Origin of the sequence: Legionella qingyii, assembly GCF_003990155.1 — a bacterium.
GTDB classification, from domain to species: domain Bacteria; phylum Pseudomonadota; class Gammaproteobacteria; order Legionellales; family Legionellaceae; genus Legionella; species Legionella qingyii.
The window spans coordinates 1-57,671 of record NZ_RZGX01000004.1 but is presented as its reverse complement, the minus strand read 5'-3'; the positions used below and the strand labels follow the sequence as shown (position 1 = coordinate 57,671).

The window sequence follows — 57,671 nt, the reverse complement described above, 5'->3', positions numbered from 1 at the left end:
ATATTACGCCAAGCTATAGGCTTGGCGCAGACTCCTACGAACCAAATCTTAATTGGTATTGCGTTATTCATGACTTATTTTGTGATGAATCCTGTTTTTAATAAGATCAATGATACAGCAGTGCAGCCTTATCTTGCAGAGACTATGAAATTCCCACAAGCTTTGGCAAATGCACAGGTTCCTTTGCGTGAGTTTATGTTAAATCAAACTCGAAAAAATGATTTGTCGTTGTTTGAAAAATTTGCTCAAAAAAATCCGGCGAACCTTAACGAAGTGCCAATGAGTGTAGTGATTCCCGCATTCATTACCAGTGAATTAAAAACAGCGTTCCAGATTGGCTTTATTTTGTTTTTACCTTTTTTAATTATTGATATGGTGGTATCCAGTGTTCTGATGGCTATGGGTATGATGATGCTTTCACCTTTGATTATTTCATTACCCTTTAAGATCATGCTTTTTGTTATGGTTGATGGGTGGACACTTATTTTGGGATCGCTGGCGTCGAGTTTTGCTATGAGTTAAATGCCTCATTTTGCGTCCAGATTAGGAATTATAGGGAAATAAAAATTATAGGGAAATAATATGACCCCAGAGTCTATAACTTCTATATTTAGCGAAGGTGTGTATTTGATGTTGTTATTGATCATGGTACTCATTCTTCCTGGCTTGATTGTTGGTGTGATTGTTTCGATGTTTCAGGCAGCGACACAGATTAATGAAACGAGTTTAAGCTTTATACCTAAATTATTTATTACTTTTTTAATGCTCGTATTTGCCGGTCCTTGGTTATTGAAGACTATGGTGAATTACACTGATTCTTTAATTACCAATATTCCTTATTTAATCGGTTAACTGAATATGAAACTGGATTATCCAACCATAATACATATGATAAGCCAGGTTATTTGGCCAATGGGGCGCATTGGTGGGTTACTGCTTACCGTACCTGTTTTTTCTTCTGTCTTATTACCTGCCCGTATTAAAATTATTTTACTGTTTGTTTTAAGTTGTGTCTGTGCCTTTATGGTTCCGAAAGAGCTTTCTTTTCTGAATTTTAATGGACTGTTCTTAGCTTATATCATTCAGGAAGTACTCTTTGGACTATTAATGGGATTTGTTTTGCAGCTTGTGTTTCAGGTTTTTGTTTTGGGCGGACAAATTATTGCAATGCAGGCAGGTCTTGGTTTTGCGGTGATGGTGGATCCTGCAAGCCGGGCAAGTGTTCCCTTGGTTAGTCAGTTTTATTCAATGATGATGACCTTAATATTTTTGGCGCTTAATGGACATTTAACTGTTTTTGAAACTTTATTAGATAGTTTTACAGTTATGCCTGTAGGACAGTTATCTGTAACTCAATCGATGGTCTGGAATGTTGTTTTATTTTCGGGATGGATGTTTAAACAGGCACTATTGATTTCAATCCCTGCTTTATTGTCTTTGCTTATTGTGAGCCTTGCATTCGGAATTATGTCTCGAGCAGCCCCACAATTAAACATTTTTTCTCTAGGATTTCCCATTACCTTAATTATGGGGATAGTAGTGATTAAGGTAGGTTTGTCGAGTATTGCGGTACAAATGACAGATCTTATCAAAGAAGGAGTGCGCTTTATGATAGGGATGTTACCCCGATGAGTGATCAAGAACAGGCTCAAGAAAAAACGGAACAGCCCTCGGCCAAGCGCCTTAGAGACGCGCGTAAAAAAGGTCAGGTTGCACGATCAAGGGATTTCAATAGCACAGTAACGTTACTTTTTACGGCGGTAGGATTCCTTATTTTTGGAAAGCAATTGGCGCTGCAATTAGCAGTCATGATGCGCCATGCTTTTGAATTCGACACGCGAGTTATACTTACTTCTGCTGTGGGCGTGGAGCGTTTATATTTTCTAGTTAAGATGGGATTTTGGTCCTTAATGCCTTTGTTGGTGATTATATTTCTCGTTACCCTGGCAGCACCCCTGCTTATGGGAGGCTGGGTGTTTAGTGGCCAAGTGTTACAGCCTAAATTTTCGCGACTCAATTTCTTTCAAGGAATCAAACGTATGGTTTCGTTGAAAGGTTTTGTCGAGATGTTCAAATCATTGTTTAAGTTTCTCTTGGTCGCAGTGGTGGCCATAGTAGTACTTAAAGCACAAATTCCTGCATTACTCAATTTGGCACATGTTCCTATAGAAACAGCGATTAGTACCGGCAGTCTGGTCGTAGTGAAATCTTTTGTATTGATTGCTGCTAGTTTGATTTTGATCGCTGCTTTTGATGTACCTTTTCAATTGTATGAGCATCATAAAAACATGAAAATGACGATGCAAGAATTGCGAGATGAATACAAAGAAATGGAAGGTAAACCCGAAGTAAAAAGCGCTATTCGTCGTGCTCAGCAAGAGATATCGAGACGACGCATGATGAATGAAATACCTAAGGCAAATGTGGTTCTAACAAACCCTACCCATTATGCTGTAGCGATCAGTTATAAAGAAAAGAGCCATAAAGCACCGATAGTTGTGGCAAAGGGTAAAGATTTGATTGCTTTTCAAATAAATAAAATTGCGACATCACATAAAATTCCCATTATTTCAGTACCGCCTTTGGCACGAGCGCTTTATTTTTCTACAAAGTTAAATGCAGAAATACCGAGAGGGCTTTATGTCGCTGTAGCTCAGGTTTTAGCTTATGTATTTCAACTGCGTGACAAGGAACGTTATGACTATAAACCTTCTGTATTACAGAATGTTCCTATTCCAGCAGAGTTAGTGCGTGATGCAGAGGAGGCTGCTAATGAATAAAGCATTACAGTATATGCAATATTGGATGCATCAAGGTTTGGGTACCCCCTTGGTACTAATCATCATGCTCGGCATGATGATGTTACCTATGCCACCATTTTTATTGGATATGTTCTTTACTTTTAATATCGCTTTGTCACTTGTAGTCTTGTTAGCGGTGATTTATAGCGAACGACCTTTGGATTTTGCTGTATTTCCAACCGTTATATTACTCGCAACGTTACTACGTTTGTCGTTAAACGTAGCCTCAACGCGAGTCGTTTTATTAAATGGTCATAAAGGTACTGATGCAGCTGGGCATGTGATTCAATCCTTTGGTGAGGTCGTTATTGGCGGAAACTATGCTGTAGGTCTCGTCGTATTTATGATTTTAGTAGTCATCAATTTTGTTGTAGTAACCAAGGGTGCTGGGCGTGTATCAGAAGTAAGTGCTCGCTTCACTTTAGATTCTTTGCCTGGAAAGCAAATGGCGATCGATGCGGATTTGAATGCCGGTTTAATTAACCAGGAGCAGGCGGTAAAACGTCGATTGGAAGTGGCACAAGAAGCAGATTTCTATGGTTCGATGGATGGTGCTAGCAAATTCGTTCGTGGTGATGCAATTGCCGGGATTTTAATTCTGGTTGTTAACATTATCGGTGGATTGATTATTGGGGTTTTTCAGCATGGGATGAGTATTTCTGATGCATTGCATAACTATATTTTATTAACTATAGGTGATGGTTTGGTAGCGCAAGTACCCTCGTTAGTTTTATCAACCGCAGCGGCCATCATTGTTACTCGAGTTTCAAGTGCACAAAATATGGGACATGCGGTGATTTCTCAGTTACTTGCTAATCCACGTTCATTAATTATTGCATCAGGTATTATTGGATTGATTGGTATTATTCCTGGAATGCCTCATGTAGCATTTATTCTCCTTTCTGCTGGTTTAGCAGGAATTGCTTATTTGTTTCTTCAGCAAGATAAAGCAAAACAGAAAGAACAGATTAACCAGGAAAATGAATCTCTGGCAGTTCAAAATCCAAATATCTCCACGGAATTGTCATGGGATGATGTGAATCCTGTTGATGTAATAAGTCTTGAAGTAGGATATCGCTTAATTCCTTTAGTGGATCAAGCACAAGGAGGACTTTTACTTGCTCGAATTAAAGGGGTGCGAAAGAAAATATCACAAGAATTGGGTTTTCTAATTCCTTCAGTACATGTCCGTGATAATTTGGATTTAAAACCTAACCATTATCGAATTAGTTTGGCAGGGGTAGTAATGGGGGAAGCGGCGATTCATCTTGATCGTTGCTTGGCTATAAATCCTGGGCAAATTTTTGGCGAAATTGAGGGGATAAGAACTCGTGATCCAGCTTTTGGTATGGAAGCCGTTTGGATTAATGAAAGTCAAAGAGAGCAAGCACATACCTTAGGTTATACGGTGGTCGACTCTTCGACGGTTGTTGCCACACATTTAAGCCAAATATTAGAGCAAAACAGCCAGCAATTGTTAGGTTATGAAGAAACTCAACAGCTTTTAGACAAGCTTGCAGTTAGCTCACCTAAACTAGTGAAAGAATTAGTACCCGATGGTCTTTCTTTAGGAATGGTTAGTAAAGTGTTACAAGGTTTATTAACGGAGCATATCCCTCTAACAGATATTCGCACTATAGTCGAAACTTTGGCGGAATTAGCGCCAAAATCTAAGGATACGGAGTATTTAATCAGTCAAGTCCGTATTGCTTTATCTCGATTAATTACCCAAAAAATCAGTGGTGTTCATGAGGAGCTACCAATTATTACGTTAAAACCTGAGTTGGAACAATTATTGCAAAACATTATTCAAAGTAGTGGATCTGGAGGCGTAAATTTCGAGCCTGGAATGGCAGATAAAATACAACATTCTTTGACACAATTAGCAATGCAACAACAGGCGAAACAAGAAAGTTCAGTATTAGTAGTACAGCCAGGAATTCGAGCAGTATTGGCACGATTTGTGCGTAATATATCTCATGACTTTCATGTTTTGTCTTATCAGGAGATCCCTGATAATAAACAAATAAGAATAGTAGGCACAGTAGGATAAAAATGATAACTGAAGACAAACTTCTCAGTTTTCTTACAAGCGAGCTACAATTTCTAAAGAGGCATTGCGTGAATAGTGACAAATTTCTTCATAAGCAGGAGGCTTTATGAAATTAAAACGTTTTGTTGCGGCCGATACACGCAGCGCTATGAAACAAATTAAAGAGACACTTGGTGCCGATGCCGTCATTTTGTCCAGCCATCATATTGATGGTGGTGTAGAAGTCGTGGCTGCAATTGATTTTGATGAAACAATTCTTTCAACTTCAGCAGCAGTGGCATGTGCTGAGCCAACCAGTCAGACTAATAAATTTCAAATGCAAACACCGCTTGATGATATGCGTCAGGAAATTCAAACACTAAGAGGTATGCTTGAAGCACAATTAAGAGGAAATGTTGGAGTCTATGAACCTTTACATACTATTTTGCTCCAAAAACTTTTGTATCTAGGGGTAAGCCACACCACCGCTGCGACTTGGGCGTGTTCTGTGCGCTCTGATTTAAATCAACAAAGAGGCTGGGAATCTGTATTGAATCTTATTTCGGATCAATTAGCCATTTGTGATACACGTCGAATAGAAGAGGGTGGGGTTTATGCTTTTGTTGGACCAACTGGTGTTGGAAAAACGACAACGTTGGCTAAAATTGCAGCGAGATTTGCTTTGAGGTTTGGAGCAGATAAGTTAGGTCTAGTCACAATGGATACTTATCGAATAGCGGCACAAGAACAACTCATGATGTATGGAAAAATCTTGGGGGTTAAGGTGTGTGTTGCTCAAGATGAGGTTTCTTTGGCACGCGTGTTACGGCAATTAAATGATAAAAAATTAATTTTGATTGATACAGCGGGAATGAATCCAGCAGATGAGCGAGTTGTAAAACAAATGCATGTATTAGGCACTTATTTGCAATCGATTTCCAAGGTTTTGGTTTTACCTGCAACAAGTCATTACCAAGTGTTAATTGATGCTATAAGACGTTATGAAGCAAATCAAATTGATCAGTGTATTTTGACAAAACTGGACGAGTCGCTCGCTGTGGGTGGTGCACTAAGTGCACTTATTGAGTCGGGTTTAGGTGTGAGCTATTTGACGCACGGGCAACGTGTACCTGAAGACATTAAAATGGCAACACGCCATCAGCTTGTTGAATTATTTGCTGAACAGGAAGCACAACTGTTTCGGACAGATAATGTTAGGAAAGCACATCAAAGTGCTGGGAGAGAATATCATGTCTAAAGTGAGACGAAATATAAGTGATCAAGCTTCAGGTCTGAGAAGTCTATCGCGTGCGAAGCCGATCAAGGTAATTGCAGTCTCTGCCGGAAAGGGCGGGGTTGGCAAGAGCAATGTTTCTGTTAATTTGGCAGTTGGTTTGGCTCAACTCAATAAAAAAGTAATGCTACTTGATGCTGATTTGGGATTGGCAAATATCGATATCATGCTAGGATTACATACTAAATATAATCTGTCGCATGTAACTCAGGGAATTTGTCATTTAAGTGACATTATTTTGCCAGGACCTAATGGTATCAGTGTCATTCCTGCAGCTTCCGGAACCGAGTTTATGACTCAACTCTCTCCAACAGAGTTGGCTGGGATTATTGATGCATTTAATGAGCTTACTGATGATTTGGACTACATGATTATTGATACCGCTGCTGGCATATCTGACACGGTTTTGAGTTTTACTCGTTCATCTCAAGAATTAATTGTAGTTGTATGCGATGAACCTACCTCATTAACCGATGCATATGCTTTAATTAAAGTAATGAGTAAGCGTTATGAATGGACACGTTTTCATATTTTAGCCAATATGGTAAGAAATGAGCGAGATGGACGAGAATTATTTAACAAATTATTTAAAGTTTCCGAGCAATTTCTTGAGGTTCAGCTAGACTATTTAGGAGCAGTTCCTTTTGATGAACACATACACAGGGCAGTGAAAATGCAAAAACCCGTATTAATTGCTTATCCTGATTCTGCCGCTGCACTGGCGATGAGGCAGTTAGCAGACGAAGTATCTGAATGGCCACCTAGTTCTCTACTGGGGGGTAATACCAGTTTCTTTTTAGAGCGTTTAGTCGCGGGTGAATTTTAAGGAGATTAATGTGGATGCTTTGGCTGCCTATAGCAAAGTGAACCAGCAAATTCAAGAAACGCTGGTAAAAACTCACGCCTTGTTGGTTAAGCGCATAGCACATCATTTATTGGGGCGTTTGCCACAAAGCGTACAACTAGATGACTTAATACAAGCGGGAATGCTTGGTTTGCTGGAAGCAACAAGACATTACGACTCTTCCAAGGGGGCTTCATTTGAAACCTATGCGGGGATCCGAATCAGAGGATATATGCTTGATGAAGTAAGGCGTAATGATTGGGTACCTCGTTCGGTGTATCGTAATGCAAGAATGATTTCTGAAGCAGTAAAAATTGTTGAGCATCGATTAGGAAGAGAGGCCAAAGATTCAGAAATAGCAGCTGAACTTGGAATATCACTTAATGAATACCATGAAATGTTACAAGACTCAGTGAGCAGTCATTTATATGGTTTTGAAGATTTGGGTGTTACTGATGATGCTTTACAGGTCGAAGATGGATACGCCTCTACCGAGCCTCATGTTAACGTATTTCATAATGATTTGATGCGACGTTTATCTGAGGTAATTCGTGGATTGCCCCATAAAGAGCGAATGGTGCTCTCTTTATATTACGAACAAGATTTAAACCTAAAAGAAATTGGAGAGGTTATTGGCGTTAGTGAGTCACGTGTTTCACAGATCCTCAGTCAGGCAACACATCGTATTAAATCACGATTACCGGAATAACAAGAATGGATGCTTTAACTTTAATAGGGATGTTAACCAGTTTTTTAGCTATTACTTTAGGTCAAATGTTAGAGGGTGGAAGCATGCAGACCCTACTGAACTTTTCTGCATTGCTCATTGTGCTGGGAGGAACTATCGGTGCTGTTATGGTGCAAACACCACTAAGTACCTTTAAACGTGCATTTAAAATCTTGCCCTGGGTTGTTGTCCCTCCCAAACTCGATTTTGAACCCTGCCGCAACAAGATGTTCGAGCTGGCGCGAAAAGCCCGTCAGCTGGGTTTACTTTCCTTGGAAGAGCATTTAGAAGTTGAAAAAAATCCACTTATTAATAAGGGATTAGAGTTGTTAGTTATTGGTGTAGATAAACTGACGATAAGACAAGTTCTTGAGGATGAGATTGATCGTGTCGAAGCACTTGACTCTCATGCCGCACAGGTTTTTGAAAGTATGGGGGGATACAGTCCAACCATAGGAATTTTGGGTGCGGTATTGGGATTGATTCAAGTGATGCGCCATTTATCAGAGCCAAGCGAATTAGGTTTAGGTATTGCAGTAGCGTTCGTAGCTACTATTTATGGAGTTGGAATGGCTAATCTTATTTTTTTACCGGTGGCGAATAAATTAAAAAGTTGTATCGCTCGCCAAGTGCATTATGACGAAATGATTGTAGAAGGGGTAGTTGCCATCGCATCCGGAGAAAGTCCAGGAATTTTGCTGTTAAAACTTAATAATTTTGGCCAACAGAAGAAAGATGAAACAAAGAAAAAAAAGAAATGAACAGCAGAACGATCATCATCGTTGGGTTGTCTCTTATGCAGATTTTATTACCTTGCTATTTGCATTCTTTGTAGTGATGTATGCTATCTCCTCCGTAAATATTTCAAAGTACAAATCCCTTTCAGAGGGAATGAAATCAGCGTTCAATAAAAAAGATGAGGCTCGGGCACTCACATCAACGAAAAGTATAAAAGACGGACCGCAAACCAAACAATTTAAAGGACCTTTTAATGATGGACTTGATGAATTAAATCAATCATTGGCTGATTTGGAAGATGGAAATTACAAGATCAATCGACAAGAAGGTTGGGTTGAATTGGATATTAACTCAGGTGCTTTATTTGACTCAGGTGAATCAGATTTAAAACCAGAAGCTTTTGTTAAATTAATGCGATTAGCCACAAAAATTAAAAAATCATCTTCTATTGTTGCCGTAGAGGGCTATACAGACAATATTCCTATAGAGACGCCACAATTTCCCTCAAATTGGGAGCTTTCAGCTATGCGTGCAGCAGTTGTTGGGCGTATTCTAAATTCCTTTGGAATTGAAACACAGCGCATTTTAGTGACGGGTTATGGAGAACAATATCCGGTTGCTGATAATGTTACAGAACAAGGGCGAGCTGCAAATCGTAGGGTGACAATCATAATTGCGTTAAATCGTAATATTCCTCGTCTTTTAAATCCATCGCTAAGTCAACCAGCAGCCCATCGTGTAGTCATCGGGGATAAGGATATAAAATGATAACTTTTCTTTTAAGTTTAAATGTGCTTATTTTTGTATTCGTACTGAATTACTTATTTAATCAGCGGAAGAAATTAATTGATTTTCAAGAAAAATTGGATATCCAGCAAAAATTAATAGAGCAAATCACAAAAGATCATCCTGTGTTGATTCATGCTGATTTATTATTTTCTAAACAATTAAAAGAGATAAATACTCAATTGATTAGTATGGATAATCAAATCCAGGATTTGGAAAATAAACGAGCTAATGATGGCGGATATCGCCATGCTTTGCGTATTTTAGAAATGGGGGGTAATCGAGATGAAATTGTTGAAAGTTGTCATTTATCTCCTGCAGAAGCTGATTTATTAATGAACTTGCAAGCCTATCGGACCGCAATGAAGACTTCATAGTCTGTTTTTTTGCCTACTTTCACGGTAAAATCGCAAACTTATTTTTTTACATAGTCGCGCTTTAGTTGAATTTAGCTCGAGTGCAGCGTAGTCACTCTGCTTTTAAGTTAAGCGAAATTCCCTTCTCCCCAAAAGGGAGAAAGTGCTCGTTAGGACGGATGAGGATATTTATTAGCTCATTCTCCCCCTAACCCCCCTCCCAGTAATGGGAGAGGGGAGTTTATTACTAACTTAAAAGCAGAGTGACTACGCTGCATCCAGACTACATTGAGATTAGGGCTGGGATCTAATTACTAATTTTAAAGAGACACTTATGTTAGAAGTAAACCAAATTAATCTTAATCTGGTGGATCTTATTAAGCGAGTAGACGCGCTTAGGGGGTATCTTTGACTTTGACGCTAAGAATGAGCGTTTAGAAGAAGTCGTTCGAGAATTGGAGTCATCTACAGTTTGGGATAATCCGGAGGTTGCTCAAGCCCTGGGTCGTGAACGAACACAGTTGGAAGCAGTTGTTTCAACTTTAACTCAATTAGGTCAATCCATTACTGATTTAAATGAATTATTTGAAATCGCGCGTGAAGAAGGCGACGAACAAACCATTAATGAAATTGGTGAAGAGTTAATTTCTATTGAGAAAAAAGTCGCTGATTTAGAGTTTCGTCGGATGTTTTCTGGGAAAATGGATGACTCAAATGCTTACTTAGATATTCAATCAGGTTCTGGTGGTACTGAAGCTCAGGATTGGGCCGAGATGTTATTGCGTATGTACTTACGTTGGGGTGAGCAACATGGATTTACTACGGAGCTGATTGAGTGTTCTCCGGGTGAAGTTGCTGGTATTAAAAGTGCTACTATTTATTTTAAGGGAGAGTATGCTTTTGGATGGTTGCGTACAGAAAGCGGAGTGCACCGTTTAGTGCGAAAATCTCCTTTTGATTCAGGAAATCGACGACATACTTCTTTTGCAGCAGTATTTGTTTCACCTGAAATCGATGATGATATTGATATAGAAATTAATCCTGCTGATTTACGTATTGATACGTACAGGGCTTCCGGGGCCGGAGGGCAGCATGTTAACCGAACTGACTCAGCAGTGCGTATTACTCATGCACCAAGTGGAATTGTAGTACAATGTCAGAATGATAGAAGTCAGCATCGTAATAAAGATCAGGCAATGAAACAGCTGCGTGCTAAGTTGTATGAGCTGGAAATGCAAAAGAAAAATGCAGAGCAGCAAGCGTTAGAAGCCAGTAAATCAGATATAGGTTGGGGATCCCAAATTCGTTCATACGTTTTGGATCAATCTCGTATTAAAGATCTGCGAACCAGTGTTGAAACAAGCAATACACAAGCAGTTTTGGATGGGGCGTTGGATCAATTTATTGAAGCCAGTTTAAAGGCAGGAGTAGGGCAGCATGAGTGAAGAACATATTGAACATATAGATGAAAGCGAAGTTTATTATATTCGTAAACAAAAATTGGCTGAATTACGTACAAAAGGTTTTAATTTTCCAAACCAATTTCGTCGTGAAAATTTAGCTCAAGAAGTCATAAAACATTATGACTCATTAGATAAAGAAACTTTAGCACAACAACATATTAAGGTTACTGTTGCCGGCCGCATCGTATTGAGGCGTATTATGGGCAAGGCCAGTTTTTTCCATATTCAAGATTTTTCTGGACGGATTCAAGTATATATCCGAGCTAATGATCTTCCCGAGCAATATGAGGAATTCAAGCATTGGGATTTAGGTGATATTGTTGGGGTTCAAGGTGAGTTATTCAAGACAAATACGGGTGAGCTTACCGTAAATGCGGAGCATATTGAGTTATTGACGAAATCATTGCGCCCCTTACCTGATAAATTTCATGGGTTAGCCGACCAAGAAGTTAAGTACCGTAAACGCTATGTGGATTTAATTGCTAATGATGAAAGTCGCCTTACATTTTTAACACGTTCGCGATTAATTCAAGCCTTTAGACAATTTATGGATCAACACTATTTTCTGGAAGTAGAAACACCCATGATGCATCCCATCCCGGGTGGGGCTATGGCACGTCCTTTTGTTACGCACCATCATACTTTGGATATGACCATGTATTTGCGCATCGCGCCTGAGCTTTATTTAAAACGTCTCGTTGTAGGCGGATTTGAGCGCGTTTATGAAATTAATCGTAATTTCCGTAATGAAGGAATTTCAACGCGTCATAATCCAGAATTTACTATGGTTGAATTTTACCAAGCCTATGCAGACTATCAAGACTTGATGAATTTTACCGAGGAATTATTGCGTTACCTCTGTGATACGGTTATGGAAAAACGGCAGGTGGAGTATCAAGGTCAAATGATTGATTTTAATAAGCCATTTGCACGCATGACGGTTAAAGAAGCAATTTTATATTATCATCCAGAAATCAATGCTCAACAGTTAGAAAGTGTAGCAAGTTGTCGTGAGATATTGCAGAAAAAAGGGTTTCCTTTTAAAGAAACGGATGGCTTAGGCAAACTGCAAATCATATTGTTTGAAGAAACTGTTGAACATCAATTATTTCAGCCTACTTTTATTACGAGTTATCCTACTGAAATTTCTCCTTTGGCACGCCGTAGTGATCATGATTCAGATGTTACGGATCGGTTTGAGTTCTTTATTGCTGGTCGAGAAATTGCTAATGGATTTTCTGAGTTAAATGATGCAGAAGATCAGGCAGAACGTTTTCGTAAGCAAGTTGAAGAAAAGGATGCAGGTGATCTAGAGGCTATGCACTTTGATAGTGACTACATCGAAGCACTGGAATATGGATTGCCTCCTACAGCAGGAGAGGGTATAGGTATTGATCGCTTGGTCATGTTGTTTACCAACTCTCAGTCAATTCGAGACGTTATTTTGTTCCCACATTTGCGCCAATAATAAGAGCAATATACCAGAGATATAGCCTGACTATCGTGGAACCATAACCCAGTTTTTTGTGACGATCACAAACACCGGTATGGTTTCGCGATAGCCGGGCTATGTTTTAAGAATTCATATTGGGTATTGAGCCCAATCTAAGGAATAATAATAATTTATCAGGTGGCTTATGTTTGTTACTCACTTCCAGAAGGCGATTACATACATTAGAGAAACTCAGGAAATAGCTTTATTTGCTACAATGGCTGATGCAAGACTATCAGCGGCATTTAGTGCATCCCCTTTGTTTTATATCATTTTGCCTTTTATTGGTTTCTTATTGACGGTAAATGCCTTAATTAATGGATTCCAACTTGCAAAAGCCAGCAATCGCAATGTTGATCGATGGTTACTTTTTGCTACTTCTGCGATTTGTGCTGCTTTAGCAAGTGTATCACTTTATGGAGCTGCACTATCAAAGATTCTTGGTTTTAGCTTTGCTGCAGGCCCTTGGTTTTTTTTTAGTAGTTTACTTGTGGCATTGACTCATCAGTTCATGATGTTTGGAATCAATTTATATAGAGCCTTTGAATCCCCCAAAGACAGTATTCAACGTATGCATTATATGCAGGCAGCTTTAAGTAACGCCTTTGCCATGGCCTTTTTAGCCTCAGCTTTAGGTGCCGTTGTTTTTGTTTTACTTTTTCCTATGGCTCCAGTTCTAGGTGCTGGATTTTCAATTACTGCAGTATTATTTACTGGTGTTGATTTATTATGGCGTATGGCTCCTTATTCTGTAAAACAACTCATCAAAGGTTGGCTCCACTTGAGCAAGCCAGATGTAACGCAGGATGCAGTGGTGAATCAGGCGGCCATTTTTAACTCTAAAACTAATGAAGAAGAGCCTAAACATCACAGGATGTTTACGTGTTGTGATTACAGTGCAGTGATTCGGAAAATGGATAGTGCAGCAGTTAAAGCTTATCTTTTAGAGCTGATTCAGAACAAATTGAAGCTGTTAGAGTCAAAATTTGATCCTAAAAATGAAAAAATAAATGATAAGATTTCATTATTAAAAACACTATTAAAAGCAATTGAAAATCCTCAAAAAATTTCCAAAAAGAATGTTAGAGCTACATATCCTTTAGCTTTTCAAAGTTTTTGGGCAGACAAAGGCGATGTGGAGCAGATATTGGATGCTGTTATTGCGTTTCAGGATAAGGACCGACTTGAAAAGCATACTCGATTGAGTCTAGACATGGGATAAAAATCTATCAACTGAGTGAAGTTGATTGCAATATAAAAGTTTCACTCTTAATCGAGTAAGAAGTGGGGAGGGCAGAAAGTAGATTGTTCCATGGTTATCCTATAATTTTATCTCACCTTGCTATGGTCTATATTAATCGATATATATTTACAAAATGATCCATCAATGTGTTGTGAAGAGATTTTTCTAAATTATGATGAGAGTAATCTACTCTAAATAAATATAAATTATTAGGTTAAAAGATATGGTTTGGGAAAACACCCTAAAAAAAATCAGCAATAAAACAGCTTTGAAAGCCGCTTTGCAATGGGTAGATAATCCAGTTAATTTACAACTGGTTAACAACCAAATCAATTGTGTTTATCGTTTTGAGTCTGAGGGTAAAGGATTCTATTTACGCATAACGCATGAGAAAATTCGGCCACAAAAAGAATTAATTGCTGCCATCGATTTTCAGCAACATTTGTTTCAAATGGATGCGCCAGTTTGTGACGTGCTTATATCGAAAAATGGATGTTATATTGAAACTGTAGTGCAAGAAGAACTCCATTTTTTAACCCAGGTATGTTCTGAAGTACCGGGAACTATTATGCATTTTGGATATCAGGATAAAAATGTATACGTACACTGGGGGCAAGCATTGGCTCGTTTACATCGTGCTGCAGGAAGTTATCAAGCGGATGGCCATCATTTTAGAAGCTGGAACGATTTATGGAACGAAACGGCAGACTACCTTGCTCATGAGGATTCTGCTATTCAGGATTTATTCCACACCATTGATGAGCACTTCAAAGTTTTTACAATAAATAACATTAATTTTGGTTTGACACACGGGGATCATCGTCCAGGAAATGTGCTGTTTGACGGCAAACTAATTCACTTTATTGACTTTGATGAACCGGTTTATCATTGGTTTATGGCTGATATTGCCAAACCTTTTTTAGATTTATGCGGCAGTCCATATTCCGAATGGGCCACGAAATTTGCCTGGATGATAGAGGGATATCAGCGTATTTTAGCTATTGATGAACAGTTATTACATGCGATCAATGATTTTAGCCAAATGAAAAGCCTGGATATCTATCTTTGGTGTAAAAATAATTGGCATGAACCTACAGCACCAGGTGGAAAACCAAGGGAACAGTGGCTTAATGAGTTAAGGCATATGGCATTTACACCACTATTTCAATTTTAAACTACATGGCTTCCCAAGAAGAATTAATTAATAAGCCTGGGTACAGTGCAGCGAAGCCTAGGATCTAAGAGGATATTTTTAAGCTACCATTATCTATGGATGTGAACCATAATAGCCTTCGAGCCAAGCCAGTTGTCCGCAAGCACATATTCAAACATCACCTTATTGGTAATGGCCTGGGCAATATATTGATTTATGTGTTCGTATTGAAGTTCCTTTAGATGTTTCTTTGTGCTGAAGAGTGTTACGAGATTTTAAAGAGGAAAAAAGAGGGAAAAGGAGCTTATGAACGAGTTGGAGTTTTATTTAGAAAAAGTGAGGCCTTTATTTTCTTTAGTCAAAGGAAAAGCAGATAATGCAATCAAATCCTATTATTGAACTGAATCTTTGGTTGGCAAGAGAACGGGAGACTGGGGCACCTAACCCAAGTCACGCTGTTTTATCGTCTATTTCATTAGATGGTGTCCCGCATAGCCGAGTCGTTGCTGTTCGTGAAATTTCAGATGAAGGGATTTTATTTTTTACGCAAAAAAGGACTCGTAAGGTAAATGAATTAAAAAACAATCCTCGAGTAAGTCTTGTTTTTTGGCTGGAGCTTTTGCAGCGAGAAGTGATTATTGAAGGTAACGCTCTATTTCTAAATCATGCTGAGAATAAAAAATATTGGGATAATTATCCTCAATGGGCTCAAATTCGCTTTTTAAGCTATGCTCCGAATTCAATGCAATTAATTGAGAGTAAAGAATTTCTCGAAAAAAAACGTCAGAAGTTAGAGGAGTCATTTTTGAATAAACTAATCCCTCTAAGCCCTGAATATTGCGGTTTCCGTATCAAGCCGGAACGCATGGTATTCTATGCATACCGGCAAGATGAACTGTCCGATGTTTGGGAGTATGTTTTAAAAAATAATGAATGGAATTTACAACGTTTATCGCCCTAAAAATATCTGAGTAAAGTGGATGCATAAACGAATTCAATTATTCTTTACACTAAGTGTAAAAATTTACCGTTAGCAATAGAAGACAATAGTTGGTTTTTATTACTCCTACCTCCAATAAGTCACACATTTTGATATTTATTTGATCTCATGGGGCGTTCTCAACTACACTTTCCCAGTTTTTATAATTTAAGGAAGAGCATTATGAAAAAACATCCTGAAAGCAAATCCCTGCCGTCATCTCCGCGCAAGTATGAACCGCCCAAGCCTCCTAAAAGCAAATCTGGACCAGCATCTCCGCGAGAAATTAATGTGCCTGATTCTCAAGGGGAAATAAGGGTAGGGGACCCTCCGTTTACTGACAAATCAAGTAATGAGAAGAACGGGCACACAGAGACGCCCACAGGCAAAGGTTCAATTACCCAAGCTTTAAAGTTTTTCCGAAGTGGAAAATCCACATCCTTCCCAATCCTACCAACCGCTCCAGCGACTCCACCTGCAACTCCTCGAGCAACTTCTTCTAATGCGCCACCAGGTATTTCTCTAGCACTAAGTAGTGAAACTATAAAAATCAAGAAAAAAACTGCTAAAGTTGCAGAAGCCAAAGAAGCAGAAGAACCAATATTAAAAAGAGCTGAATCTCATAGAACTATGTTTGGTGTGCTTTGTCTGGATAATTTAATTTCTGAAACAAAGCATCCAGAATTATATCGTCGAACGATTGCATGTACTGTTTTGGCGCAACATTATAATACCTATATCGACTTGCTGGTTAAGTCCAAGTGGCATACAGCAGGCAGTTTAAAGTCTCTTCACACTGAAAAAGCGCAAAAGCTGCTTCAACACACGCAAGGAGAGCAGGTTAAACTAATGAAAGAGCTTTGCCAAATCCTAGATAAAGCATTAACTGTTTATTTAATAGAGACAAGTGATGACGCAGGACAAGTTGATAAACTCTGTGAATTCCTAAGAGAACGCATCGATGCAGTAATGGGGATCACCCAATTTGATAATTACCCATTTGTTAAGGGGCTTTCTTATAAAGACAAACGTCATTTTTTTCCTAAAGAGATAAATTGTAATTTAATGACGATGAAGAGGATACAAAAGAAAGAGTATGAATTAAGAGCTGAAATTCAAACAGCGGCTTTGGACTTCTTGCAAACAGAAAAATTTAATGAACCACTGGCAATAGTTTTGCCGTTTTTGGCGCATTATGTGAACGTTTATCATGGGCGAGAATACGGTGAAACCTTAGAAAAATTAGGTCATACAATAGTTCAAGTATATGGTTATCTGGAAGAATTGCGAATCATGGAAGCTAATTTTGATTCTGCTATTAAAAATAAGTTTACTCCTCCAGGATTCATTAGTTTCAACTCCTTGTTACCTGATCATGCTGAATTTCGTAGACTTCTGGTAAGTCAAATAAGTTGGGTCTTAAAACAAAAAAACTCTAAACCTTCATGCAATCCTTCTGAGTCAGATTTTTTCATTTGTGATGGCAGTGAATTACTTTCAGCAATAAAGATGGAAATTTCTTCTTTTACGAAAGGATTTAAAAAAATATCCAAGGAGGTTCCAAAGGATTTACCAAAATTAGCGAAAAGGTTGGCTGAAAAGATGTTGGAAGCGAATCTAGCATTAGAGTCTGAAGAAACCCACGATAAGGTAGAATCTCGAGCTTTTGGTTATTAACTAATTGATTTAGAGATTAATAATCAGAAGTTATGTGGGTGAAACGAAGTGCGCTAAGTGAACTTAACCAGATGAGTAAATGTCCACTTCGTTTCACCAACTTCAGGAATTAGTTGATATAGCTATACTGTGAAATGAAATTCAGCAGCATTTTGCTCAACTAGCTTGTCATGCGCTTGTACTAGACCATCAACAAAGAATTCTGTTACTTTTTCATAATCATCAGCCGGTAATACTGTTTCAAAATGTTTAAATAATTTTTCGACTATTTCATGGATTTCTAAGCCTCGAAATGAAATATTAGAAGGCGCTTCAGAAGCAAATTGCATTCTTAAGTGGCTAATGAATTTTTCCGGTGGAACATGAAGAAATGAACGAATAAACGGTTTCAAAAGAGGAGAGTAAGTATTTGCTAATAAGCTTTGTTTTTTTAATGCTTCAAGCTCTGATTGTGTTCCTATTCCACAAATAAATAAAAGGAACTGCACCGCGACTTGAGCTACGGGATTGAATTGTTCATCCTTAAATATAGCGCTTTCTTTTTTTAATCCTACGGCGGCTAACAATAATGAGTGAGCGATTTTCTCGAGAGATTTGTCATTTATTTGCTGTTTTGAATAATTGCTATGAAGAGCAAAATATACTTTAGACCATTCTTGAAACTTGTTCAGAAAGGTTTTACTGTCTTCTACAAATCGAGGCAGAGAAGGTTGAGGCATGTATGGAAAAATTATCTCATGCGGCTTATGAACTTCCATCGGGCCTGTATCAGCCACAACAGCGGTTAACGCCGCCAAGTCATCCCACTCAGACCTGGAGTTTCCATTATCTAAATTTATTTGTTGTGATTGTGTTGAACTTACTTGTGTTGATGTACTATTGTTTACTTCGGCGCGCTTCATTTTTTTTCTTTTCGGCGTATCTTGAGTACTTTTCTGCTCAGCAGAGTTACTTTCCGAAATAGTTTCAGAGAAACGACGTTTGGGGGCTTGTTGTGGTAATTTTTTTAATAAATCATTTGCCAGTTCAAGTCCCGTTTCAATAGAATCCAAGAGGTTGTTATTTATTGAGAGTTGAGCTCTAAGAGTCCTATCTTTATATTTACTCTCTAATATTCCTTTAAAATTAGTGTATTCATCAATAATATTTGTTAGTTCTTTTCTTATTAAAGCTGCATTTGGCATATTATTCTTTTCTTCTTTTTCAATATAAAAAAGCCGCATTTCAGCCTTAAGTAATTTAATTTTATGCAACTGAAAGTTGGCTTTCAGTATGTGTCCTGAGTGTATTTCATTCAAATGAGAAGGATGGAGTAATGTATGCGAATGAATAATTTTCTGAAAACAATCATTCGCTTTGTCTAACATAATAAGCGAGTTTTCCAGAGTTGTATTTTCTTTATTTTCATAAGAGTAATGGATATAGCTATAGGCAATAACTAATAGAGCGTCGTTATTTTTTGCATAATCAAAGGCAGACATATTATTATAGAGTTTTTTCAAATAGCGAGCTGGTATTTGTTCAAACAGCTTAATATTTTCAGCTAATAACTGGAATTGATTTGTGTCTGATACATAATCATTAAAATTGGCAAGCACTTTTTTATGTATTTTTGTTAATCTGGACATAGGTACCCTTTAATGTGATTTCATTGTCAATAAATAGCCTGAGGCTTTTTCGAGGGCGAATTATGATAGAGAATGATTAAAAAAACACTAATAAAATGGCATTTTTTTGAAAGAATGCTCAAAAAATGAGTAAAGCAGGTTGAGTTGTAAACACAACCTGCTTCGGTTGTTACATCCCGGAATAATTTGGTCCACCGCCACCTTCTGGGGCATGCCAAACAATATTTTGTCGAGGGTCTTTGATATCACAAGTTTTACAATGAATGCAGTTTTGAGCATTAATTTGTAATTTGGGGCCATGTTCTTCTTCAATAATTTCATAGACCCCTGCAGGACAATATCGACCTTCAGGGAATGCATAGGTTTTTAAATTAATATCTATTGCCGATTGAGGTTTTTTCAATACGAGATGGCAGGGTTGATTTTCTTCATGATAGGTATTTGACAAAAAGACAGATGACAGCCTGTCAAAAGTAAGCACGCCATCGGGTTTGGGATAATCTATTTTCTTTGCTTCATTGGCCGGAAGCAATGCATTGTGATCCGCATGATTTGACAGTGTCCATGGGGAGTATCCACGTGTAATGTATGTTTCAAAAGCCGCATTGAGCAAGCCTGGAATTAAACCGTATTTAAATCCTGGTCTTATATTGCGAACAGCGTAGAGTTCCTTTTCTAGCCAGGATTTTTTGACTTTTTCCGGATAACTAGTTAATTCAAATTGGGCTTCGCTTTCTTGTTGTAGCGCCTCAAAGCATGCTTCTGCTGCAAGCATACCCGATTGCATTGCTGTATGTATTCCTTTGATTTTAGGGACATTAAGGAAGCCTGCGGCATCACCAATTAAAGCGCCACCTGGAAATGTAAGCTTTGGTAAAGATTGCCACCCACCTTCATTAAGCGCACGTGCACCATAACTGATTCGTTCGCCTCCCGTTAAAACAGGTTGAACTAATGGGTGCGTTTTGAAACGTTGAAACTCTGCAAAAGGATTTAACCAGGGATTTTTATAATCCAAACCAACTACAAAACCAATGGCAACACGTTGTTTAGATAAATGATATATAAATGAACCGCCGTAGGTTGCGAAATCCATGGGCCATCCCACAGTATGAATTACTTGTCCGGGTTTATGATGTTCTTCTTTGATCTGCCATATTTCCTTTATCCCCAATCCATAAGTTTGCGGATTTGCTTTATCCCTGAGGTGATAGCGTACCATCAGGCTTTGGCTAAGTTGTCCACGACACCCTTCAGCAAGCAATGTCTGCTTAGCAAGTAAATGCATTCCAGGTTGATAGTTGTTCGTTTTCTCTTTATTTTTATCGAGGCCTACATTCCCGGTTGCAACGCCAATAACTTGATTTTTATCGTTATAAAGGGCCTTAACTGCAGCAAAGCCAGGATAAATTTCGCAACCCAGAGATTCTGCTTGTTGGGCAAGAAACATGCAAAGCTCGCCCAGACTAATAATATAATTACCTTTATTATGCATGGGTTTGGGGGTGGGAAGTTTATAGAAATTTTTTTGAGTTAAAAAATAGAATAAATCTTCAGTTACCGCAGTATCAAGAGGCGCATCTTGCCAGGTATCAGGGAGTAGTTCTTTAAGGCTTTTCGGCTCCAGAACCGCTCCAGAAAGAATATGAGCACCAACTTGAGCTCCTTTTTCTAAGATACAAACAGATAATTCTTTTTTTGCAGCCAAAGCCAGCTGCTTCAATTTAATCGCGGCAGATAACCCCGCCGGTCCAGCACCGACGATGATTACATCAAATTCCATGGTCTCGTGTTCCACACGCGCTCCTAACTGTGATTATAAAAAGATAAAATAATCGCTTTTCCAGGCGCTAATATCAAGATTTATATTGAAAATTATGTTTTGGAGCCTGAGTGAAGCGTATCAGAGCGCGGCATCGATTATATTACTTTCTTGGGTTCCGCCATATAGCTTAAAATGAATTGCTAAATTGATAATTGTCATCACAGCCACCAGTTGTTGCTGAAATAGCGGTGGCACTGAAACGAGTACAAGGTGAGATAATGCTGTGTGGAATGCTGAGAAGAGTCAACAACAGACCTGCTGCAGTTCCAAGAAGCGTTAAACCCGTTAGTGCAAGACTGTTTGTGGCTCCCTCTAATGCTATATTACGATATTCTGCATTCATCATTACAATCGATAAAAGACCGAGTAACATGAATCCTACGAAGTAACACGCAGCAACAACTGCAGTAATTGCCATAAAAGCCGTACCAAGTGTAGATATTAAAGGATACCAGATTGGCGCCAACAATTCGCCTGCAAACTCCTGGCCATCTCGGTATGGAGTAAAAAAACCGGGGCGCTCTCGATATTTGCTCATCGTTCGCTCAATGATTCCCGAAAGATAGTTTTCATCTCCTTCTTCATTTTTTAAATCGAGTATTTCACTAATTTCATCCCAGCCAATTAAATTTAACATAAAATCCTCACGGTGATTGAGCTTTGTGCAGATTATCCAATTTAATTAATAGAGTCAAATAGTTAACTTTCATTTAGAGCATTTACAATGTGGATTATTTTAGTGAGTTATGTTTTGAGAAGCTTTTGGGTTGAATGAAGTGAATAACGTAACAGAAACCGACGAAATAGACTAAACTGATTGTAGAATATACAAAAGGAGTTGGTTAATGAAATCCGTACTAAGTTTATTGCTTCTTGGCTTTTCAACGATAATCCATGCAAATAATAATTTATCCATGAATGTTAATGTTAATGTTAATGATCCAAGTTTTGTTGTAACGTTACCTGCAAATCCAACTACAGGATTTCAATGGTCGATTGTACGCTTCGATAAAGATTTATTGACACTCCGTAGTAGTACTTATGAAAGACCAAAAACTAATCTTATTGGCGCTGGCGGGCAAATGCATTTCACCTTTGCGAGACAGAAGGGGAAAAACTATCCCGAAAGTACGGTAATTGTACTTAAATATGCTCGATCTTGGGAGCCTGATACTGCAACTTTGAAAAGTATTACAGTAAATTTTGTAAACACTGATGGGAAATAATTGTGGTGTAGCCTGGGATAAGAAGTTTATTTTTAATGCAGGATTTACTATATTCCGCGCATAATGTGCGGAATATAGGCTAATGAAGCAATTGTCAACAGACCCTAGAAAGCCCGGGTTTCGCTGCGCTGGCCCAGGCTACTGATTATCATCCTTTTTTATATTTAAATGGCAAATATCTTGGTTCCCAAAACATGTCCTCTATTAGTTTTTCTAAATCAGCATCATTATTTTTTTGCGCGAGCCCTGAATCGATAGCGCAGCGTGCTATGGCAACCGCAATTTCTTTGGCGACGGTTTGTGCATTATCCAAAGAGGGTAATAAAGGTAAGTAACTTTCTTTTTTACTTGGTGCAAACTTGCATAAAGCATGAGCTGCAGCCAGGATCATTTCTTTTGTTAGTTTTGTTGCGTTAACCGCGAGGACTCCTAGTCCTATGCCAGGAAAAACTAATGCATTATTGCATTGAGCAATTTGTACCATTCGATTATGGTATTCAACCTCAGGGAATGCTGTACCTGTAGCAATTAACGCTCTACCTTGACTCCAGGTTAATATATCTGCTGGTTTTGCTTCGCATTTCTCATCTGGATTAGACAAGGGGAAAATAATGGGACGTTCGCAATTAACTGACATGGTTTCAATGATGTCTTGTGAGAAAGCTCCTGGTTGCGCAGAACAACCTATAAGGACTGTGGGTTTTACATGTCTAACAGTATCAGTAAGTGAGGGATGCTGTTTTTCATTGATGGCCCATTTATTTATTTCTTTAGGATCTCGTGCATAGCACTTTTGTGCTTCAGTAAGATCGGGATCGGTGTTGAGCAACAGTCCTTGTCGATCGATTAACCAAAATCGTTGATATGCTTCTTCTGGACTAATTCCTTCACGTACCATCGCGTCGATAATTTGATCGCTAATACCAGTTCCGGCTGATCCTGCACCAAAAACAACAATACGTTGTTCATGCAGTTTTGAACCCGTTACATCACAGGCCGCTAATAAGGCAGCTAATGTGACGGCACCGGTACCTTGAATGTCATCATTGAAGGTACACAATTGATCTTGAAATTTTTCCAAAATGCGTCGTGCATTACCTCGACCAAAATCTTCCCAGTGTAAAAAAGCATTGGGAAACTGTTTGTGAATCTCATGAACAAAAGTGGAGATAAATTCATCATATGCTGCCGGGTTGATGCGAGGATGACGACAACCTAGGTACATAGGATCATTGAGCAGATCCTGATTGTTTGTGCCTACATCAAGAAATATCGGTAAGGTGCGAGTCGGCTCAATGCCGCCGCATAAACAGTAGACCATTAGTTTGGCAACGGGAATATCCATTCCTCCGATCCCTTGATCACCAATACCCAAGACTCCTTCTCCATCGGTAACGACAATCACATCAATTTCTGGATTAGAACGATTTTTTAATATTTCTTCTATTTGATTCTTATCAGAATGCGAAATATATAAACCGCGAGGTTGTCTATACTCATGACTGAATCGTTTTACCGCAGTTCCAACAATAGGGGTATATATTGTAGGTAACATTTCACCTAAATGACGATTGATTAATTTATAGAATAAGATCTGATTTTTATCGTGCAAATTATTTAAATAAATATTTTGTTGTAATCGTGTTGTATAACTGGAATATTGCAAATAAGCTCGTTTGACTTGTTCATCCAAAGTTTCAACTCGATGGGGTAGCTTGCCTAATAGGCCAAACTCTTTTCTTTCTTCATTTGTGAACGCCGTTCCTTTGTTCAACTGAGGGGTGGTAAGAAGGGGTTTGCCACAAAGAGAAGTTTCAATATATTGTTCTCCAGTTTGTGGCTCACGTAGCAATTTAAAATCAAGCATGGTTATCTCATAAGATGGCGTTAGCAGTTGTGTAATGATAATATCGGTTTTTTGTAGTTTACAATAGGTTGAGTATGAATAAATGTTTGGTAGCGCTATTTGTCATTTTAGGATTAGCATCTTGCTCAGCGAAAAATGAACATTATTACAAATCACATCCCAATGAATTACAACAAGCGATAAAATCTTGTCCTGAAAAACAACCGCAGGGTATGAGCTGTGAGCAATTGGAAGCTCTTGCCAATCGTATGAATAAACTGGCATATCAATTACAACTCAGTCCCCAAGGCTTTGGAAAAAAAATCATGGCGTTGCAAGAGATGATTGCTAAAGATCAAGCGCAATTAAAAGCTGAGAAAAATAATGCAAATTTACAAGCCAATTTAACTCAAAACATAAGTGACTTAGCTGATCATTTAGCTGTGGTTAGATGGTTTGAATCACCTATGAGTTAAAAAATGAGAGTATTAATAAGTAATGATGACGGTGTTTTTGCACCTGGAATTAATAGACTGGCAAACGAGCTGTCTACTTTTGTCGATATTGACGTAGTTGCCCCGGATAGAAACAGAAGCGGAGCAAGTAATTCTTTGACTTTATCACGTCCCATAAAAGTCAAAAAATTGGATAATGGCTATTATAGTGTTGAAGGTACCCCAACTGATTGTGTGCACTTGGCTGTAACCGGTTTTTTAGATACTGAATTTGATATGGTTGTTTCCGGAATTAATGAAGGTGCAAACTTAGGAGACGATATTCTTTATTCAGGGACTGTCGCTGCTGCAATGGAGGGTCGTTATTTAGGGTTGCCTGCTCTTGCGATTTCTATGGTTGGAGATAATATTCAGCATTATGATACAGCCGCATCGATTGCGAAACAATTGGTGATGCAATTAAGTATACATCGCCTGCCTTCCCAAACTATTTTAAATGTTAATGTACCTAATCTTCCTTTGGATCAAATTAAGGGGATGCAAGTAACCCGTTTGGGAACAAGACATGGTGCTGAGCCTGTAGTAAAAGATCAGGATCCTAGAGGACGGCCCATCTATTGGATCGGTTTGCCTGGAGCAGAGGCTGATGCTGGTCCTGGAACAGATTTTAATGCGATAAGCGAAGGGTATGTTTCAATTACACCACTTCATTTGGATATGACGAATTACAAAATGTTCGATCAATTGGCCAACTGGCTTGATGGGATCCACATTCAATAAAACAATTTGCTTGAGGTAATAAATGATAGTCACATTTTGCAAAAGATTTTTATGTCTTTTCCTCATAATGACTTTAGTAGGGTGCGGAAATAACTTAGCTCCTGTTATGGAATCCAGATGGAATCCTTATTGGCGCCATCAAAAAGTGTATGTTGTAAAACGCGGAGACACCCTTTTTTCCATTGCATTTCGTTATGATACTGATTATCAAACACTGGCTCGCTTGAATCGTATTAATCCACCTTATTCTTTGAGAGTAGGGCAGGTTATCAATTTGCGAGGCATTACTCCAAGACATAGACAAACAGCACGTCGACCCGTCATAAAACGAAATTATTATGTTGCACCAAAAACCCAAGCAAGACCCACTGTAATTTACTCACCAGCAAATCGATTTGCTCGCTCTGCTTCGGGATGGATGTGGCCTGTAAGTGGGCATGTTGTTACATCATTTGTTCCTGAACAAGGTAAAAAAGGCATAAATATTGCATGTAAAAAGGGTGAGCGAGTGATTGCTGCAGCAAGTGGTGTGGTCGCTTATGCTGGAAGTGGATTAGCAGGTTATGGTAACTTGATTATTATTAAACATAATCAGGGATATTTAACTGCTTATGGATATAACGCACGAATTATGGTTTCCGAAGGACAACATGTGAAGGCCGGTCAAACGATTGCAATTGCGGGTGTTATAGATCGCAAATATACAGGTGTTCATTTTGAAATCAGAAGGTCAGGTGTACCAGTCAATCCTTTGAATTATCTACAAAAAGGTTGACAGATTACTTATAGTTATAGCAACAATAATGTTTTTATGAAGTATAATGTAGTTATGAAATAAATTTCGCAACATGACTAGAGTCTGTATGCATTTCGCTAGCTTGAGCCAAACTGGATTGATTTTCGAGTACCGAAGCGCAGCACACGTAGTATGTGAGCATCGAAACGTAGAAAATCAGGTCAGTTTGGCTCAAGATAGTAGAAATGAAGACAGGCTATAACACTATAGGTGAAAAATAATGCACGAAGACGATGAGTCAATTAAAGAACCGGAACTTAAGGATGAAGATTGGTCTGAACCAGACGATGAATCGCTCTTAATAGAGGAGGACATTGATTCGCTTCTTGAAAAAGATGCAGAAGATGAGGGTTCTGAATTTCCTGATTTTTCGGATGATAATGCGTTTCCTTCATTTCGTGGTAAAAATGCACAAAAGATGATGGATGCGACCCAGCTTTATTTGGGGGAAATTGGATTTTCTCCTCTGCTTAGTGCTGAAGAGGAAGTGCATTATGCAACTCTTGCTTTAAAAGGAGACGTTGCGGCTCGTAAAAAGATGATCGAATCCAATTTACGGCTTGTAGTTAAAATTTCACGTCGTTATCTTAATCGCGGTTTACCTCTTCTTGATTTAATCGAAGAAGGAAATTTAGGCCTAATGAAATCGGTCGAAAAATTTGATCCTAAACGAGGTTTTCGATTTTCAACCTATGCTACATGGTGGATTAGACAAACGATTGAGCGTGCGATTATGAATCAAACGCGGACAATTCGTTTACCGATACACGTGGTTAAAGAGTTGAATGTGTACCTTAGAGCCGCAAGACAACTCACGCAAAAACTAGATCATGAGCCTTCACCTGAAGAAATTGCTGAAATGGTTGATAAACCATTAGAAGATGTACAAAAGTTACTGGGTTTGAATGATAAAGTAACTTCTGTTGATACACCAATTGGCTTTGATGAGAATAAATCATTATTGGATACTATTGCTGATGAAAACAGCGTGAATCCTGCAGAGCTCTTAACTAATGAAAATTTACGTTTACATATAGAATCTTTATTGGATAAGTTGACTGAGAATCAACAACAAGTTATTGCAAGAAGATTTGGTTTAAGAGGTTTTGAAAAAGCCACGCTTGAGGATGTTGGCAAAGAAATTGATTTGACACGAGAGCGTGTACGTCAAATCCAAGTTGAAGCATTAAAAACATTGCGTGGCTTATTGGAAAAAATGGGATTAACGCAGGAAGATTTGTTTTAAATTAACTGCAAAAATCTCTATGTCCAACTTATTTTGCCTGGTTGAAATGAAGGGACTTGGGGTATCTCATCGTTCCACTTCGTTTTATCCAGGCTATGACTAACCACAATGTTATGGACATTTAAAATTTACTTTAAGTCCTTTCCAGCAATCAGCATAATCTTTCTGCATTTGGGGAATACGCATTGCCTGCTCAGTAACCTGCCATGCATCCCTGGTTTCAAACATAAAAGCTAAGGTATTTAAATACAATTCAGGCTCTAATTTTTGATTTACCGCTTGTTCATAACTTACTTGATCCGGTCCATGCGGTGTCATGCAATTATGAATACTCACTCCGCCAGGAGAGAATCCTTCCTTTTTAGCATCATATTCACCACGAACAAGCCCCATGAGCTCATTCATATAATTACGGTGGTAATAAGGCGGTCTAAATGTATGTTCGGCAACCATCCACCGCGGAGGAAAAATTACAAAGTCTAAATTAGATACACCTGGTGTATCACTTTCGGAAGTTAACACGGTAAAGATAGAAGGATCAGGATGATCAAAGCTTACTGTATTAATTGTATTAAACAAGCTTAAATCGTAACAATAGGGTGCATAATTACCATGCCAGGCTACTACATTAAGTGGCGAGTGATCACATTTCGCTGTCCATAATTTGTTTTGGTATTTGCAAATAAGAGTTGCATGTGTAACACCTTGTTCAAACGCTGCAATTGGATATTGAAAATGTCGTGGATTCGCTAAGCCGTTTGCGCCTATGACTCCTAAAGGAGGCAGGGTAAGTGGGCTGCCACTATTTTCACATAGATATCCTTTTGATTCGGTACCAATGAGCTCCATTTTGAATTTAACACCACGAGGGATAACAGCTATCATGCCGGGACATATATTTAATTTTCCAAACTCCGTGTGTAGATTCGTTTCACCCAGGTATGGAACAAAAAGCATTTCTCCATCGTTATTGGCAAAATATTTATTGTGCATGGAACGAGTACAATGATAAACATATGCATTCACATGCTGGCTGCCAGCAAGATGAAACATGCCTTCAACAAAATCAAAATCCTCTTCTTTAAATAGATCTATCGGAGACCAGCGTAAAGGATTTGGAGATTGTTCTGCATGATGAGGTTTAAAGAGTTCCATTTCATAGGCTTGATAAGTGCCTTGAACAACGGAAGGTAATATGCGGTAAAGCCAGCTATGTAAGTTATTCTGTCTTGGACGAGTAAAAGCTGTCCCACTTAATTGTTCGGCATAAAGACCTAAGCTACAGTGTTGGGGTGAATTTTGGCTACTAGGTAAAGCGCCTGGTACTGCTTCAGTTTGATGATGATTACCAAATCCCTGCAAATACACTGTTATCTCCTTTAGTGTTTATGGTTTTTTGAGCAGCCAGGGTAGAGCGCAGCGGAACCCGAGGAAAAATATACTGCGTCATTAAACCAGGGTTCACTGCGCTTCACCCGGGCAACATTTATTTACAATAAATTAAAAAACTTGATGATGATGGCTACTATAGTCTAAAAAAGTTAAAAATGTCGAGTCCAAAAGTAAGTTAAGTTATTCTTTTTAACAAAAGAGCATGTATAATTTATACAAAATTAAATATGGTTTTGAGGTAGCATTATGGCAGGTCATAGTAAGTGGGCAAATATTAAATTCCGTAAAGGAGTTCAAGACGCAAAACGTGGAAAAATATTCACCAAGTTAATTCGTGAGATTACGGTAGCTGCTCGTATGGGGGGAGGAGAGGAGTCTTCTAATCCAAGATTAAGAGATGCGGTTAAAAAAGCGCTTGCTGCAAATATGAAGCGCGACACAGTTGATAATGCCATCAAACGCGGTGTTGGTGGACTTGAAGGCGAGGCAATGGTTGCCATGCGTTATGAGGGTTATGGACCAGGAGGGGTTGCCGTCCTTGTTGATTGTTTATCGGATAATAAAAACCGAACTGTATCTGAAGTGCGTCATGCATTCACGAAATGCGGCGGCAATTTGGGGACTGATGGCTCAGTATCTTATCTCTTTAACAATCAAGGAGAGATTCTTATGGCACCAGGGCAGTCTGAAGAACAGGTTATGGAAATCGCTTTAGATGCGGGCGCCAATGATGTTTCTGTAGATGAAAACCAGATTGAAGTGATTACTCCCGTGGAAGCATATCATAGTGTATTAAATGCGCTTACAGAAGCAGGTCTCGATATTGAGCAATCTCATTTAACCATGCGCGCACAAACTTTAGTTCCTATTGATGATGAATCGGCGGAAAGTCTCTTGAAGTTAATCGATATGTTGGAAGATTTAGATGATGTTCAAGAAGTGTATAGTAATGCTGATTTTTCAGAAAAAATATTAGAATCAATTAGTTAATGGCTATTATTTTAGGGATAGACCCCGGATCAAGGATTACTGGATACGGTCTGATAAAAGAATCAGACCGTAAAATTGAGTACGTTGATAGTGGCTGCATACGTACAACTCCAGATAGTGAGCTTAGTCAAAAATTATTGCAAATATATGATGGCATTTGTCAATTAATGGACCATTATTCCCCTGATGAAGTAGCGATTGAACAAGTATTTATGCATGAAAATCCAAACTCAGCTCTAAAATTAGGGCATGCACGTGGTGTGGCTATGGTTGCTGCAGCATCACATCGTGTTAAAGTAAGCGAATATTCACCACGAGAAATAAAGCAAATGGTTGTTGGTTATGGGGCTGCCGAAAAAGCCCAAGTAAGTCACATGGTCGTGCATTTGCTAGCCTTGAATAAAGCGCCGCAGAAAGATGCTGCAGATGCATTGGCAATAGCGATTTGCCATAGTCATATGCGTCATAATTTATCATCCGTAATTGGCAGGCGAGGATTAAGGAGAAGAAAGAGATGATTGGTTGGTTGAATGGACAAGTTATTGATAAACATCAACCCGGAAAATTGGTCCTTGATGTCCATGGAGTTGGATATGATGTGGAAACCTCATTAAATACCTTTTTTCAGCTGGATAGCTTAAATGGCTCGGTAGGGTTGCACATACATACTGTTGTTCGAGAAGATGCTTTACTGTTGTATGGTTTTTTGGAGAGAGAAGAGAGAGAGCTATTCAGAGCGTTGATTAAAGTGAATGGTATTGGTCCAAAACTCGCGATGTCGATTCTTTCTAGTATTACTCCGAATGAGTTTATTCAATGCATCCAACAAGAAAACGCTTCCATTTTAATGAAATTACCTGGTATAGGTAAAAAAACAGCGGAGCGTTTAGTTGTTGAAATGCGTGATAGCATGAAGCAATTTTCTGTATCTTCTTCTGCCTCTCTAAATAAATCGATTCCTATAATGAGTGGCCAAGATGAGGCTGTTTGTGCTTTAGAAGCATTGGGGTATAAGCCTCAGGAAGCATTGAAAGCTGTCAATAAAGTGAATGATAATTCTAAAAGCTGCGAGCAACTTATCCGCGACGCGTTACAAATTTTAGCCGCTCGATAATTAAATGCAAGCCTGGGAGAAGTGTAACGAAACTCAGCGATTCTATTATATTTCTCCCAGTTCGCTATATTACCTGGTTGTTATATTATTATGTTCTTGAACAGGTATAAAGAATCTTACAATTAAACCCGTACTGTCTTTGGGAGTATCGAGCATAAGCCTTCCGCCATGTAATTCGGAAATTTGCTGAACTATTGCTAAGCCAAGACCGCTTCCTGGACTTTTGTTTCCTAGCACACGGAAAAAACGCTCAAAAACACGTGATTGTAATTCAGCTGGAATACCCGGTCCGTTATCACTGACTTCGAGCATTATCTCATCCTTTAATTTAGCCAGTCGTACAATAATTCGACCGTTGGCATTACAGTATCGTATGGAGTTATCTACAAGGTTACGAATTAATATTCCCAGAGCAGTGGCATTGCCATACACAGTTAGATTTTCTGCATCACTTTCAAATTCAAGATCAATTTGCTTTTCTACCGCAGCAGGTGCAAGCATTGCTAGTATTTCGCGAGTTAATCGGCTTAAATTGACCTCATCTTTCTCATCCATGTGCGCTGCTTCGGGAACAAGTCGGCTCATAGTAAGTAACTGTTGGACTATGTGAGTGCTGCGATTAACACTTGCAATAAGCTTTTGTAATGCCTGATTTTTTTCCTCTATATCATTTGAATGTAACGCAACTTGTGCTTGTGTTTTTAGTGCGGCAAGTGGGGTGCGTAGTTCATGCGCTGCATCGGCCGCAAAACGTTTTTCTCGTTCAAATCCTTCTTTTAGCCTGAAAAACAACTTATTCAATTCGTCAATTACGGGTTTAATTTCTTCTGGAACTTCATGTAAATCAACTGGTTCAAGATGACTGGGAGCGCGGTTAGCTACTTCCTCAGCAACCTTATCCAGGCTATCCAAGCCACGACCAATAATAATCCATATTAATAAGCCAGATAATGGAAATGTTAAGAGCATAATATAAAGGTCATCTTGAGCGATTCTATGACCTAGTTCATTTCGTGTATCGTAACGTTCAGCTAAAACGGTACGGATTCCTGCTTTATCATTGTAAGTAGTGAAAACACGCCAATCTTGGGTAGATATTTTTTTATCACTAAATCCATCAACTTCTGAAGTTAAAGGAATTTTGGGGGCTGAAGATGAATGCAATAATAATTTTCCACCATTGGTCCAAACCTGAAAATTAAACTTATCAAGATAGTTTTCCGGGGGTTCTTCATTGAGAAATCTTTTTTGATAGTATGTATCAATCTTTTGAGGAATTGTTTCGAGTGCCTCTTGAATTTTCGAAAGAGGGCGCTGATGAAGATCATCACCTAGTAATGCCTGATAAGAAAGTGCAGAAACGGCCATTAAACTATCCAAGTGGTCTTGGATATCCTTTTGATCAAGATAATAGTTACCTATAGCAGTTAATGTGGTCGTTATAGTAATGGCCAGCAATAAATTGATTAAAAGAAACTTTCTTATAGAAGATTTCACGATACAGCAATACCATCATTTTTTTCTGCCATATATCCCACACCTCTAATTGTTCGAATAAAATTGGCATTAAGTTTTTTACGTAAATTATGTATATGTACTTCTAGTGCATTACTATCTACATCTTCTTCCCAACCATAAATACTTTGCATAAGTTGTTCGCGTGATAAAACCTGACCGCTGTTTTCTAGAAGCTTCTGCAGTAATGCAAATTCTCTACGTGGGACATTAACTAAAATATCATCAACAAATACAGAGTGGGCCGCTGGGTCTAGAGTAATATTTCTATATTGCAGAACTGAGTCTGCACGGCCTTGTGAGCGTCTGACCAGGGCTCTGATTCTTGCGCTAAGTTCGTTGAGATCGAACGGTTTTATCAAGTAATCATCTGCGCCACTGTCCAACCCTTTTACACGGTCTTCAACTGATTCTCGGGCTGTTAAAATAATAACTGGAGTAGGATTGCCATCATGACGTATATTTTGTAATAATCCGAGACCAGACAACTTAGGTAAACCCAAATCGAGAATAATCAGCTCAAATGATTCGGATTTTAAAGCAGCACGAGCCGCTTCACCATCTTTAAGCCAATCTACAATATAACCAAATTGAGTTAAGCCCGTTTTAACCGCATCACCAAGTAATTCGTCGTCTTCAACTAGCAATAGTCTCATTCTCGCTCCTATTGTTTTTCAAGTCCAGTCTCATCCATGTGTTTTGTTAGATAAAAAGCTTGAATTAATACAAAAAGCAGAGTAAAACCAACCCCACCAAATAACTTAAAGTTAACCCAGGCATCAGTATTAAAATTATAGGCAACGTAAATATTTACTGCGCCCATTAAAATAAAAAACAATACCCATGCTGTATTCAGTCTATACCAGATTTTTCCTGGTAGCGTCACATTAGCTTCCATCATTTTTTGGATCAAAGGTTTGCTACCAATGTAACCTGAACTAAAAAAGACTAAGGCGGAGAGCCAATAAATACCGGTAGGCTTCCATTTAATAAACCAGGGATTATGGAAAAAGAGAGTGGCCCCTCCCAGAATCATGATTATTGCAAGGCTGATTAAATGCATTTTTTCATAATGCTGAAATTTTAATCTAAAAAAAGCAACTTGACTTAAAGATGCTATCATCGCAATAGCTGTCGCGGTATAGATACCAAAAAATTTGTATACTATAAAAAATAAAACTATAGGAAAAAAATCAAATAGTAATTTCATACACTTTAATGCAATAAAATAAGTTACTTTGAGTATAACACAAGTTTTTGTGCTCACCTCCTTGCTTTATACGAGAAATGAAAAATAATTGTTAATATTAGGGCATTATGAGTTCATAAAGACGGTTGGTTCGGTTCTCGAGCAAAGTGAGCGGTTATAAGCTTCATCAACTCATTTGAAATTACAAAAGTAAATTAATTAACCAACCAATAACTTTTGCCCACGATATAAAGGTTCATTTCGCTTAAGGCCAGGGTTTAATGCAATGATGCGTTCTATTTTCGTTTTATGTTGTTGGGCTATAGCACTAAGGCTGTCACCTTGTTTTACAATATACTGAATGGGTTGAGTTACCTTTTTCCAGATCACGAGTTGCTGACCTTTTTGTAACTGTTGATTGCTTGCTAATTTGTTCCATATCTGTATGTCTTTAGCACTGACGTTATAAGTTCTTATCAGCGTCTGATATGTCTCATTGTCTTGCACGATATGAATAACACGTTGATTTTGTGGCATAACTATTTGATGTCCTAATGGTAGGGCAGACGTAACAGGTTCCTTTTTAACTACAACTGGAGTATTTCGCGTACTCGGAATTAAAAGGAATTGATTGGGTTCAACATGATTTGTCTGGAGTTGATTTAGCTGTTTTATTAAATTCACCGTAGTGTGATATCTAACAGCAATACTATCCAAGTTATCACCGGGTTGTACTATGTGCTTTTCCCAACTAACACGTTTTTCTGCCGGTAAGTTAGCAAGATTTAAATTGAATTGATGTACTTTTTCAGCAGGGATAAGTAATTTAATGGGTTTATCAGGGGCTGTAGTCCAGCGATTAAAACCAGGATTTAATTTGATTAATTCTTTATAACTAATTCCTGCCATTTTTGCAGCATGGTTTAAATCAATTGGACTCCCAATATTAACTTCCACAAAATAAGGTAGATAAGGTATTTCAGGTAGCGTTAATTTATATTGTGATGGACTTTTAATTATTTCTGCTAAGGCGAGCAGGCGAGGCACGTAAACCTGAGTTTCTCTTGGTACTGCCAAATCCCAAAAACTTTGAGCACGCCCACCTGTTGCTTTGATTGCCCGATCTATAGTTCCTTCTCCCGCATCATAGGCAGCAATGGCTAGAATCCAATTGCCATTAAAGAATTTATTGAGATAAAGAAGATAGTTGAGCGCGGCATCGGTTGAGGAGCTAATGCTGCGTCGTGCATCAAACCACCAATCTTGCTTTAATCCTAAACCTGCACCTGTTTGTGGCATTAATTGCCATAATCCAGCGGCACCAGCTACAGAATATGCAAAGGGGTCATAAGCACTTTCAATCATGGGTAACAGGGCCAATTCACCAGGTAGGTTTCTTTTTTTTACCTCATAAATGATATGATAAAGATAGGGTTCAGATTGACGGCATACTTTATTAAGAAAGCCTGGGTGAGCTATAAACCAGCGGATTTGCTCCTGCACTTCAGCGCGCGATGTTTCATGATTTAGGGTGAATTGCGTGCGCAATACTTCCCATGAATCAGTAGCAGTGTATGCTAAAGTCTCATTAGTAATGCCCAAAAAAATGAGTAAACAGAATAAAAAAATCTTTATTTTGAAAAACTTAAATTTCAATGGTAATTACCTATGAATATAATTGGCTACTGAGTTTACTAAAATTAGTCATATGATTAAACCCTCGTTGTGTTTGATTAACTCATAAAGACTTAAATTGATTCTATCTGGGTGATTATTTAAATGAGTTTTTTTCTTCCCTTAAAACCCTAAATACTTCTAATGAGCTATTTGATGTTGCTCCATGTGATAATGCATATTGTTGTACATCGGGTTCACCGGTTCGTAAAAAAGGATTAATTAATAATTCGAGTTCCAGGGTCGATGGAAGTGTGCAAGATTGGGGTGAGCTATGTAATTTTTTTAAGTATTGTTGAATAACCAGGTTATTAGGTTCTACTGTTTGCGCGAAGCGCAAATTTTGTTCTGTGTATTCATGAGTACAAAATATTTTTGTGGTAGGGGGTAATGTTTTGAAAAGATGCAACGATTGATGCAGTTGTTCCATTGTCCCGTCAAGAACACGACCACAACCTGCGGAAAAAAGCGTATCCCCACAAAATAATAATTCGTTCCGAGGCTCATAATAACTAATATGACTTGAGGTATGTCCTGGATTAAATAATATTTCGAAAACACATGTTCCGACTCGAATGGATTGATGTTCTTGTACCGCATTATTTACGCAAGGAATGCGCGGATCACTTGGACCATAAACAGTGCATGAGTGATAGGTTTTAAGTAATTGACTCACTCCTCCAATATGATCTTGATGATGATGAGTTAATAAGATAGAGCGCAAGCTGAGTTGGTTTGTATGAGCAAATTGCACTACTGGTTCTGCATCACCAGGATCGACACAATCAAATGTGCCTGCGACTTTATCAATAATTACCCAAATGTAATTATCTGAAAAAGCAGGAATGGGGTAAATAGTCATGAATAAGCCTCAATAATGTAGGAAGAACTACCTGGATTAAAATAAGTTTTAAGGGTATTTAATACAGTTTTCATTTCTTCTGCTAAAGTAAAGGGTGGATTAATTATCCAAAGACCACAACCTGACATCCCCTCCATTGGAGTAGATGTCAGATTAAATTCAATACGTAACGCATTTTTGGCATTGATTTCTTTCATGCCTTTGTTGAGTTTATCAGTTAATTTTTTATCGACCAGCGGATACCAAAGACAAAATACACCTGTAGCAAAACGAGAATAAGCTTGTTTGATTGCAAGAGGAATTTCTTTATATTCTTCTTTTATTTCAAATGAAGGATCAATGAAAACTAATCCTCTTTTTTCTGGTGGTGGAAGTAGTGCTTTCATCGCTGCGATACCGTCAGTATTACTGAAATGTACTTTCTTATTCATACGCTGAAGCTGACTGAGGGCTTCAAATTCCCTTGGATGGAGTTCGCAAAAATACATCCTGTCCTGCATTCGTAGCGTGTTGATCGCGAGAAACGGTGAGCCGGGATAATATCTTAATGAATCAGTAGAATTGAGTTGGTTAATCAACTGAAGGTAGTTTTGAAAAACAGAGGGTAGGGTGTTTCTGTTAGACCAAATCAGTTGAATGCCTTGTTTGTATTCCTGGGTCTTTTCAGCTTGTTTATTCTTTAAGTCATATAAACCTTTACCTGAATGGGTCTCAAGATATAAGAGAGCTTTATCTTTACGTGTTAAGTAATTTAGAAGATGGGTTAAAGCAATATGTTTGATGACATCCGCAAAATTACCTGCATGATATCCGTGTTGATAACTGAGCATGGTGTTCCTAAAGCATTTTTATAATTGTCTACTATACTCTTTTTAAGAGAGTATAAAAGGGGAAAGCTATGGATCTTCACGAAGATTATGATGACCAATCATTCTCTGATTATAATTATGATGATGATATCGAGTCTTCAGCCCATCGAAAAAACGTCAGACGTATGCTTGAGGAGAAGCTGGAGCGTAAACGTCTAAAAGAGGAATTTAAAGATGATTTCGATGAGTTGAGCGGAGATTTTGATTGGGATATTTTAGATAAGTAACTGAGCCTCTTTAAAAGAGGTCAGTTAATAATTGTTTTGGAACAAAAGGCAATGATTTCTTATTGTTCTTACACTATGCCTATTGATTCGCTAAGGTGGCTGCTTTTAGTGTATTCTCAAGTAATGTGACTATAGTCATTGGCCCTACGCCACCAGGTACGGGGGTGATCCATGAAACTTTGTTTACCGCATTTTTAAAATCTATATCACCCCTAATACTGCCATCTGCTAATCGATGGATGCCTACATCGATAACGATCTGTTCTTTACTAAGCCATTCGCAATCAACAACATCCATTTTTCCTGTAGCGATGATGACAATATCAGCAGTGCGCACAAATTTTTCTAATTGTTGGGTGAATTTATGAGCAATGGTTACTGTTGCTCCAGCAAGGAGCAATTCTAAACTCATAGGTCGACCGACAATATTTGATGCACCAATAACGAGAGCATGTTTCCTTTTGACTTCAATATGATAATGTTTTAATAAATGCATTATGCCAAGAGGAGTACATGGACGTAATAATGGGTTACGCTGAGCAAGTCGTCCCAAATTATAAGGATGGAAGCCATCAACATCTTTTTCCGGTTTGATATGCTCAATAATGACACGTTCATTTATGTGCTTGGGTAATGGCAATTGGATGAGAATCCCATCAATTTGATTGGAACAATTTAAATCATCAATCAGATTGATCAATTCTTCCTGTGTTGTTTTTTCAGATAGATCATAGGAATGAGAGGTAATACCTACCTCGGCACACGCTTTACGCTTATTGGCTACGTAGACCGTAGAAGCAGGATCATTGCCAATAAGAACAACAGCAAGGCCGGGTGCGCGATGATTTATTTGTACAAAATCATGCACATGGTGTTTTAATTCTTCTCGACGAAGAGAGGCGACAACCTTTCCATCAATCAATGATGCTGACATAGCTACCCATAAGAAAAGCAAGGTAATAAATTATGAATTAGAGGTTGGGGTAATGCAATAGAATTAATGGTGTCTATAGTAATTATCCAGAATTTTAAGTTACCCCCAAACGTTTCATTGAACTGATGTATTAGAGGTTTAAACCCGTTTTCTTAAAGTATTATAGATCCAGGCGATGAGAAAGCTACTAATGAAGGTACTAACAAATACTCCAACTCCACCAAGGACGCATTGGAGTAAAGAAAGATCATAAGTCATGTAGATGGTTCCCATCATCCCTGCAAAGGGTTTCCCTTTATTAAAAATTAAAACCATCAACCCCATGAAGAATGTCGATATTCCTGATAGAGCGCCAAGAGATAGTCCTAAAGCAATCGGATCTATTTTGCCGAATTTCATGATAATTACCTATTATTTTCATAATAATTCATTCCATTATTATTTATTATGATAGTTATGGGAAGTATCTAATCTTCATGCAAGATAAATTAAGAAAAATTACATTTATTTTATTCAGTAAAGAGGGGAGTAAAAATTGCTAAATGTTTTGCTATAGAGCATGATTGACTCATACGCTTGCTATGTCTATACTGAAAAATCTTTGATTTTATGGTAAATATCGTGGAAGAACTTACTGAATTGCTTAGACCATCTTGGGGTGCAGAAAAATGGATTTTAGAGGGATGGAACAAGATTACCGTAGAAGAGAAACAACTCATTAAAAATAGAATAAATGAGTTATTTTGCGATGGTTTACCTTTTGAACTTCAATCTGACAAGCTTTTTTATATTTATACGTTTTCACTTTTAGCACAGCTCGAAGTATTGGCAGTGCAAATTCCTCTTAAATTTGAATCAAAAATGTCCACTGTTGAATACAGAAAACGTATGCGTCAACAATTGCTTGATGAAATATTTCATGGTTTAGTATTTACTAAAATTGTTTATATGCTTTGTGCTCCTTATGCTTCTCCACCACCTTATAGTCCTCATATTGAAATCATTTGTAACTTTATTCGGGCAGAAAGTTGCCCTAAAGTAGCAATTATGTTGCTTAATCTTATTGGTGAGGGATGGATTGAGGAAATATTTGAAAGTTTACATCGCTATGGTGTTGCGCCCAAAGTATTCAAGACAATTCTTGAAGACGAGCATCGTCATGTATGCGAAGCAGAGTTATATCGCGATATTGGCATGCCAGATGTTGAGCAAATAAAACCGAAAATTGCTTATCTGGAAGAACAATTAATAACCAATATTTTTATGCAATATAAATATATGTCTTCTGTTAGTGCTTTATTGGGAGTTGAAGGAGTGATGCATTTTAAGGAATCACTCAATGAAAAGCATACCCAGCAGCTCCGTAAAGTCAATCTTGATCCCAGTGAAAATTGGAAAAATTTCATGGGGTTTGCGGATGAGCTATTACCTAGAGTTCGAAATTATACTGAGTCCAATCGAGAAGTTGAAATGACTCCGATTCGAAAAGTACTCATGACCCAGTGGGATAATCCTAGCGATCCAACTATGACTGGACAGTTTAGTATCGATATCTCATGCCTTGATTTTTTTAATAAAAAATTTGCCTCAGAGACCTTGACCACATTGATGTTGCAGGCAGTTAGTTCCTGGATGACATTATCGGATTCTTTTAGAAATTATTTGAGTTTTAGAAAAATTTTTCAAACGAAAGAAGCATATGTCGGTCTTGTTGTATTGCTACCAGGATGTGGCGATCATCTTGGAACAATTGTTTTCGAAAATTGTCATAATCTTAGCTTTTATGAGTTGTCAGCAAAAATTCGAACCATAGTAGGCATGATGGTTTATTGCTATAAAAAACGTGAACAATTGGAAAAAACAAATCCACGTGTACAGCAACTTATGAAGGATATGGTTTATGAATATGCATATAACACTTATCCTTATCCCCTCGCAGGAACACCGTACATTTCATTAAGTAATATAGGTGTTTTTGGCTATACTCAATCGATGGCACCTCTTCGTAAAACTGAGTCCATGCGCTTTACTATCATGGAAGTTGACCGAAAACCTGTGTGGCAACATGAAACTCAATCATTTGTACCTAAAGATATGTTGCCTGTATCAATCAGTGCGGATCATCGTATTTTTGATGGTAATTCGACAGTTCCTAAAATGGTTGAAGAAAGGTTCCAGGCTATGTTTGCTAAAATGTGCAAGGAAAAGCCGAAATCAAAACAAGCATTGCATCAGCATGAACAATTAGAGTTACTTATAGATCAATTGATTGAAACTAATATTGAATTGGGGTACAAGACTTTGATGTTACTTCAAACCTGTTGGTTTGATTTTATTTCTATTGAAGATTGCTATACTGCATCCCATTATCATGGGATGCAAGATTTCACTCAGGAGTCAACTCTTATCTAACGTAATCAAGTAGAAAGTTGTATACCCAGGCAGCAATATAACTACTAACAAAAGTGTTCATAAGTACTATGGCCGCACCAAGGCCGGCATTAGCCAAGGAGGGAGTATATGAAAGATATATACTCCCAACCATGGCGACAAAGGGTTTTCCAGTGTAAAAAACAAATGCCGCTAAGCCCATAAAAAAAGAAGCGAGGGCTGATAGAACACTAATAGATATTCCTAAAGCAAGCGGATTTATTTTGCTGAATTCCATGACTTTTATCCTATTTTCAATATTAATTCATGTTATTATCAATTATTCCTATTGAGATGGGAAGCTCATTTTTGTTAGAAATTTTATAGAGATAACGATGGACTCTTGCCTTCATTGCAAGTACAGTTATCTAGTCAAAGTACTATTTTGTAATCGAATAGTTCTATATAAGATGTTCATGTGAACCCTAATTACTTGAATGGATTAGTAAAGAATGCTAATTTTTTTAAAAACTAATTTCCTGCTTGCAAATCCAATGGGCATGGAGCGCTGATTGAAAAAAAAGGTTTTATTCTCATCTCTATTTTCACTTACTTTGCCAATGAGCGCCTACTCTCTAGGATTAGGTGAAATGAAAGTAGAATCAGCATTAGACCAGCCTTTTCTCGCTGAAATTGAGTTACTCGATGTACAGGACGTTTCTTTGTCTGGTATTAAAGTGGGGCTAGCTGAACCGCAAAGCTACCGAAGTTTAGGTATTGAGCGCTCTGAAGAAGTTAATTCTCTTTCTTTCGATATTAGAAAAAATGAGAAGGGAAAATTCGTTGTAGAAGTTCACTCTACAGAACGAATGACGGATCCTTATGTGCAACTAATTGTTGATTTGATCTGGCCAAAAGGACAAATCTATAAAGTTTATACGGTATTGTTGGATCCACCAGGCTATAAATTAGCGAATGCAACTGCACAAAGCGGTTTAACATATCAGAGAAAATTCGCTAATCATCAAAATGTAACGGATTCGACTAAAAAATATCATAAAGTGAATCATGCTGGTCAAAAGAAAATTGCAGTTTATGGTCCTACAATATTTAATGAAAATGTATGGCAAATTGCGCAAAGATATAAAACTTCTGAAGCAATTTTACCACAAATTGTTCTTGCAATTGTGGGAGCAAATCCTGAAGCATTTGTTGATGGAAATTTAAATGGATTGAAAACCGGTGTTCGCCTTAAAATTCCTTCTGATAAAGAGTTTCAGGAGGTTCCCGCTGACTTAGCTACAGTTGAAGTAATGGCTCATGATAAAGCATGGAATGAAAAAGCATCAATTAATCATGTAATAGCTCCACCCTATATAACAGGTCAAGCATCTAGTGCTGACTCTGTTGAGTACTCGCAAATACCTCCTGTGCCAAAATTTTCTGATGTTTCGACTTTGGTACCGAATCAAACGTTCTCGAGATTTACTTTGCCAAGTCCAATCCCGTCACTGGAGACTCAAAAACAAGTAAGTCCAGAGCAAAATAGGACACTGAAGGCTGAAATATCAATTACAACTGCTGCTGTAGATTCTTTGCGAGAGTCTAATGCACTATTAACAGAACAATTAAGCTTATTACAAACGCAAAATAAAAAATTACAAAACCAATTGGATATGCGGGATCAGGAGCTTCAATTAATCCGTAATCAAATTCAAACGATGATGAAAGAGCGGATAGCAATTGCAGGGCAAGCCAACTCCAAGAGCAATTCTGATCAACCCTATGAGTCTTGGATTCTATTCCTATTATTGCTGGTTGCTGGTGGAGCTAGTGGCGTCGTTGCATATTATTATTTTAAATGGCGTGATCAAGGAAAGAAAGGATCGCCTACAGAGAAGAGCAATACACTTCATCGGGCTTCAACTCGACCCATTATTAGTTCAGATGATGGGCTAATTACGAAAGATCCCCTACAGGAAAGAAAATCTGAGCCCCAAGTAAAATCTGAGCCTGAGGTAAAATCTGTGCCTGAAGTAAAATTTAAATCTGAATTAAAGCCTGAACCTAAATTAGAAGATGCCGGTGATCTTGGAGAACATACTTCTGCTGCTATTGAGCCTCAATTGCTGATAACAGATGAAGGGCAATTGCTGGAAATTATACCTACTGAAGAAAAAATTGAATCATCCAAGCAAACTGATGAAAGCAAAAAAGATAAACATCAAGAGGATAATTTACTAGAGTTTGAATCGGGTTTACATCATAAACTTACAACAAAGCCCACCCTAGATGAAGATAATTCTCAAGAGCTCGTAGAAGATGACAATGGTTTGGATTTTACTCCTTCTTCATCTGTTGAGGTCATTCAAACACAGAAAGAAGAGGAGAGTAGAGGTCTTTCCCAGTTAAAGAACAAAAAGGCATTAGATACTCTGTTGGCTCTTGCAAGAACGTATATTGGAATGGAAGATATAGAATCTGCATTGCATTCTCTAAATGAAGTAATGGAGCATGGTACCAAGTCACAAAAAGAAGAAGCTCAACGCTTAATTGATGAGATTCAAGGGAAGTCATAATGTTTTTAATTCTAGCCAGGGCGAAGGCAAAGACGTAACCCCGGATCCATTATCAAATTAACCCGGGCTGTGCTATGCCCAGGCAATGATGTTTTCCTTTCTTTATTTGACAAAGTTTTTTTCAGTACCAAAAAGATAGGTAGCTGTGATTAAGACTTCGTTTGAACGATAGGAACCAAGATTTAATGATTCTCCAGTCCATGCATTAACTCCGTGACCAGAGGAGAGGGGGCCTAAATCCTGATAAATATAACCAACTGAGAGGAACAATTGCGGAAGGATTTGCACATCAACCCCGGCACCTACATTGTAAGCGAATTCACTTGTATTAGAATTTCTATACCCAGCACTAACTCGTGGGGTAACTCCTGCAAATGCTGTTTCACTATAGTTAGAAATATTGTTGAAAGAGGTGCCTATCCCTCCGTTAATATACGGTGAAAAAATTCCATATCGCATCAGATTAATTTTTCCAGAGGCTAATAAGAGATTGGAAGTAAAATCCAGATTGTAATTGTAGTTGGTAAATTGCGGTAAGGAATATTGTGTTATTTCACCGCTGATATGTGTTTTGAAAAAGTACTGCCAAAAGATACTCAATGAATAAGAAGGAAACCAGATGCTATCATTATGCCAACGTCGGCCCATAGAGGCTGCAATAACTCCTCCATTATCATTCGTGATTGAGTAACGATCAGCACCATAAGGAGCTGGAAATCCCGAGCCATTATTTACTTTCGTATGGGAATTTAACTCAGGAAATTGCGCGCCTCCTCCAAGTGATGTAAACCAATTGCCTTGAGCGTTGGAAATAGATTGATGTAAGGAACTTTGTATGTTTTCGATATTCTTAGAGTAAGAGGGGCTATGGAAGACAAATAATAAAGTGGTAATACCTAAGTAAAATAAATTCCTTTTCATAATGAGTCTCAATTTAATGATTAAGATATGCACCAATAAATGGCGCTAATTAATTGCGGCATGAGAAAGTATCATAATTGAATGAATCAAATCAATAAGATAGTTTGAAGATGCTTTTTGAAGAAGGGATTTTATCTGTAAATTTATAGTGTGCAAAATTCTTTAATTACTAAAAATCAGAATCTAGACAAAAGAAATTACTATAATATCTAATAAACTTGTAAATCAATCATATTAAGGTATAGACAAAACATATACTGTATTATAAATTGACCCTTTTATCAGGAATATTCAATGCGTATTGCCTTAGTGCTTGAGTACGATGGTAGCCAGTATCATGGCTGGCAAGCACAAACAGGCTTGCATACTGTGCAACAAGCCATAGAACATGCTTTATCAAAGGTAGCAGATGGCCCTATTTCTGTCGTTTGTGCAGGCAGGACAGATACTGGTGTGCATGCTACAAATCAAGTAATTCATTTTGACTGTGATAAAGTGCGCAGCATTCGTGCATGGATCCATGGAGTGAACTCTTTTCTGCCTAAAGACATTTGTGTTAAATGGGGGAAGGAATTAACAGAAGAATTTCATGCGAGATATTCTGCTACTGCAAGAAGATATCGTTATGTCATTTATAATGGAGCCATTCGACCTGCTTTATTTCGAAGCAATATAACTTGGCAATACAGGCAATTAGATCATCGTCTGATGCATCAAGCGGCCCAGGTTTTATTAGGCGAGAATGATTTTACTTCATTTCGTTCTGTTGAATGCCAGTCAAACACGCCTATGCGGAATATCCATAAATTACAGGTTAGTCGCACAGGTGATTTGGTTATAATTGATATAACTGCTAATGCTTTTTTACATCATATGGTGCGTAATATCGCTGGTGTGCTAATTGCAGTCGGTTCGGGAAAACATCCTGTATCTTGGGTTGATGAGGTACTAAAAGCAAAAGACAGGAGACTAGGTGCAGAAACAGCACCCGCGTATGGATTGTATTTAGTGCAAGTGACTTATCCTCAGACGTTTTCAATATTACAGAATAATCCGGGACCTTCTTTTCTTGTGGAGAAATAATGAATCTGGGACGCATGCGAGTCAAAATGTGTGGAATGACACGTAGCGAAGATATCGCACATGCCATTAATCTGGGTGTTGATGCTATAGGTTTGATTTTTTATCCAAAAAGTTCTCGTTATGTTTCAATAGATCAGGCAAAAGCCTTATTAAAAGATTTGCCTGCATTTGTAGATTCGGTTGCTGTTTTGGTGAATCCTGAGCGAGATTTAGTCTATAAAATAGTAGAAGAACTGCCAATTCAGTTATTGCAGTTTCATGGTGATGAATCAGCTGAGTTTTGTAAGCAATTTAATAAGCCTTTTATAAAAGCCATACATTGTAATTCAACCGCATATATTCATCAGACAGTACAGGAGTTTGAAACCGCAAGCGCGTTGTTGTTAGATACACCTTCAGATGTAGCGCGAGGCGGCACTGGATGCGCTTTTGATTGGAAAATTATTCCACAAAAGGTGGAAAAGCCTTACATATTGGCTGGTGGATTAGATGAGTTTAATGTACTCGAAGCAATTAAATCATGTCATCCTTATGCCGTAGATCTGTGTAGTGGTATTGAGGTATCACCTGGGATTAAAGAGCATGGCAAAATGAGTCGATTTATGCAGAAATTGTTAAATTGGTAATATAGTAGCCTGGGTGAAGCGCAGCGTAACCTGGGAAATTGGATCGCGGATCTCGGGTTATGCTGCGCTTCACCCAGGCTACATTTTTAAGAAGTTAATGAAGGTAGAAATGAACAAAAAAGAGCTTCCTGACGAGCACGGGCACTTTGGTCCCTACGGTGGTATTTTCGTAGCAGATACTTTGATGTATGCATTAAAACAATTAGAAGAAGCGTATGCAAAATATCGAAAAGATCCCGATTTTTTAGCAGAGCTAAATGCTGAATTAAAAGATTATGTAGGACGACCTAATCCACTTTATCATGCACAACGTTTAAGCAGGGAAATTGGTGGGGCACAAATCTATTTAAAACGAGAGGATTTGAATCATACCGGAGCGCACAAAATTAATAATACGGTAGGGCAAGCGCTCCTTGCTACACGTATGGGAAAAACCAGGGTAATTGCCGAAACAGGCGCAGGCCAACATGGGGTGGCTTCAGCAACAGTAGCGGCTAAATTAGGTTTGGAATGCGTGGTATATATGGGGGCTGAGGATATAAAACGTCAGTCATCTAATGTTTATCGCATGAAATTGTTAGGCGCGGAAGTTGTCCCAGTCACATCAGGGTCGCAAACGTTAAAAGATGCATTAAATGAGGCGATGCGCGATTGGGTCAGCCATGTTGATGATACCTTTTATATTATTGGGACAGTCGCAGGCCCACATCCTTATCCACAGATGGTTAGAGATTTTCAATCTGTTATTGGCATTGAAGCTAGAGCCCAATTTCTGGAAAAGACTGGACGTTTACCCGATGCATTAGTTGCTTGCGTAGGTGGAGGCTCTAATGCAATTGGTTTATTTTACCCCTTTTTGAATGATTCAACAGTTGCCATTTATGGAGTTGAAGCGGGAGGAAAAGGTTTAGAAAGTGGCGAACATTCTGCTTCATTGATTGCCGGAAAACCAGGGGTTTTACATGGTAACCGAACTTATTTGCTCTGTGATGAATACGGTCAAATTAAAGATACACATTCGGTCTCTGCAGGCCTTGACTACCCTGGGGTAGGACCGGAACATGCTTATTTAAAAGATACTGGGCGTGTAATTTATGAAGCCATTAATGATGATGAAGCGCTGCACGCTTTTCGTACTTTAACACGGGTTGAAGGAATTATTCCTGCTCTTGAGTCCAGTCATGCAGTTGCCTATGCAATGAAACTCGCCAAGAACATGTCTGCGGACCAAAGTATTATCGTGAATTTATCGGGTCGCGGTGATAAAGATATGCACACTGTGGCTCAAATTGATGGGATTACCGTATGAATCGAATTGACAAAACATTAAAGCGTCTTCACGCGAGTGGCAAAAAAATGCTTAGCCCTTACATTACTGCCGGAGATCCTTATCCAGAAATCACGGTAAAACTGATGCATGAGTTGGTTAGAGCCGGAGCAGATATTTTAGAACTCGGAATTCCATTTTCTGATCCCATGGCTGAAGGACCTGTTATCCAAAAAGCAATGGAGCGAGCGCTTGCTCAGGACGTGCATTGCCAAACTGTTTTGAATATGGTGAAAGAATTTCGTTTGCAGGATCAAGAAACGCCAGTTGTTATAATGGGGTATTTAAATCCTATTGAGCATTTTGGTTATGAACTTTTTGCACAACAGGCATTAGAATCCGGCGTGGATGGAACGATATTGGTAGATTTACCTCCAGAAGAAAGTGAGGAAGTAGCCAAGATCTGGCAAAAATATGGCTTATACAGTATCTTTCTTTGTTCTCCTACGACATCAGATGAGCGAATGGCATTAATTAACCATTTCGCCAAGGGATATTTGTACTATGTGTCTTTAAAAGGTGTTACTGGTTCTGATGCATTGGATATATCGTCTTTAAAATCGCAGTATCAACACCGTAAAGCACAAACCAATCTTCCATTAATGGTAGGCTTTGGTATAAAAACACCAGAAATGGCTGCAGAAGTTGCCAGATTTGCAGATGGTGTTATTGTTGGAGCTGCCCTGATTACGCGAATTCTGGATGCTTATAACGCGAATAGAGATATGTTGGAAGCTGGGGCAGATTTACTTTACTCTATGCGACATGCTATGGATAAAATTTAAAATAATGGCAAAGCTTATACCATTATTATTCCTGCTAATGAGATATAGAGAACATGGCCTTTTGTAAACAGGCTTGGATGAACGCAATGGCGTGACCTGGGAATCCGGTATTATAAGATACCGGTATTATGAGATAAATCGAGTTATAGCTTATTTTTACTGAGGCTACATAGTAATAACAGTGACGGAAAAATCCCAATGATAGAATTAACTGAAAAACGAGCTCATTTTATAAGGCAACTGATTACTGATGAACTGGCGAGTGGCAAACATAAGTCTGTAGTGACTCGTTTTCCTCCCGAACCTAATGGATATTTGCATGTAGGGCATGCTAAATCTATTTGTTTGAATTTTGGTTTGGCGCAAGAGTTTGGTGGTATCTGTTATCTACGTTTTGACGATACTAATCCAATTAAAGAAGAGGAAGAATATGTCAACGCCATTATTGAGGATGTACGCTGGTTAGGTTTTGAATGGTATGACATGACACACTCCTCAGACTATTACCATGAGCTCTATGATTTTGCAGTATTACTTATAAAAAAAGATTTGGCTTATGTCGATAGTTTAAGCATGGAAGAAATTCGTGCTTATCGTGGAACCTTGCAAGAGCCTGGACGTGAAAGCCCTTACAGAAATAGACCAATAGAAGAAAGTTTGGATTTATTCTCACGCATGAAAGCAGGGGAGTTTCCTGATGGTGCTCATGTATTAAGAGCAAAAATTGACATGCAATCAGGTAACTTGAATATGCGTGATCCGGTAATCTACCGCATTCGACATGCACATCATCAACGCACAGGCGATGAATGGTGTATTTATCCGATGTATGATTATGCACATCCTATTTCTGATGCTTTAGAAAAAATTACTCATTCATTGTGTACTTTAGAGTTTCAAGATCACCGTCCACTTTATGACTGGTGCGTTGACAATTTGCCTTTACCTGCAAAGCCTATACAAACAGAGTTTGCTCGTTTAAATTTATCACATACAGTTACTTCAAAGCGTAAATTGCGTGAACTGGTTGAACAAAAGGCGGTTTCTGGATGGGATGATCCACGAATGCCTACTATACGTGGTATGAGAAAACGTGGTTACCCGGCAGCTGCAATTCGTCAGTTTTGCGAAGTAATAGGGATATCACGTAGTGATTCTGTAATTGATATGTCCATACTCGAAGAATGTGTTCGTGATGAGTTAAATAGAACAGCGAAACGTGCTTTATGCGTTATGGATCCTATAAAAGTAGTTATAGAAAATTATCCTGAAGGCAAAGTAGAAGTATTAAAGCCAGCTTATAATCAGCAAGATCCAAATTCGGAGCGACGTGATTTACCATTCACTCGAGAGCTTTTTATTGAACGATCAGATTTTATGGAAGAGCCACCCAAAAAATACTTCCGTTTGTCTCCTGGGGCTGAGGTACGTTTACGTCATGCTTATGTAATCAAATGTCACGAAGTGATTCATGATGAGCAGGGTAACATTGTTGAGTTACGCTGTACCTATGATGAAAAAACTTTAGGAAAAAATCCTGAGGATAGAAAAGTAAAAGGCGTCATTCATTGGGTATCTTGTGCACATGCTTATCCTGTAACTGTATTGGAATATGACCGTTTATTTAATGATCCCAACCCTGGTCGAGAGGACGATTTTTTTCAATTTTTAAATCATAATTCATTACAAATAAAGCAAGCCTATTGTGAACCGGCTTTAGCAAATCAACAATTAGGCGAGGTGTTTCAATTTGAACGCTTGGGATACTATGGTGTTAATGAATTAAAAGATGGACGTGTTAACACATTTCATCGTGTAGTTGACTTGAAAGATACTTGGGGAAAACTAGGGTAAGCTAAAGGGGCAGATATGTTGCATTTATATAATTCTTTAACCAGAACAAAAGAACCATTTGTTTCTATTTCACCTGGAAAAATTGGTATCTATGTTTGTGGGATTACTGTATATGATCATTGTCATATAGGCCATGCTCGCTCTATGGTAGCTTTTGACGTTATGGTTCGTTATTTGCGTTCCCAGGGATATGAGGTGAAATATGTGCGTAATATTACGGACATTGACGACAAAATTATCGCACGCGCACATGAACGTGCAATACCAATAGATGAATTGACTGCTCAATATATTGCAGCAATGAATGAGGATACACAAGCGTTAAATATTTTACCGCCGGATGTAGAACCAAGAGCTACGGAACATATAAACAGTATTATTCGATTAATTGAGCGTTTGCTTGCGAAAGGAAATGCATATCTTAGTGATAATGGTGATGTATGTTATCAAGTCAACTCGTTTGCTGATTATGGTAAATTATCACACAAGGATTTAGAAGGATTAGTCGCTGGAGCACGTGTTGAAATTGTGAAAGAAAAACGTTCTCCATTGGATTTTGTTTTATGGAAAAAAGCAAAACAAGGCGAGCCCAGCTGGCCTTCTCCTTGGGGGGAAGGACGTCCAGGCTGGCATATTGAATGTTCTGCCATGGCAATGAGTGAGTTAGGTGAGCAATTCGATATTCATGGAGGAGGATTGGATTTACAATTCCCTCACCATGAGAATGAGATCGCTCAGAGTGAAGCGGCTACTGAAAAAACATTTGCAAATTACTGGTTGCATGTAGGAATGTTGCAAGTTAATAACGAAAAAATGTCAAAGTCATTGGGTAATTTTTTCACTATTGCTGATGTTTTGGCTAAGCACCATCCTGAAGTTGTTCGTTATTTTCTATTAAGCAGTCATTACCGTAGTTCATTGAATTATTCTGAAGAGAATTTGACTAATGCAAAAAAAGCATTAACTCGTTTATATCAAACCATAAAAGACAATAATACTATCGTAGACGGGGAATTAGATAATCATTGGATTAATGAATTTAACCAGGCAATGAATGATGATTTTAATACTCCAGTTGCATTATCTGTTTTGTTTCAGCTTAGCCATGAAGTAAATAAGAATAACTCACCGACTCTAACTGCTACATTGAAGCATTTAGCAGGTATTATGGGGTTATTGCAGGCCGATCCAGCTTCTTTCTTGCAGTCAGGGTTTGCTGAAGAGGATAAGGTAGAAATAGAGCAATTAATTGCAGAACGACTTCAAGCACGTGCCGATCGCAATTGGGAGCGCGCTGACCAGATAAGAGCAGACTTATTAAGTCGTGGAATCGAGTTAGAGGATGGAGTGAATGGAACTACTTGGCGTAGGGTAGAATAGGACATTATTTATTTTAATTCTAGGCTATTGTAGCCCGAGTTTAGCGCAACGAAACTCGGGCTTTTTTTCTGGATGTTTTATGCCTCAATCATAAAGATTCATGGCTTTGAGAAAGACAAAGGTTACTTTTTTTTGCTATATAAGATCTCAATTTCATCCATCCTAACTTAGTTTGTTGATTTGGGCTGAATTGTTTTCCAGATAAGCTTTATTTTCAAAGTGATTTATTATTGAGTCATGCGATCTTTCTATGTACGAATTGCGGTGAAAATACTCTATGTGTTGCTACGCGGAACACATGCATTTTGGTAATAGGCTTAAATGCCGTTTTCAATTAACTCATGTTTACTCTATAATCACGCTGATTATTTTTAATAACCAGTTCAAGATCCACTTTGTATAGTATGGCTGTGAAACCTTTATTTTTTTTAATATTTTTTTTTTCAGCAATTTGTCATTCAGAAATAGCTGATTTAGTCTTAGATAACTATAAATCAAATCTTTATAAATTGCCTATAGTGAAACAAGAGCACTTTTCAATAAGAATGTATCGAATCACCGGCAATAAAGAACATTTGAATTCTGTTATTGATTATGTTTTCTTTTTGAGCAATAAATATCACTATCTTTTCTCAAGTTTCGATCAACCGGAGCTCATCCTTAAAAAATCAAATAATTTATTATTAGATGCTCACCAAAATCCTATGCAAAAATACAAGTTACGTATCAGAAAAATATCACAATATGGAGATCTATTTTTTTATCTTTACTTATTAGAGATAACCAATAAAATTTTTTCATATCATTTGGAAAATACGTCTCTGTTTCCACAAACCAATATCGTTATCGACGTATTAAAAACTCAAATTACTCGGTTGGAGGAATTTATCTTAAATGAGGAAAACATTAAAATTTATGGGGCTCAATTAGTTAATTACGTTTATTACTTACATGATTTGCACATAGTTGATTTAAGAAAATCCTATACCAAACTATTTCAGCATACTTTTCCAGATTATAAGGATAGTCAACTATCAGAATTGGAATATGAAGCAAAAATTTATGGTATGACCCATTTTGTTACAGCAGCGAGCCATTATTATCAGAGTTCAGTTAATGACGATGCTTTTCGTTGGATAAGTGAATATTTTGAGCGCAATATACAACAAATAATGGAGCGAACTGAAAATGATGTTATCGCCGAAGTAGGGGTTTGTTTGTTGTTATTAAATAAAAAAGATTCTCCAGCAATTAAAATAATAAGGGATCATTTAGAACGAGTATATAACATACAACATCAGATGATTCCTACTCGTTCTAGATCCGTAGATTTTATATTTGGTGAACATCGTAATATTCTTACCGTAATGCTTTTTAAATGGCCAGAAAAACTTATGGATGGTCCTTTTTTTACAGAAGAATTAAGATTAATTAATTGATGTTTGTCTTTTGCCAATGAAGATGGGCAGGAACGGGTAGGGAAATCCAGTTTTAAGATCTTTGTTCTAAAATACTATTATCTAATAGTGGACTCTTATCTTTTTTTGTTGAATTTATTGTATTACGAAATAAAAAAATAAGGATTAAAAAAAACAGCAATAAGAGTGCTATCCAACCCATAAGGTAAAAGCAATCATCGAGAGCTAAAGCAGTAGCCTGTCGCGTAAGATAGAAGTTTAATTGTGCCGAAGCATGTTTACCCTGAAGATGTAATAATTTGGCCTGCGCTAGAAACCGTTGTGTTTCTGGAGAAAATGCAGTCAAACTACTCCCTAATCGAAGATGAAAAAATACTTCTCGTCTATGCCATAAAATAAGAAACAAAGCCACTCCTAATCCACTGCCCAGCAAGCGCGAAACATGAAAAAAGCAAATGCATTCAGCAAGTTTTGTTTCAGGAAAAGTGTACACTGCTAGATGAAAAAGAGGGGATAAAAATAGTGCAAGGCCTACGCCTGCTAATCCTCGTGAAAATGCAATCCGATTAAAATTAATATCCACATTAAAGTAGGCCGTATAGAAACAGGAAATCGCAAAAAAAAGTAAGGCAATGAGCAATGGATAAAATGGTTCATATTTCCTTTTATTGATGAGTACTGGAATCCATCCACAAAAGGCCATTGTTCCTATGATGAGGGCAATCCAATCAGGAGTATAATTAACGTAAAGTTTTAGCCATAAAGACAATAAGATAACCATGCCAAAATAGAGTGCGAAAAATAATGCGATATAAATCATCGCGAATGAAAAATAAAAATTTTTTAGTAATTTCAAATCAATCACAGGATGTTGGACTGACCAACTTCGTAAAATAAAAAAAACAAGACTGATTACACCAGAAACAAGCAAAAAAGTAATTAAAGAAGAACGAAACCAATCTAACTCTTGGCCAGTAGTTAAAGCTGTTCCAATAAAAATCATGCTGATGCAATAGTACAAATATCCAACTCTATCAAAATAGTTCTTTTTTACGGGCTCATGATATTTTCTATAACCATAACCTACATAAAAAATTAGAAAGATACATAAAGGTATATTAGAGAAAAAAAGGAATCGCCAATGGTAGTCGTAAGCAATCCAAGCACCATAAGAAGCACCTATTACGGGAATTATTGAAAGACAAATCAATACTAAAGAAACAATATAGACTTTATCCTTATTAGGAGAGAGCAAAGGAATAAGGGTACATGTAATAAGAAGAAACATTGGTCCTGAAGCAAAACCTTCTAAAAACCTGAATAAGATAAACGTAAAGAAATCACTGGCAGTAGCACATCCCCACGAACATAAGGCAGTAAGACTGAGACAAACAACAAAAAGTTGAATAGGGCTTAATCGCGTTACATCAGGTTTTCCCAAAGGTACGCCTAAAAGATTTCCAATACAAAAAAAACTGACTGTATACGAAGTCATATAGGGACTGCCACCCAGATCGCTTACAATATATAAACCTGCCATTATAGGTAAGGTGAGATTGAAGATTACTGCAGCAAGTGATAAGAGTAAAATATAGAGAATCATCGTTTACTCATTCCATTTAAAGCAATTTTATTTAGAGTAAGTGGCGTATTGGCGTATTTCTGGAGATTAGGATCCAAATTAGTATTTATAATATCTGCGATAAGTTGTTCATCACCTTTTTCTTCTTTTTGATAAATGTCAGTAACATAATGGGGGGATCCGGAATTTGATGTGGGTACTAAAGGGCCGCTTTGATCGGATAGATCGGTAGTTACTTCTAAAGAAAGGCCAATTCGCAGAGGATGTTTTTTTAATTCCTCCGGTTCTAAAGCAACTCGAACTGGCAATCTTTGAACTATTTTAATCCAGTTTCCTGAAAGATTTTCGGGGGGTAATAGGGAAAAAGCATTCCCGGCACCACCTGGTAAACCAACAATTTTACCGTGAAATACAACATCAGAACCATAAAGATCTGAAGTAAACGTAACGCTCTGCCCAATGCGCATTTTTTTCAGCTGGGTTTCCTTATAATTAGCGTTTACCCATATTTGATCCAGAGGAATAATAGACATCAGTGGTTCTTTAGGCGAAAGCCACATGCCTACCTGAATGGTTCTTTGGGCTACAAGTCCATCTACCGGCGCATATATTTTACACCGATATAACTGTACCCAGGCATCACGTACTTCCTGCGCTGCTGCTTGTACCCAAGGATGTTCGATTATGGATGTGCCTTGTACAAAAGCGAGCATTTTTTGATAGTTGTTTTCAGTGCTTTTTAATGAGGCAATTGAAGCTTTTAGATCATCTTGTGCATTTTGATAATCTTCTAAAGAAACTCCTTTGACATCAATTACGTCATAGCGATGTTTCAGGTTTTGTCGTGCTTTTAGAAGTTGTGCTTTCTTTACTTCGATCTCTGCAGCCAGGATAAATACATCATGAAATGCCTGGCATACATCGCGTACTGTACTTGCAAGTTTCTTCTTGGCTTTTTCCAGGGCTATACGTGAGTCTGTTTCATTTAGTGAAACAATGAGCTGTCCTTTTTTTACCAGAAAACTATCGTCGGTATAGATACCTGTTACGAATCCAGGGCGTAAGGACTTGATATAGACCTGATTCCCTTGCACATAGGCATCATTGGTATAAACTTGGTTTCGCCACACAAAAAGCCAATATAAAAAAAGGAAAATAAAAAGAGCAATAAGAATGACGGTAAAATAAAAAGAGGCGGATCGTTCTTTCATGAGTTTTTCACCAACGGTATCGTTTTTTGATAGTAACCTCCTCCCAAAGCTCTGGTTAATTTTATAGAGGCTAAGTATTGGTTATAAAGTAGAGTAACATCTACGAGTTCTTTTTGAATGACTTCTTCTTGTAAAAAATAAAGATCAAATAAACTATCCAAGCCTTTTTGTTGGCGCAAATAACTTAATTGATAACGTTGTTTTGCAAACTCCACTACTTGTTTTTGTTCTAACTTTTGCTGATAGACATCCTCCGCGAAAGCTAATACATCAAGAACTTCTTGAGTACTGAATAAGAGTAAATTATTGTATGCATCTATTGCTGCATCAAATTGTGCTTTAGTTGCATTGATATTCGCTCTTATTGCTCCTGCGGTGAAAATAGGTAATTGCAAGGCAGGTCTAATTGCTGCAGTACCACTCGATAAGTCCAAAAACTTTCTCCAACTGGTGCTTTCCAGACCAATCAGACCAGCCAGATTGATATTGGGATAATATTCTGCCATTGCGGCTCCTGTTTTATAGGCTAGGGCTTTGGCTCGCCAAATTTGCGCCATAAGATCGGGTCTGCGAGCTAAGAAATCCAATGGCAGTATTTTGGGAATATTTAGAGTCTTAGGTAATGAGGGAAGTGTGGATTTAATTAACAAAGGAGTATCTGGCCCACGTCCTGCTAAAGTATTAATCAGGTGTTTATCGGCTGTTAACTCATCAGTAATACTTGAAAGTAATTTTTGAGATTCAAGCAGCTTTTCTGAGGTTTCTAATGCAGGCAATTTTGATGAAAGTCCTTTTTGTACCAATATGTTTTGTAATTTTGCAGTTTTTTGTCGTACTTCAATTAATTGCGTAAATAATTTTTTTCTGACCAGATTCGTTTTATATGCAAAAAAGGCTTGAGCAATTGCAGTACTTGTAATTAACTCCACTTCTGCGGCTTCCGCTTCTCGAACTTTTGCCTCTCCTAAAGCGGAATAAAAAAGATTACGGTTTTTGCCCCAAAAATCAAACTCATAAGTAAACGAAAGAGAAAGATCCAAGAGTCTGGCGTTTAAAGGAAATGTATGATTGAATGCGCGATATAAACCGTTTTCACTTACATATTGTCGATTTTCATCTGCATTAAAAAAAACTAAAGGAGCTAATAACGAGCGTGTAACAATGGCTTGCTGCTTAGCAACTTTAATACGATTTTTGATTTCATGAATTGAAGGATTATTCGCTAAAGCTTCTGTAACCAGGGCGTTGAGTTCGGGATTATTATAAGATAACCACCATTGTTTGTTAGGCCATTTGCCTTCAGAAAAAATCTCTTTTTTTTGTAAACTTTTGTTAATGGAGTGTTCCATGGCTGGAACGGTTTTTAGATTTTTAATTTGGCTTTGTTGCGGTAGAGAAACAGTACAGGATACTAATGTATATAAACTGAAACAAGTAAATCCCCTGATCCAAAGCCGCATCACACTTCCTTTTTATTTGGCAACACATCTTAATCATTAAATGTAACTTCATTCCATATTATCATAAGCTGTTTTTGCATGGGATCGAAGCTATCTTATATAGTAACCATTAACATCTGATTTTCATAGGAATTTTCTATTGTGCAATAGGAAACAAATTGTTTGAAGAATTAAAGTATTCTAGCTCGGTTCGTCACTTTCTAGGTAATGGGTTACTATTACCAAATCACTTCAATCGTCATGGTTTATCACTTTGATTCCGAGCTAGAGTGTGTACTATGTTGTTTTATGAGTTACTGGCCCATAGGCTGCATTTCTATTTCTATTTCTTTTTTCTCTTCCGGGATCAACGCTGCTATGCTATCTATTATTGATGCTAAAAATTCGAGGCAAAAGCTTTGAATAGGATTAAATGGGGCGTTTTGCTCAATATTTTCAAGCGCCATGTACGTACCGAATTCAGTAAAATGCAGTAAGGTCTTAAATATATTACTTGCATTATTTAGCCAAGTATCGAACGAATCAACCTTGTCAACTTTAGGTATAGGTATTGCCATGGGCTGTTTAAAAAACGGATCTTGAAACTTATAAATAGAACTTACTCTCGTTAAGTCAAGATATGCTTCATTAGTTTTCTCGCGAAAATATTGTTTTTGCTTTCCAGATGGCATGGCTCATTTTCCTTCTATAATCAACATTTAAAAATTAATTTAAACACAACTTTGCTGTGTAAAATATATTCAAATTATACAGGAGAAAGATTAAATTAACATTAATATTATTCAATATGTATTTATTTCGCAGGGCGATTTCATCAAAGTTTAAAAACCAATCACTTTTCTTAAGTATTGAGTAGAAAGAGCAGCTTTCATTCTTTTTAAAGCAATACCATCCTGAGAGGATTTGTCCTCTTCCAGCAATT

55 protein-coding genes (1 of these 55 running past the window's edge) are annotated in these 57,671 nt (G+C 37.9%); 35 read left to right on the top strand and 20 right to left on the bottom strand.

Annotated elements, in window-relative coordinates; all coding sequences use genetic code 11:
* The 17 genes from fliP to ELY20_RS03730 form a co-directional block, all read left to right on the top strand.
* A protein-coding gene (fliP, locus tag ELY20_RS03810; RefSeq protein ID WP_233590483.1) for a flagellar type III secretion system pore protein FliP crosses the window boundary here: on the top strand, window positions 1-522 show its 3' portion. It extends 297 nt beyond the left edge of the window; the window shows 522 of its 819 coding nt (coding positions 298-819); its start codon lies beyond the left edge, outside the window; it ends in the stop codon at window positions 520-522.
* Window positions 523-582: 60 nt separating this feature from the next.
* Window positions 583-852: a flagellar biosynthesis protein FliQ gene (gene fliQ / locus ELY20_RS03805; RefSeq protein WP_110141513.1), complete on the top strand. Its 270-nt coding sequence runs from the start codon at window positions 583-585 to the stop codon at window positions 850-852.
* Between the two features lie 6 nt (window positions 853-858).
* Window positions 859-1,632: a flagellar biosynthetic protein FliR gene (fliR, locus tag ELY20_RS03800; protein ID WP_110141514.1), complete on the top strand. Its 774-nt coding sequence runs from the start codon at window positions 859-861 to the stop codon at window positions 1,630-1,632.
* On the top strand, window positions 1,629-2,780 hold the full coding sequence (gene flhB, locus ELY20_RS03795) for a flagellar biosynthesis protein FlhB (protein WP_110141515.1): 1,152 nt from the start codon (window positions 1,629-1,631) through the stop codon (window positions 2,778-2,780). Before fliR ends, flhB begins: the two co-directional genes overlap by 4 nt.
* Window positions 2,773-4,854 carry a flagellar biosynthesis protein FlhA gene (gene flhA / locus ELY20_RS03790; RefSeq protein WP_110141516.1) on the top strand — a complete coding sequence of 694 codons (2,082 nt, stop codon included), beginning with the start codon at window positions 2,773-2,775 and terminating at the stop codon, window positions 4,852-4,854. The genes flhB and flhA overlap by 8 nt, the downstream gene beginning before the upstream one ends.
* 106 nt (window positions 4,855-4,960) lie before the next feature.
* Window positions 4,961-6,091, top strand: coding sequence for a flagellar biosynthesis protein FlhF (gene flhF / locus ELY20_RS03785; RefSeq protein WP_110141517.1), 1,131 nt, complete (start codon window positions 4,961-4,963; stop codon window positions 6,089-6,091).
* Window positions 6,084-6,953 (top strand): MinD/ParA family protein, encoded by an 870-nt coding sequence (locus ELY20_RS03780; RefSeq protein WP_110141518.1) that lies wholly within the window; start codon window positions 6,084-6,086, stop codon window positions 6,951-6,953. Before flhF ends, ELY20_RS03780 begins: the two co-directional genes overlap by 8 nt.
* Window positions 6,954-6,963: 10 nt before the next feature.
* Window positions 6,964-7,680 carry an RNA polymerase sigma factor FliA gene (locus tag ELY20_RS03775; protein WP_110141519.1) on the top strand — a complete coding sequence of 239 codons (717 nt, stop codon included), beginning with the start codon at window positions 6,964-6,966 and terminating at the stop codon, window positions 7,678-7,680.
* A 5-nt stretch (window positions 7,681-7,685) separates the two neighbouring features.
* Window positions 7,686-8,459, top strand: coding sequence for a flagellar motor protein (locus ELY20_RS03770; RefSeq protein ID WP_110141520.1), 774 nt, complete (start codon window positions 7,686-7,688; stop codon window positions 8,457-8,459).
* Entirely contained in the window at window positions 8,434-9,204 is a 771-nt protein-coding gene (locus tag ELY20_RS03765; protein ID WP_110141521.1) for a flagellar motor protein MotB, read from the top strand. Before ELY20_RS03770 ends, ELY20_RS03765 begins: the two co-directional genes overlap by 26 nt.
* Entirely contained in the window at window positions 9,201-9,599 is a 399-nt protein-coding gene (locus ELY20_RS03760; protein ID WP_110141522.1) for a DUF2802 domain-containing protein, read from the top strand. Before ELY20_RS03765 ends, ELY20_RS03760 begins: the two co-directional genes overlap by 4 nt.
* A 313-nt stretch (window positions 9,600-9,912) precedes the next feature.
* Window positions 9,913-11,023 (top strand): peptide chain release factor 2 gene (gene prfB / locus ELY20_RS03755; RefSeq protein ID WP_110141523.1). Its coding sequence is split into 2 segments (ribosomal slippage): window positions 9,913-9,987 and window positions 9,989-11,023, totalling 1,110 coding nucleotides; the frame shifts between segments, so codons are not numbered across the junction.
* On the top strand, window positions 11,016-12,509 hold the full coding sequence (gene lysS, locus ELY20_RS03750; protein ID WP_110141524.1) for a lysine--tRNA ligase: 1,494 nt from the start codon (window positions 11,016-11,018) through the stop codon (window positions 12,507-12,509). Before prfB ends, lysS begins: the two co-directional genes overlap by 8 nt.
* Before the next feature lie 169 nt (window positions 12,510-12,678).
* Complete coding sequence (locus tag ELY20_RS03745) at window positions 12,679-13,755, top strand: hypothetical protein (RefSeq protein ID WP_110141525.1); 1,077 nt, start codon at window positions 12,679-12,681, stop codon at window positions 13,753-13,755.
* A gap of 244 nt (window positions 13,756-13,999) precedes the next feature.
* A complete protein-coding gene (locus ELY20_RS03740) occupies window positions 14,000-14,950 on the top strand; it encodes a phosphotransferase enzyme family protein (RefSeq protein ID WP_110141526.1) in 951 nt (316 codons plus the stop codon).
* A 355-nt stretch (window positions 14,951-15,305) separates the two neighbouring features.
* Complete coding sequence (locus ELY20_RS03735) at window positions 15,306-15,890, top strand: pyridoxine/pyridoxamine 5'-phosphate oxidase (protein WP_110141527.1); 585 nt, start codon at window positions 15,306-15,308, stop codon at window positions 15,888-15,890.
* A 201-nt stretch (window positions 15,891-16,091) separates the two neighbouring features.
* Window positions 16,092-17,585, top strand: coding sequence for a hypothetical protein (locus ELY20_RS03730; RefSeq protein WP_110141528.1), 1,494 nt, complete (start codon window positions 16,092-16,094; stop codon window positions 17,583-17,585).
* Window positions 17,586-17,707: 122 nt separating this feature from the next.
* On the opposite strand, the gene ELY20_RS03725 is transcribed toward ELY20_RS03730, so the two are convergent.
* The 3 genes from ELY20_RS03725 to ELY20_RS03715 all read right to left on the bottom strand — a co-directional run bounded on the left by ELY20_RS03725 (window position 17,708) and on the right by ELY20_RS03715 (window position 21,675).
* The gene (locus ELY20_RS03725) at window positions 17,708-19,213 is read right to left on the bottom strand and encodes a hypothetical protein (protein ID WP_110141529.1); all 1,506 of its coding nucleotides are present in this window, start codon (window positions 19,211-19,213) and stop codon (window positions 17,708-17,710) included.
* Window positions 19,214-19,382: 169 nt separating this feature from the next.
* A complete protein-coding gene (locus ELY20_RS03720) occupies window positions 19,383-21,011 on the bottom strand; it encodes an electron transfer flavoprotein-ubiquinone oxidoreductase (protein WP_110141530.1) in 1,629 nt (542 codons plus the stop codon).
* 154 nt (window positions 21,012-21,165) lie between these two features.
* The gene (locus tag ELY20_RS03715; protein ID WP_110141531.1) at window positions 21,166-21,675 is read right to left on the bottom strand and encodes a hypothetical protein; all 510 of its coding nucleotides are present in this window, start codon (window positions 21,673-21,675) and stop codon (window positions 21,166-21,168) included.
* A 208-nt stretch (window positions 21,676-21,883) separates the two neighbouring features.
* Here ELY20_RS03715 and ELY20_RS03710 point away from each other — a divergent pair, with 208 nt between their 5' ends.
* Window positions 21,884-22,264, top strand: coding sequence for a protease inhibitor I42 family protein (locus tag ELY20_RS03710; RefSeq protein WP_110141532.1), 381 nt, complete (start codon window positions 21,884-21,886; stop codon window positions 22,262-22,264).
* 148 nt (window positions 22,265-22,412) lie between these two features.
* Here the strand turns inward: ELY20_RS03710 and ELY20_RS03705 are convergent, their stop codons facing one another.
* A complete protein-coding gene (locus tag ELY20_RS03705; protein ID WP_110141533.1) occupies window positions 22,413-24,131 on the bottom strand; it encodes an NAD-dependent malic enzyme in 1,719 nt (572 codons plus the stop codon).
* A 74-nt stretch (window positions 24,132-24,205) separates the two neighbouring features.
* On the opposite strand from ELY20_RS03705, the gene ELY20_RS03700 reads away from it, so the two are divergent.
* The 4 genes from ELY20_RS03700 (at window position 24,206) to rpoS (ending at window position 27,387) form a co-directional block, all read left to right on the top strand.
* Window positions 24,206-24,586 carry a hypothetical protein gene (locus tag ELY20_RS03700; protein WP_110141534.1) on the top strand — a complete coding sequence of 127 codons (381 nt, stop codon included), beginning with the start codon at window positions 24,206-24,208 and terminating at the stop codon, window positions 24,584-24,586.
* A gap of 3 nt (window positions 24,587-24,589) precedes the next feature.
* Window positions 24,590-25,345 (top strand): 5'/3'-nucleotidase SurE, encoded by a 756-nt coding sequence (gene surE / locus ELY20_RS03695; protein WP_110141535.1) that lies wholly within the window; start codon window positions 24,590-24,592, stop codon window positions 25,343-25,345.
* Window positions 25,346-25,367: 22 nt separating this feature from the next.
* The gene (locus tag ELY20_RS03690; protein ID WP_110141536.1) at window positions 25,368-26,120 is read left to right on the top strand and encodes a peptidoglycan DD-metalloendopeptidase family protein; all 753 of its coding nucleotides are present in this window, start codon (window positions 25,368-25,370) and stop codon (window positions 26,118-26,120) included.
* Between the two features lie 241 nt (window positions 26,121-26,361).
* A complete protein-coding gene (rpoS, locus tag ELY20_RS03685; protein ID WP_110141537.1) occupies window positions 26,362-27,387 on the top strand; it encodes an RNA polymerase sigma factor RpoS in 1,026 nt (341 codons plus the stop codon).
* A gap of 111 nt (window positions 27,388-27,498) precedes the next feature.
* On the opposite strand, the gene hmgA is transcribed toward rpoS, so the two are convergent.
* Window positions 27,499-28,755, bottom strand: coding sequence for a homogentisate 1,2-dioxygenase (gene hmgA / locus ELY20_RS03680; protein WP_110141538.1), 1,257 nt, complete (start codon window positions 28,753-28,755; stop codon window positions 27,499-27,501).
* A 270-nt stretch (window positions 28,756-29,025) separates the two neighbouring features.
* Here hmgA and ELY20_RS03675 point away from each other — a divergent pair, with 270 nt between their 5' ends.
* Genes ELY20_RS03675 through ruvA form a run of 3 tightly spaced genes read left to right on the top strand, consistent with a single transcriptional unit; the run spans window position 29,026 to window position 30,883 of the window.
* On the top strand, window positions 29,026-29,769 hold the full coding sequence (locus ELY20_RS03675) for a YebC/PmpR family DNA-binding transcriptional regulator (RefSeq protein ID WP_110141539.1): 744 nt from the start codon (window positions 29,026-29,028) through the stop codon (window positions 29,767-29,769).
* Window positions 29,769-30,287, top strand: coding sequence for a crossover junction endodeoxyribonuclease RuvC (gene ruvC, locus ELY20_RS03670; RefSeq protein WP_110141540.1), 519 nt, complete (start codon window positions 29,769-29,771; stop codon window positions 30,285-30,287). Before ELY20_RS03675 ends, ruvC begins: the two co-directional genes overlap by 1 nt.
* On the top strand, window positions 30,284-30,883 hold the full coding sequence (ruvA, locus tag ELY20_RS03665) for a Holliday junction branch migration protein RuvA (RefSeq protein ID WP_110141541.1): 600 nt from the start codon (window positions 30,284-30,286) through the stop codon (window positions 30,881-30,883). The genes ruvC and ruvA overlap by 4 nt, the downstream gene beginning before the upstream one ends.
* Before the next feature lie 69 nt (window positions 30,884-30,952).
* Here the strand turns inward: ruvA and ELY20_RS03660 are convergent, their stop codons facing one another.
* The 6 genes from ELY20_RS03660 to ELY20_RS03635 all read right to left on the bottom strand — a co-directional run bounded on the left by ELY20_RS03660 (window position 30,953) and on the right by ELY20_RS03635 (window position 36,953).
* Window positions 30,953-32,380: an ATP-binding protein gene (locus tag ELY20_RS03660; protein ID WP_110141542.1), complete on the bottom strand. Its 1,428-nt coding sequence runs from the start codon at window positions 32,378-32,380 to the stop codon at window positions 30,953-30,955.
* Entirely contained in the window at window positions 32,377-33,054 is a 678-nt protein-coding gene (locus ELY20_RS03655) for a response regulator (RefSeq protein WP_110141543.1), read from the bottom strand. Before ELY20_RS03655 ends, ELY20_RS03660 begins: the two co-directional genes overlap by 4 nt.
* 8 nt (window positions 33,055-33,062) lie before the next feature.
* Window positions 33,063-33,608: a septation protein A gene (locus ELY20_RS03650; protein WP_110141571.1), complete on the bottom strand. Its 546-nt coding sequence runs from the start codon at window positions 33,606-33,608 to the stop codon at window positions 33,063-33,065.
* Between the two features lie 198 nt (window positions 33,609-33,806).
* Window positions 33,807-35,243: a lytic transglycosylase gene (locus ELY20_RS03645; protein ID WP_110141544.1), complete on the bottom strand. Its 1,437-nt coding sequence runs from the start codon at window positions 35,241-35,243 to the stop codon at window positions 33,807-33,809.
* A 115-nt stretch (window positions 35,244-35,358) separates the two neighbouring features.
* Window positions 35,359-36,123: a hydroxyacylglutathione hydrolase gene (gene gloB / locus ELY20_RS03640; RefSeq protein WP_110141545.1), complete on the bottom strand. Its 765-nt coding sequence runs from the start codon at window positions 36,121-36,123 to the stop codon at window positions 35,359-35,361.
* A complete protein-coding gene (locus tag ELY20_RS03635; RefSeq protein WP_110141546.1) occupies window positions 36,120-36,953 on the bottom strand; it encodes a 23S rRNA (adenine(2030)-N(6))-methyltransferase RlmJ in 834 nt (277 codons plus the stop codon). The genes gloB and ELY20_RS03635 overlap by 4 nt, the downstream gene beginning before the upstream one ends.
* A 68-nt stretch (window positions 36,954-37,021) precedes the next feature.
* On the opposite strand from ELY20_RS03635, the gene ELY20_RS03630 reads away from it, so the two are divergent.
* On the top strand, window positions 37,022-37,219 hold the full coding sequence (locus ELY20_RS03630; RefSeq protein ID WP_110141547.1) for a PA3496 family putative envelope integrity protein: 198 nt from the start codon (window positions 37,022-37,024) through the stop codon (window positions 37,217-37,219).
* 79 nt (window positions 37,220-37,298) lie between these two features.
* Here the strand turns inward: ELY20_RS03630 and folD are convergent, their stop codons facing one another.
* Together folD and ELY20_RS03620 are read right to left on the bottom strand one after the other, a co-directional pair.
* Window positions 37,299-38,153 (bottom strand): bifunctional methylenetetrahydrofolate dehydrogenase/methenyltetrahydrofolate cyclohydrolase FolD, encoded by an 855-nt coding sequence (folD, locus tag ELY20_RS03625; protein WP_110141548.1) that lies wholly within the window; start codon window positions 38,151-38,153, stop codon window positions 37,299-37,301.
* A gap of 138 nt (window positions 38,154-38,291) precedes the next feature.
* Window positions 38,292-38,552 carry a hypothetical protein gene (locus ELY20_RS03620; protein WP_110141549.1) on the bottom strand — a complete coding sequence of 87 codons (261 nt, stop codon included), beginning with the start codon at window positions 38,550-38,552 and terminating at the stop codon, window positions 38,292-38,294.
* A 222-nt stretch (window positions 38,553-38,774) separates the two neighbouring features.
* Here ELY20_RS03620 and ELY20_RS03615 point away from each other — a divergent pair, with 222 nt between their 5' ends.
* Window positions 38,775-40,565, top strand: a complete 1,791-nt coding sequence (locus tag ELY20_RS03615) for a 2-oxo acid dehydrogenase subunit E2 (RefSeq protein ID WP_110141550.1) — start codon at window positions 38,775-38,777, stop codon at window positions 40,563-40,565.
* On the opposite strand, the gene ELY20_RS03610 is transcribed toward ELY20_RS03615, so the two are convergent.
* Window positions 40,558-40,821, bottom strand: a complete 264-nt coding sequence (locus ELY20_RS03610) for a hypothetical protein (RefSeq protein ID WP_110141551.1) — start codon at window positions 40,819-40,821, stop codon at window positions 40,558-40,560. The two genes, ELY20_RS03615 and ELY20_RS03610, sit on opposite strands and share 8 nt — an antisense overlap.
* 274 nt (window positions 40,822-41,095) lie before the next feature.
* Here ELY20_RS03610 and ELY20_RS03605 point away from each other — a divergent pair, with 274 nt between their 5' ends.
* A complete protein-coding gene (locus tag ELY20_RS03605; protein ID WP_110141552.1) occupies window positions 41,096-43,102 on the top strand; it encodes a FimV/HubP family polar landmark protein in 2,007 nt (668 codons plus the stop codon).
* A gap of 102 nt (window positions 43,103-43,204) precedes the next feature.
* Here ELY20_RS03605 and ELY20_RS03600 read toward each other — a convergent pair whose 3' ends face one another.
* Window positions 43,205-44,023 carry an outer membrane protein gene (locus ELY20_RS03600; protein WP_110141553.1) on the bottom strand — a complete coding sequence of 273 codons (819 nt, stop codon included), beginning with the start codon at window positions 44,021-44,023 and terminating at the stop codon, window positions 43,205-43,207.
* Window positions 44,024-44,317: 294 nt separating this feature from the next.
* Between ELY20_RS03600 and truA the strand changes: the two genes are divergently transcribed.
* The 7 genes from truA (at window position 44,318) to ELY20_RS03565 (ending at window position 52,517) form a co-directional block, all read left to right on the top strand.
* Window positions 44,318-45,106 (top strand): tRNA pseudouridine(38-40) synthase TruA, encoded by a 789-nt coding sequence (truA, locus tag ELY20_RS03595; RefSeq protein ID WP_110141554.1) that lies wholly within the window; start codon window positions 44,318-44,320, stop codon window positions 45,104-45,106.
* Window positions 45,106-45,732: a phosphoribosylanthranilate isomerase gene (locus tag ELY20_RS03590; protein WP_110141555.1), complete on the top strand. Its 627-nt coding sequence runs from the start codon at window positions 45,106-45,108 to the stop codon at window positions 45,730-45,732. Before truA ends, ELY20_RS03590 begins: the two co-directional genes overlap by 1 nt.
* A 109-nt stretch (window positions 45,733-45,841) precedes the next feature.
* Entirely contained in the window at window positions 45,842-47,041 is a 1,200-nt protein-coding gene (gene trpB, locus ELY20_RS03585) for a tryptophan synthase subunit beta (RefSeq protein ID WP_110141572.1), read from the top strand.
* Entirely contained in the window at window positions 47,038-47,844 is an 807-nt protein-coding gene (gene trpA / locus ELY20_RS03580) for a tryptophan synthase subunit alpha (protein WP_110141556.1), read from the top strand. Before trpB ends, trpA begins: the two co-directional genes overlap by 4 nt.
* A 198-nt stretch (window positions 47,845-48,042) precedes the next feature.
* Window positions 48,043-49,698 carry a glutamine--tRNA ligase/YqeY domain fusion protein gene (locus ELY20_RS03575; RefSeq protein ID WP_110141557.1) on the top strand — a complete coding sequence of 552 codons (1,656 nt, stop codon included), beginning with the start codon at window positions 48,043-48,045 and terminating at the stop codon, window positions 49,696-49,698.
* Window positions 49,699-49,713: 15 nt separating this feature from the next.
* Complete coding sequence (cysS, locus tag ELY20_RS03570) at window positions 49,714-51,078, top strand: cysteine--tRNA ligase (protein WP_110141558.1); 1,365 nt, start codon at window positions 49,714-49,716, stop codon at window positions 51,076-51,078.
* Window positions 51,079-51,488: 410 nt separating this feature from the next.
* Window positions 51,489-52,517, top strand: a complete 1,029-nt coding sequence (locus ELY20_RS03565) for a DUF3541 domain-containing protein (protein ID WP_158618858.1) — start codon at window positions 51,489-51,491, stop codon at window positions 52,515-52,517.
* Window positions 52,518-52,569: 52 nt separating this feature from the next.
* Here the strand turns inward: ELY20_RS03565 and ELY20_RS03560 are convergent, their stop codons facing one another.
* The 5 genes from ELY20_RS03560 to ELY20_RS16950 all read right to left on the bottom strand — a co-directional run.
* A complete protein-coding gene (locus tag ELY20_RS03560) occupies window positions 52,570-54,099 on the bottom strand; it encodes an MFS transporter (protein ID WP_110141560.1) in 1,530 nt (509 codons plus the stop codon).
* A complete protein-coding gene (locus ELY20_RS03555) occupies window positions 54,096-55,289 on the bottom strand; it encodes an HlyD family secretion protein (protein WP_110141561.1) in 1,194 nt (397 codons plus the stop codon). The genes ELY20_RS03560 and ELY20_RS03555 overlap by 4 nt, the downstream gene beginning before the upstream one ends.
* Window positions 55,286-56,749 carry an efflux transporter outer membrane subunit gene (locus ELY20_RS03550; RefSeq protein ID WP_110141562.1) on the bottom strand — a complete coding sequence of 488 codons (1,464 nt, stop codon included), beginning with the start codon at window positions 56,747-56,749 and terminating at the stop codon, window positions 55,286-55,288. Before ELY20_RS03550 ends, ELY20_RS03555 begins: the two co-directional genes overlap by 4 nt.
* Window positions 56,750-57,042: 293 nt before the next feature.
* The gene (locus ELY20_RS03545) at window positions 57,043-57,420 is read right to left on the bottom strand and encodes a hypothetical protein (RefSeq protein WP_110141563.1); all 378 of its coding nucleotides are present in this window, start codon (window positions 57,418-57,420) and stop codon (window positions 57,043-57,045) included.
* A gap of 150 nt (window positions 57,421-57,570) precedes the next feature.
* Window positions 57,571-57,671: hypothetical protein (locus ELY20_RS16950; protein WP_233590492.1), on the bottom strand; the 101-nt coding region annotated here is incomplete at its 5' end.

Excerpts from the sequence above, each read along its gene's own strand:
- fliQ (WP_110141513.1), top strand. The coding sequence starts at position 583 with ATGACCCCAGAGTCTATAACTTCTATATTTAGCGAAGGTGTGTATTTG.
- fliR (WP_110141514.1), top strand. The coding sequence starts at position 859 with ATGAAACTGGATTATCCAACCATAATACATATGATAAGCCAGGTTATT.
- flhB (WP_110141515.1), top strand. The coding sequence starts at position 1,629 with ATGAGTGATCAAGAACAGGCTCAAGAAAAAACGGAACAGCCCTCGGCC.
- flhA (WP_110141516.1), top strand. The coding sequence starts at position 2,773 with ATGAATAAAGCATTACAGTATATGCAATATTGGATGCATCAAGGTTTG.
- flhF (WP_110141517.1), top strand. The coding sequence starts at position 4,961 with ATGAAATTAAAACGTTTTGTTGCGGCCGATACACGCAGCGCTATGAAA.
- ELY20_RS03780 (WP_110141518.1), top strand. The coding sequence starts at position 6,084 with ATGTCTAAAGTGAGACGAAATATAAGTGATCAAGCTTCAGGTCTGAGA.
- ELY20_RS03770 (WP_110141520.1), top strand. The coding sequence starts at position 7,686 with ATGGATGCTTTAACTTTAATAGGGATGTTAACCAGTTTTTTAGCTATT.
- ELY20_RS03765 (WP_110141521.1), top strand. The coding sequence starts at position 8,434 with ATGAAACAAAGAAAAAAAAGAAATGAACAGCAGAACGATCATCATCGT.
- ELY20_RS03760 (WP_110141522.1), top strand. The coding sequence starts at position 9,201 with ATGATAACTTTTCTTTTAAGTTTAAATGTGCTTATTTTTGTATTCGTA.
- lysS (WP_110141524.1), top strand. The coding sequence starts at position 11,016 with ATGAGTGAAGAACATATTGAACATATAGATGAAAGCGAAGTTTATTAT.
- ELY20_RS03745 (WP_110141525.1), top strand. The coding sequence starts at position 12,679 with ATGTTTGTTACTCACTTCCAGAAGGCGATTACATACATTAGAGAAACT.
- ELY20_RS03740 (WP_110141526.1), top strand. The coding sequence starts at position 14,000 with ATGGTTTGGGAAAACACCCTAAAAAAAATCAGCAATAAAACAGCTTTG.
- ELY20_RS03735 (WP_110141527.1), top strand. The coding sequence starts at position 15,306 with ATGCAATCAAATCCTATTATTGAACTGAATCTTTGGTTGGCAAGAGAA.
- ELY20_RS03730 (WP_110141528.1), top strand. The coding sequence starts at position 16,092 with ATGAAAAAACATCCTGAAAGCAAATCCCTGCCGTCATCTCCGCGCAAG.
- ELY20_RS03725 (WP_110141529.1), bottom strand. The coding sequence starts at position 19,213 with ATGTCCAGATTAACAAAAATACATAAAAAAGTGCTTGCCAATTTTAAT.
- ELY20_RS03715 (WP_110141531.1), bottom strand. The coding sequence starts at position 21,675 with ATGTTAAATTTAATTGGCTGGGATGAAATTAGTGAAATACTCGATTTA.
- ELY20_RS03710 (WP_110141532.1), top strand. The coding sequence starts at position 21,884 with ATGAAATCCGTACTAAGTTTATTGCTTCTTGGCTTTTCAACGATAATC.
- ELY20_RS03705 (WP_110141533.1), bottom strand. The coding sequence starts at position 24,131 with ATGCTTGATTTTAAATTGCTACGTGAGCCACAAACTGGAGAACAATAT.
- ELY20_RS03700 (WP_110141534.1), top strand. The coding sequence starts at position 24,206 with ATGAATAAATGTTTGGTAGCGCTATTTGTCATTTTAGGATTAGCATCT.
- surE (WP_110141535.1), top strand. The coding sequence starts at position 24,590 with ATGAGAGTATTAATAAGTAATGATGACGGTGTTTTTGCACCTGGAATT.
- ELY20_RS03690 (WP_110141536.1), top strand. The coding sequence starts at position 25,368 with ATGATAGTCACATTTTGCAAAAGATTTTTATGTCTTTTCCTCATAATG.
- rpoS (WP_110141537.1), top strand. The coding sequence starts at position 26,362 with ATGCACGAAGACGATGAGTCAATTAAAGAACCGGAACTTAAGGATGAA.
- ELY20_RS03675 (WP_110141539.1), top strand. The coding sequence starts at position 29,026 with ATGGCAGGTCATAGTAAGTGGGCAAATATTAAATTCCGTAAAGGAGTT.
- ruvC (WP_110141540.1), top strand. The coding sequence starts at position 29,769 with ATGGCTATTATTTTAGGGATAGACCCCGGATCAAGGATTACTGGATAC.
- ruvA (WP_110141541.1), top strand. The coding sequence starts at position 30,284 with ATGATTGGTTGGTTGAATGGACAAGTTATTGATAAACATCAACCCGGA.
- ELY20_RS03655 (WP_110141543.1), bottom strand. The coding sequence starts at position 33,054 with ATGAGACTATTGCTAGTTGAAGACGACGAATTACTTGGTGATGCGGTT.
- ELY20_RS03650 (WP_110141571.1), bottom strand. The coding sequence starts at position 33,608 with ATGAAATTACTATTTGATTTTTTTCCTATAGTTTTATTTTTTATAGTA.
- gloB (WP_110141545.1), bottom strand. The coding sequence starts at position 36,123 with ATGACTATTTACCCCATTCCTGCTTTTTCAGATAATTACATTTGGGTA.
- ELY20_RS03635 (WP_110141546.1), bottom strand. The coding sequence starts at position 36,953 with ATGCTCAGTTATCAACACGGATATCATGCAGGTAATTTTGCGGATGTC.
- ELY20_RS03630 (WP_110141547.1), top strand. The coding sequence starts at position 37,022 with ATGGATCTTCACGAAGATTATGATGACCAATCATTCTCTGATTATAAT.
- folD (WP_110141548.1), bottom strand. The coding sequence starts at position 38,153 with ATGTCAGCATCATTGATTGATGGAAAGGTTGTCGCCTCTCTTCGTCGA.
- ELY20_RS03620 (WP_110141549.1), bottom strand. The coding sequence starts at position 38,552 with ATGAAATTCGGCAAAATAGATCCGATTGCTTTAGGACTATCTCTTGGC.
- ELY20_RS03610 (WP_110141551.1), bottom strand. The coding sequence starts at position 40,821 with ATGGAATTCAGCAAAATAAATCCGCTTGCTTTAGGAATATCTATTAGT.
- ELY20_RS03600 (WP_110141553.1), bottom strand. The coding sequence starts at position 44,023 with ATGAAAAGGAATTTATTTTACTTAGGTATTACCACTTTATTATTTGTC.
- truA (WP_110141554.1), top strand. The coding sequence starts at position 44,318 with ATGCGTATTGCCTTAGTGCTTGAGTACGATGGTAGCCAGTATCATGGC.
- ELY20_RS03590 (WP_110141555.1), top strand. The coding sequence starts at position 45,106 with ATGAATCTGGGACGCATGCGAGTCAAAATGTGTGGAATGACACGTAGC.
- trpB (WP_110141572.1), top strand. The coding sequence starts at position 45,842 with ATGAACAAAAAAGAGCTTCCTGACGAGCACGGGCACTTTGGTCCCTAC.
- trpA (WP_110141556.1), top strand. The coding sequence starts at position 47,038 with ATGAATCGAATTGACAAAACATTAAAGCGTCTTCACGCGAGTGGCAAA.
- ELY20_RS03575 (WP_110141557.1), top strand. The coding sequence starts at position 48,043 with ATGATAGAATTAACTGAAAAACGAGCTCATTTTATAAGGCAACTGATT.
- cysS (WP_110141558.1), top strand. The coding sequence starts at position 49,714 with ATGTTGCATTTATATAATTCTTTAACCAGAACAAAAGAACCATTTGTT.
- ELY20_RS03560 (WP_110141560.1), bottom strand. The coding sequence starts at position 54,099 with ATGATTCTCTATATTTTACTCTTATCACTTGCTGCAGTAATCTTCAAT.
- ELY20_RS03555 (WP_110141561.1), bottom strand. The coding sequence starts at position 55,289 with ATGAAAGAACGATCCGCCTCTTTTTATTTTACCGTCATTCTTATTGCT.
- ELY20_RS03550 (WP_110141562.1), bottom strand. The coding sequence starts at position 56,749 with ATGCGGCTTTGGATCAGGGGATTTACTTGTTTCAGTTTATATACATTA.
- ELY20_RS03545 (WP_110141563.1), bottom strand. The coding sequence starts at position 57,420 with ATGCCATCTGGAAAGCAAAAACAATATTTTCGCGAGAAAACTAATGAA.